Source organism: Stenotrophomonas sp. YJH_SMC_82 (assembly GCF_059368875.1).
On record NZ_JCAFSE010000004.1, the window covers coordinates 398,419 to 453,133 of the forward strand.

At 68.0% G+C, this 54,715-nt stretch carries 58 protein-coding genes (2 of these 58 running past the window's edge); 24 read left to right on the forward strand and 34 right to left on the reverse strand.

Features of this window, described 5'->3' with window-relative positions; translation table 11 throughout:
• A protein-coding gene (locus AC5P53_RS17080; RefSeq protein ID WP_014645976.1) for an SGNH/GDSL hydrolase family protein crosses the window boundary here: on the reverse strand, positions 1-641 show its 5' portion. 61 nt of this gene lie to the left of the window's left edge; only the first 641 of its 702 coding nucleotides appear in the window; its start codon is at positions 639-641; the stop codon falls past the left edge of the window.
• A 213-nt stretch (positions 642-854) separates the two neighbouring features.
• On the opposite strand from AC5P53_RS17080, the gene AC5P53_RS17085 reads away from it, so the two are divergent.
• The 9 genes from AC5P53_RS17085 to AC5P53_RS17125 all read left to right on the forward strand — a co-directional run bounded on the left by AC5P53_RS17085 (position 855) and on the right by AC5P53_RS17125 (position 8,242).
• Positions 855-1,250, forward strand: a complete 396-nt coding sequence (locus AC5P53_RS17085; protein WP_014036025.1) for a diacylglycerol kinase — start codon at positions 855-857, stop codon at positions 1,248-1,250.
• 33 nt (positions 1,251-1,283) lie between these two features.
• Positions 1,284-2,033 (forward strand): TerC family protein, encoded by a 750-nt coding sequence (locus tag AC5P53_RS17090; RefSeq protein ID WP_495227473.1) that lies wholly within the window; start codon positions 1,284-1,286, stop codon positions 2,031-2,033.
• A 229-nt stretch (positions 2,034-2,262) separates the two neighbouring features.
• Positions 2,263-3,423: an MFS transporter gene (locus AC5P53_RS17095; RefSeq protein ID WP_014645977.1), complete on the forward strand. Its 1,161-nt coding sequence runs from the start codon at positions 2,263-2,265 to the stop codon at positions 3,421-3,423.
• A 542-nt stretch (positions 3,424-3,965) separates the two neighbouring features.
• Positions 3,966-4,586 (forward strand): LemA family protein, encoded by a 621-nt coding sequence (locus AC5P53_RS17100; RefSeq protein WP_005415338.1) that lies wholly within the window; start codon positions 3,966-3,968, stop codon positions 4,584-4,586.
• Between the two features lie 3 nt (positions 4,587-4,589).
• On the forward strand, positions 4,590-5,477 hold the full coding sequence (locus AC5P53_RS17105; protein ID WP_197605430.1) for a TPM domain-containing protein: 888 nt from the start codon (positions 4,590-4,592) through the stop codon (positions 5,475-5,477).
• Positions 5,477-5,971 (forward strand): TPM domain-containing protein, encoded by a 495-nt coding sequence (locus AC5P53_RS17110; protein ID WP_032955917.1) that lies wholly within the window; start codon positions 5,477-5,479, stop codon positions 5,969-5,971. Before AC5P53_RS17105 ends, AC5P53_RS17110 begins: the two co-directional genes overlap by 1 nt.
• Positions 5,972-6,066: 95 nt before the next feature.
• On the forward strand, positions 6,067-6,954 hold the full coding sequence (gene lgt / locus AC5P53_RS17115; RefSeq protein ID WP_046428907.1) for a prolipoprotein diacylglyceryl transferase: 888 nt from the start codon (positions 6,067-6,069) through the stop codon (positions 6,952-6,954).
• Complete coding sequence (locus AC5P53_RS17120) at positions 6,951-7,745, forward strand: thymidylate synthase (protein ID WP_241887631.1); 795 nt, start codon at positions 6,951-6,953, stop codon at positions 7,743-7,745. Before lgt ends, AC5P53_RS17120 begins: the two co-directional genes overlap by 4 nt.
• Positions 7,746-7,750: 5 nt before the next feature.
• Positions 7,751-8,242 (forward strand): dihydrofolate reductase, encoded by a 492-nt coding sequence (locus AC5P53_RS17125; RefSeq protein WP_049440214.1) that lies wholly within the window; start codon positions 7,751-7,753, stop codon positions 8,240-8,242.
• A gap of 128 nt (positions 8,243-8,370) precedes the next feature.
• Here the strand turns inward: AC5P53_RS17125 and AC5P53_RS17130 are convergent, their stop codons facing one another.
• From AC5P53_RS17130 to AC5P53_RS17175, 10 genes are all read right to left on the reverse strand, one after another.
• Positions 8,371-9,015, reverse strand: a complete 645-nt coding sequence (locus AC5P53_RS17130; protein WP_241887632.1) for a DUF1287 domain-containing protein — start codon at positions 9,013-9,015, stop codon at positions 8,371-8,373.
• A complete protein-coding gene (locus AC5P53_RS17135; protein WP_014645985.1) occupies positions 9,012-10,028 on the reverse strand; it encodes a symmetrical bis(5'-nucleosyl)-tetraphosphatase in 1,017 nt (338 codons plus the stop codon). Before AC5P53_RS17135 ends, AC5P53_RS17130 begins: the two co-directional genes overlap by 4 nt.
• 15 nt (positions 10,029-10,043) lie before the next feature.
• Positions 10,044-10,427 carry a Co2+/Mg2+ efflux facilitator ApaG/CorD gene (gene apaG / locus AC5P53_RS17140; RefSeq protein WP_008268668.1) on the reverse strand — a complete coding sequence of 128 codons (384 nt, stop codon included), beginning with the start codon at positions 10,425-10,427 and terminating at the stop codon, positions 10,044-10,046.
• Positions 10,428-10,440: 13 nt separating this feature from the next.
• Positions 10,441-11,244 carry a 16S rRNA (adenine(1518)-N(6)/adenine(1519)-N(6))-dimethyltransferase RsmA gene (gene rsmA, locus AC5P53_RS17145; protein WP_014645986.1) on the reverse strand — a complete coding sequence of 268 codons (804 nt, stop codon included), beginning with the start codon at positions 11,242-11,244 and terminating at the stop codon, positions 10,441-10,443.
• Entirely contained in the window at positions 11,241-12,221 is a 981-nt protein-coding gene (pdxA, locus tag AC5P53_RS17150) for a 4-hydroxythreonine-4-phosphate dehydrogenase PdxA (RefSeq protein ID WP_046428925.1), read from the reverse strand. Before pdxA ends, rsmA begins: the two co-directional genes overlap by 4 nt.
• A 3-nt stretch (positions 12,222-12,224) precedes the next feature.
• Positions 12,225-13,571 (reverse strand): peptidylprolyl isomerase, encoded by a 1,347-nt coding sequence (locus AC5P53_RS17155; protein WP_032959016.1) that lies wholly within the window; start codon positions 13,569-13,571, stop codon positions 12,225-12,227.
• Positions 13,568-16,075, reverse strand: a complete 2,508-nt coding sequence (lptD, locus tag AC5P53_RS17160; protein ID WP_168708230.1) for an LPS-assembly protein LptD — start codon at positions 16,073-16,075, stop codon at positions 13,568-13,570. Before lptD ends, AC5P53_RS17155 begins: the two co-directional genes overlap by 4 nt.
• A gap of 89 nt (positions 16,076-16,164) precedes the next feature.
• Positions 16,165-17,103: a histone deacetylase family protein gene (locus tag AC5P53_RS17165; RefSeq protein WP_032959020.1), complete on the reverse strand. Its 939-nt coding sequence runs from the start codon at positions 17,101-17,103 to the stop codon at positions 16,165-16,167.
• A gap of 9 nt (positions 17,104-17,112) precedes the next feature.
• Positions 17,113-17,667 carry a cob(I)yrinic acid a,c-diamide adenosyltransferase gene (locus tag AC5P53_RS17170; RefSeq protein WP_241887633.1) on the reverse strand — a complete coding sequence of 185 codons (555 nt, stop codon included), beginning with the start codon at positions 17,665-17,667 and terminating at the stop codon, positions 17,113-17,115.
• 8 nt (positions 17,668-17,675) lie between these two features.
• Entirely contained in the window at positions 17,676-18,260 is a 585-nt protein-coding gene (locus AC5P53_RS17175) for a hypothetical protein (RefSeq protein WP_014645992.1), read from the reverse strand.
• A 109-nt stretch (positions 18,261-18,369) separates the two neighbouring features.
• On the opposite strand from AC5P53_RS17175, the gene ubiH reads away from it, so the two are divergent.
• Positions 18,370-19,578, forward strand: coding sequence for a 2-octaprenyl-6-methoxyphenyl hydroxylase (ubiH, locus tag AC5P53_RS17180; protein WP_014645993.1), 1,209 nt, complete (start codon positions 18,370-18,372; stop codon positions 19,576-19,578).
• Positions 19,575-20,756 carry a UbiH/UbiF family hydroxylase gene (locus tag AC5P53_RS17185; RefSeq protein WP_126411748.1) on the forward strand — a complete coding sequence of 394 codons (1,182 nt, stop codon included), beginning with the start codon at positions 19,575-19,577 and terminating at the stop codon, positions 20,754-20,756. The genes ubiH and AC5P53_RS17185 overlap by 4 nt, the downstream gene beginning before the upstream one ends.
• 68 nt (positions 20,757-20,824) lie before the next feature.
• Here the strand turns inward: AC5P53_RS17185 and AC5P53_RS17190 are convergent, their stop codons facing one another.
• From AC5P53_RS17190 to AC5P53_RS17215, 6 genes are all read right to left on the reverse strand, one after another.
• Positions 20,825-21,223 (reverse strand): EF-hand domain-containing protein, encoded by a 399-nt coding sequence (locus AC5P53_RS17190; protein ID WP_014645995.1) that lies wholly within the window; start codon positions 21,221-21,223, stop codon positions 20,825-20,827.
• 64 nt (positions 21,224-21,287) lie between these two features.
• Positions 21,288-22,355 carry a 23S rRNA (cytidine(2498)-2'-O)-methyltransferase RlmM gene (gene rlmM / locus AC5P53_RS17195; protein ID WP_046428937.1) on the reverse strand — a complete coding sequence of 356 codons (1,068 nt, stop codon included), beginning with the start codon at positions 22,353-22,355 and terminating at the stop codon, positions 21,288-21,290.
• Positions 22,339-22,899, reverse strand: a complete 561-nt coding sequence (locus tag AC5P53_RS17200; protein ID WP_004154307.1) for a nucleoside deaminase — start codon at positions 22,897-22,899, stop codon at positions 22,339-22,341. Before AC5P53_RS17200 ends, rlmM begins: the two co-directional genes overlap by 17 nt.
• A 98-nt stretch (positions 22,900-22,997) precedes the next feature.
• The gene (locus AC5P53_RS17205; protein ID WP_053495537.1) at positions 22,998-23,720 is read right to left on the reverse strand and encodes a DUF6348 family protein; all 723 of its coding nucleotides are present in this window, start codon (positions 23,718-23,720) and stop codon (positions 22,998-23,000) included.
• Positions 23,721-23,767: 47 nt separating this feature from the next.
• Positions 23,768-24,421 carry a hypothetical protein gene (locus AC5P53_RS17210; protein WP_241887634.1) on the reverse strand — a complete coding sequence of 218 codons (654 nt, stop codon included), beginning with the start codon at positions 24,419-24,421 and terminating at the stop codon, positions 23,768-23,770.
• Positions 24,422-24,464: 43 nt separating this feature from the next.
• Positions 24,465-26,213 carry a glutamine--tRNA ligase/YqeY domain fusion protein gene (locus AC5P53_RS17215; RefSeq protein ID WP_049440148.1) on the reverse strand — a complete coding sequence of 583 codons (1,749 nt, stop codon included), beginning with the start codon at positions 26,211-26,213 and terminating at the stop codon, positions 24,465-24,467.
• A gap of 190 nt (positions 26,214-26,403) precedes the next feature.
• On the opposite strand from AC5P53_RS17215, the gene AC5P53_RS17220 reads away from it, so the two are divergent.
• Together AC5P53_RS17220 and msrA are read left to right on the forward strand one after the other, a co-directional pair.
• Complete coding sequence (locus AC5P53_RS17220) at positions 26,404-26,667, forward strand: putative signal transducing protein (protein ID WP_032956987.1); 264 nt, start codon at positions 26,404-26,406, stop codon at positions 26,665-26,667.
• A 30-nt stretch (positions 26,668-26,697) separates the two neighbouring features.
• The gene (gene msrA, locus AC5P53_RS17225; protein WP_032956996.1) at positions 26,698-27,363 is read left to right on the forward strand and encodes a peptide-methionine (S)-S-oxide reductase MsrA; all 666 of its coding nucleotides are present in this window, start codon (positions 26,698-26,700) and stop codon (positions 27,361-27,363) included.
• Between the two features lie 680 nt (positions 27,364-28,043).
• Here msrA and AC5P53_RS17230 read toward each other — a convergent pair.
• From AC5P53_RS17230 to ahpC, 5 genes are all read right to left on the reverse strand, one after another.
• Positions 28,044-29,000, reverse strand: coding sequence for a transaldolase (locus tag AC5P53_RS17230; protein WP_495227474.1), 957 nt, complete (start codon positions 28,998-29,000; stop codon positions 28,044-28,046).
• Between the two features lie 50 nt (positions 29,001-29,050).
• Positions 29,051-29,455, reverse strand: a complete 405-nt coding sequence (gene rnk / locus AC5P53_RS17235) for a nucleoside diphosphate kinase regulator (RefSeq protein ID WP_014036052.1) — start codon at positions 29,453-29,455, stop codon at positions 29,051-29,053.
• Positions 29,456-29,578: 123 nt separating this feature from the next.
• Positions 29,579-30,541 (reverse strand): LysR substrate-binding domain-containing protein, encoded by a 963-nt coding sequence (locus tag AC5P53_RS17240; protein ID WP_014646003.1) that lies wholly within the window; start codon positions 30,539-30,541, stop codon positions 29,579-29,581.
• An 85-nt stretch (positions 30,542-30,626) separates the two neighbouring features.
• Positions 30,627-32,219 (reverse strand): alkyl hydroperoxide reductase subunit F, encoded by a 1,593-nt coding sequence (ahpF, locus tag AC5P53_RS17245; RefSeq protein WP_014646004.1) that lies wholly within the window; start codon positions 32,217-32,219, stop codon positions 30,627-30,629.
• A 224-nt stretch (positions 32,220-32,443) separates the two neighbouring features.
• On the reverse strand, positions 32,444-33,007 hold the full coding sequence (gene ahpC, locus AC5P53_RS17250) for an alkyl hydroperoxide reductase subunit C (RefSeq protein ID WP_005408159.1): 564 nt from the start codon (positions 33,005-33,007) through the stop codon (positions 32,444-32,446).
• A gap of 322 nt (positions 33,008-33,329) precedes the next feature.
• Here ahpC and prmC point away from each other — a divergent pair, with 322 nt between their 5' ends.
• Positions 33,330-34,187, forward strand: a complete 858-nt coding sequence (gene prmC / locus AC5P53_RS17255) for a peptide chain release factor N(5)-glutamine methyltransferase (protein ID WP_241887635.1) — start codon at positions 33,330-33,332, stop codon at positions 34,185-34,187.
• 48 nt (positions 34,188-34,235) lie between these two features.
• Positions 34,236-35,177, forward strand: coding sequence for a prolyl aminopeptidase (gene pip / locus AC5P53_RS17260; protein WP_010481800.1), 942 nt, complete (start codon positions 34,236-34,238; stop codon positions 35,175-35,177).
• Between the two features lie 314 nt (positions 35,178-35,491).
• On the opposite strand, the gene AC5P53_RS17265 is transcribed toward pip, so the two are convergent.
• Complete coding sequence (locus AC5P53_RS17265) at positions 35,492-36,376, reverse strand: LysR family transcriptional regulator (protein ID WP_049408496.1); 885 nt, start codon at positions 36,374-36,376, stop codon at positions 35,492-35,494.
• A 105-nt stretch (positions 36,377-36,481) separates the two neighbouring features.
• On the opposite strand from AC5P53_RS17265, the gene AC5P53_RS17270 reads away from it, so the two are divergent.
• The gene (locus tag AC5P53_RS17270) at positions 36,482-37,900 is read left to right on the forward strand and encodes an MFS transporter (RefSeq protein WP_032956978.1); all 1,419 of its coding nucleotides are present in this window, start codon (positions 36,482-36,484) and stop codon (positions 37,898-37,900) included.
• Positions 37,901-38,036: 136 nt separating this feature from the next.
• Here AC5P53_RS17270 and AC5P53_RS17275 read toward each other — a convergent pair whose 3' ends face one another.
• From AC5P53_RS17275 to AC5P53_RS17290, 4 genes are read right to left on the reverse strand one after another with little or no spacing between them, the layout of a single operon-like run.
• Positions 38,037-38,834 (reverse strand): N-formylglutamate amidohydrolase, encoded by a 798-nt coding sequence (locus tag AC5P53_RS17275; protein ID WP_032956976.1) that lies wholly within the window; start codon positions 38,832-38,834, stop codon positions 38,037-38,039.
• The gene (locus AC5P53_RS17280) at positions 38,827-39,381 is read right to left on the reverse strand and encodes an NUDIX hydrolase (protein ID WP_024957736.1); all 555 of its coding nucleotides are present in this window, start codon (positions 39,379-39,381) and stop codon (positions 38,827-38,829) included. Before AC5P53_RS17280 ends, AC5P53_RS17275 begins: the two co-directional genes overlap by 8 nt.
• On the reverse strand, positions 39,378-40,313 hold the full coding sequence (locus tag AC5P53_RS17285) for a 5'-3' exonuclease (RefSeq protein WP_014646011.1): 936 nt from the start codon (positions 40,311-40,313) through the stop codon (positions 39,378-39,380). Before AC5P53_RS17285 ends, AC5P53_RS17280 begins: the two co-directional genes overlap by 4 nt.
• Positions 40,310-40,891: a nitroreductase family protein gene (locus AC5P53_RS17290; RefSeq protein WP_014646012.1), complete on the reverse strand. Its 582-nt coding sequence runs from the start codon at positions 40,889-40,891 to the stop codon at positions 40,310-40,312. Before AC5P53_RS17290 ends, AC5P53_RS17285 begins: the two co-directional genes overlap by 4 nt.
• A 331-nt stretch (positions 40,892-41,222) precedes the next feature.
• Here AC5P53_RS17290 and pacR point away from each other — a divergent pair, with 331 nt between their 5' ends.
• On the forward strand, positions 41,223-43,544 hold the full coding sequence (gene pacR / locus AC5P53_RS17295; RefSeq protein WP_041863077.1) for a PacR family protein: 2,322 nt from the start codon (positions 41,223-41,225) through the stop codon (positions 43,542-43,544).
• Positions 43,545-43,596: 52 nt separating this feature from the next.
• Positions 43,597-44,676, forward strand: coding sequence for an NAD(P) transhydrogenase subunit alpha (locus tag AC5P53_RS17300; RefSeq protein ID WP_069118521.1), 1,080 nt, complete (start codon positions 43,597-43,599; stop codon positions 44,674-44,676).
• 120 nt (positions 44,677-44,796) lie between these two features.
• On the opposite strand, the gene AC5P53_RS17305 is transcribed toward AC5P53_RS17300, so the two are convergent.
• Genes AC5P53_RS17305 through AC5P53_RS17315 form a run of 3 tightly spaced genes read right to left on the reverse strand, consistent with a single transcriptional unit; the run spans position 44,797 to position 46,163 of the window.
• Positions 44,797-45,249 (reverse strand): DUF3106 domain-containing protein, encoded by a 453-nt coding sequence (locus AC5P53_RS17305; protein ID WP_014646015.1) that lies wholly within the window; start codon positions 45,247-45,249, stop codon positions 44,797-44,799.
• A gap of 3 nt (positions 45,250-45,252) precedes the next feature.
• Entirely contained in the window at positions 45,253-45,582 is a 330-nt protein-coding gene (locus tag AC5P53_RS17310; RefSeq protein ID WP_032956964.1) for a membrane protein, read from the reverse strand.
• Positions 45,579-46,163 (reverse strand): RNA polymerase sigma factor, encoded by a 585-nt coding sequence (locus tag AC5P53_RS17315; protein WP_241887122.1) that lies wholly within the window; start codon positions 46,161-46,163, stop codon positions 45,579-45,581. Before AC5P53_RS17315 ends, AC5P53_RS17310 begins: the two co-directional genes overlap by 4 nt.
• Positions 46,164-46,261: 98 nt before the next feature.
• On the opposite strand from AC5P53_RS17315, the gene AC5P53_RS17320 reads away from it, so the two are divergent.
• Positions 46,262-46,582 (forward strand): NAD(P) transhydrogenase subunit alpha part 2, encoded by a 321-nt coding sequence (locus AC5P53_RS17320; RefSeq protein ID WP_111206815.1) that lies wholly within the window; start codon positions 46,262-46,264, stop codon positions 46,580-46,582.
• A complete protein-coding gene (locus tag AC5P53_RS17325; protein ID WP_032956961.1) occupies positions 46,579-48,039 on the forward strand; it encodes an NAD(P)(+) transhydrogenase (Re/Si-specific) subunit beta in 1,461 nt (486 codons plus the stop codon). The genes AC5P53_RS17320 and AC5P53_RS17325 overlap by 4 nt, the downstream gene beginning before the upstream one ends.
• Positions 48,040-48,219: 180 nt before the next feature.
• On the opposite strand, the gene AC5P53_RS17330 is transcribed toward AC5P53_RS17325, so the two are convergent.
• Positions 48,220-48,639, reverse strand: coding sequence for a hypothetical protein (locus AC5P53_RS17330; RefSeq protein ID WP_046429036.1), 420 nt, complete (start codon positions 48,637-48,639; stop codon positions 48,220-48,222).
• Between the two features lie 122 nt (positions 48,640-48,761).
• Between AC5P53_RS17330 and sufT the strand changes: the two genes are divergently transcribed.
• From sufT to AC5P53_RS17345, 3 genes are all read left to right on the forward strand, one after another.
• Entirely contained in the window at positions 48,762-49,313 is a 552-nt protein-coding gene (gene sufT / locus AC5P53_RS17335) for a putative Fe-S cluster assembly protein SufT (protein WP_005415385.1), read from the forward strand.
• Between the two features lie 59 nt (positions 49,314-49,372).
• Positions 49,373-50,467, forward strand: a complete 1,095-nt coding sequence (locus AC5P53_RS17340; RefSeq protein WP_014646022.1) for a branched-chain amino acid aminotransferase — start codon at positions 49,373-49,375, stop codon at positions 50,465-50,467.
• A gap of 470 nt (positions 50,468-50,937) precedes the next feature.
• Positions 50,938-52,680 (forward strand): S8 family peptidase, encoded by a 1,743-nt coding sequence (locus tag AC5P53_RS17345; protein WP_197606791.1) that lies wholly within the window; start codon positions 50,938-50,940, stop codon positions 52,678-52,680.
• Between the two features lie 88 nt (positions 52,681-52,768).
• Here AC5P53_RS17345 and AC5P53_RS17350 read toward each other — a convergent pair whose 3' ends face one another.
• The 3 genes from AC5P53_RS17350 to wrbA all read right to left on the reverse strand — a co-directional run bounded on the left by AC5P53_RS17350 (position 52,769) and on the right by wrbA (position 54,259).
• Positions 52,769-53,254, reverse strand: a complete 486-nt coding sequence (locus tag AC5P53_RS17350) for an asparaginase domain-containing protein (RefSeq protein WP_010481766.1) — start codon at positions 53,252-53,254, stop codon at positions 52,769-52,771.
• Between the two features lie 79 nt (positions 53,255-53,333).
• Positions 53,334-53,669: a DUF2069 domain-containing protein gene (locus tag AC5P53_RS17355; protein WP_014646024.1), complete on the reverse strand. Its 336-nt coding sequence runs from the start codon at positions 53,667-53,669 to the stop codon at positions 53,334-53,336.
• Positions 53,666-54,259: an NAD(P)H:quinone oxidoreductase gene (wrbA, locus tag AC5P53_RS17360; protein WP_069118531.1), complete on the reverse strand. Its 594-nt coding sequence runs from the start codon at positions 54,257-54,259 to the stop codon at positions 53,666-53,668. Before wrbA ends, AC5P53_RS17355 begins: the two co-directional genes overlap by 4 nt.
• A 77-nt stretch (positions 54,260-54,336) precedes the next feature.
• Between wrbA and AC5P53_RS17365 the strand changes: the two genes are divergently transcribed.
• On the forward strand, positions 54,337-54,715 hold the 5' end (the start) of the coding sequence (locus AC5P53_RS17365; RefSeq protein WP_032956948.1) for a YihY family inner membrane protein. The gene runs 896 nt beyond the window's last position; the window shows 379 of its 1,275 coding nt (coding positions 1-379); its start codon is at positions 54,337-54,339; its stop codon lies off the right edge, out of view.

A 54,715-nucleotide genomic window follows, 5' to 3' on the forward strand; every position in this document is an offset into this window, starting at 1 on the left:
ATGTGCAGCATGTCCTCGCGGAACAGCGTCGCGTCCGGCTGTCCATCGGCGCCGAGCATCGGCGTGTAGATGTCGGTGAAGCCGGTGTTGGGCAGCCTGGCCAGCGCAGCCTTGATCAGCGCGTTGGCTTCGTTGATCGCCGGCAGCAGGTGCGCACGCGACGGGCTCGGCTTGATCGACAGGTACTCGACCCTGGTCTTCGGCAGGTCGCGGTGCACGCGCTGCACGAAGGCGACCACGTCATCTCGCACCTGCATGGCGCTGCGGCCGCTGTTGAGGTCGTTGTCACCGGCGTAGAAGAACACCTTGCACGGCGCATACGGCACCACGATCTGGCCGGCATACCAGGTGCTGTCGCGCACTTCCGAACCGCCGAAGCCGCGGTTGAACACCGGCTGGCCGGGGAAGTCGGTGGCCAGGCTCTCCCAGAAGCGGATCGAGGAGCTGCCGATGAACTCGATGCCACCACGCGGCGGCGGGTTGGCCTGGTCGGCGCTGGCGAAGCGGGCCATGTCGCCGGCCCAGGCCACATTGGAGACCTGTTCGGGCACCTGCGGCGGCCTGGCCGGGCTCAGGGCCTGGGCAAGCGGTGCGGCAGTCAGCAGGCCCAGCATCAGCAGGCAGGTACGGCGACGGGACATCAGGCGCTCCAGCAGGCAAGGGGAGCTCCATCATAGAAGCACGGCCCAGCCCGGTGCTTGCCCCTGGCAGGCCGTTCAGCGGGCCGGTGCGGGGTGCGGTTGGCGGCCTTGTGGCAAAATGGCGGCCATCTGCCTATTCCTGTGCACCCATGATTTCCTGCCGTGCGTCTGAGCGGTCGCTGCGCCGCGCCCCTGTTGCTGGATGTTCCACCCGTGGCTGATCAGTTCGGCCACATGCCCCGCGGCCCGCGCCGCATCTTCCAGGCCGCCCGCTGGTCTTGGCAGGGCCTGCGCGCCGCCTGGCTGCACGAGTCCTCGTTCCGGCTGGAGGTATATCTGCTGGTGATGCTGACTCCGGTCGCGATCTGGCTGGGCCAGACCCCGGTCGAACGCGCGCTGCTGATCGGCTCGATGCTGCTGGTGCTGGCGATGGAGCTTGCCAACTCGGCCATCGAAGCGGTGATCGAACGCTACGGCAGCGAGATCCACGAGCTGGCTGGCCGCGCCAAGGACATGGGCTCGGCAGCGGTGTTCGTGCTGATGATGAACGTGCTGCTGTGCTGGGCGCTGGTCGTGGTTCCGCACGCGCTGGCCGGCAGCTACGGCTGAAACCCCATTCCCCCACTGCCTTGAAGAGTTTCCATGTCCTTTGAGTTCCTCGCCGACCCCAATGCCTGGGTGACCCTGTTCACGCTCAGCGCGCTGGAATTCGTGCTCGGCATCGACAACCTGGTGTTCATTTCCATCGCGGTCAGCAAGCTGCCGGAAGAGCGTCGTCCGTTCGCACGCAAGCTGGGCATCGCGGTGGCCTGCATCACCCGCATCGGCCTGCTGGTCTCGCTGGCCTACCTGGCGCACATGGCGGCCAACCTGTTCACCGTGGCCGGCATGGGCATTTCCATCCGCGACCTGGTACTGATCGTTGGTGGCCTGTTCCTGATCATCAAGGGCTGCATGGAGATCAAGGAACTGATCAGCGGTGGCGAGGACGAAGACCCCAGCACCACCAAGGCCTCGGCCGTGTTCGGCTACGTGATCGCCCAGATCGCGGTGATCGACATCGTGTTCTCGCTTGACTCGGTGATCACCGCCGTCGGCATCGCCGACCACATCCCGGTGATGGTGGCGGCCATCCTGCTGTCGGTGCTGGTGATGCTGCTGGCCGCCAACCCGCTGGGCCGCTTCATCGACGCCAACCCGACCGTGAAGATGCTGGCCCTGGCCTTCATCCTGATGATCGGTGCGGTGCTGATCCTGGACGGCCTGGACGTGCACGTGCCCAAGCCCTACATCTACGCCGCGATGGGCTTCTCGGTGCTGGTGGAGTGGCTGAACCTGCTGATGCGCCGCCGCGCCCGCGAACACAACGTGCCGGGCGCCGGCAACTGGTAAGCGCGCCATTGGCACGTGTGTCACCCAGAACCCCCGGCCTGGCCGGGGGTTCTGCGTTGTGGGGCGCGGCTCTACAACGAACGGCGCTGCGGTTTTTGCACTTGCGACGGCGTTCCGGCCTCCACTTGTGAATCAGGATCAACAGTGTTTTCCCGGGCCGAGGCTTAATCCGGCGCAGCAAAGCGCGCAGGCTACGCACTCCCGATTCCCGCCCCCCAGGAAACCCCCCATGAATTCCAGAGCCGCCTTGCTGGCGCTTGCCGTTGGCGCCTTCGCCATTGGAACCACCGAATTTGCCCCGATGGGCCTGTTGCCGGTCATCGCCGACGGCGTGGGCGTTGGCATCCCCACCGCCGGCATGCTGATCACCGCCTACGCCGTGGGCGTGATGCTGGGCGCGCCGGTGATGACCCTGCTGATGGGCCGTTTCGGCAAGCGCACCGCGCTGATGCTGCTGATGTCCATCTTCGTGGTCGGCAACCTGCTGTCCGCGCTGGCGCCGAACTACGGGCTGCTGCTGCTGTCGCGCCTGGTCACCAGCCTCAACCACGGCGCCTTCTTCGGCATCGGTGCGGTGGTCGCCGCCAGCCTGGTGCCGAAGGAAAAGCAGGCTGCCGCCGTGGCCACCATGTTCATGGGCCTGACCATCGCCAACATCGGCGGCGTGCCGCTGGCGACCTGGGTCGGCCAGCAGCTGGGCTGGCGCCTGTCCTTTGCCGGTACTGCGGCGCTGGGCCTGATCGCAATCACCGCGCTGGGCTTCGCGCTGCCGGCATCTGCACCGGGGCCGCGCCCGGACGTGCGCCGCGAGCTGAAGGCGATCCTGCAGCCGCCGGTGCTGCTGGCGATGGCCACCACCGTGCTCGGCGCCGGTGCCATGTTCACCCTCTATACCTACGTCGCACCGGTGCTGACCGAATTGACCGGCGCCTCCAATACCTTCATCGCGATCTCGCTGGCGCTGATCGGCATCGGCTTCACCCTCGGCAACGGCATCGGTGGGCGCATGGCCGACTGGTCGCTGGATGGCGCCACACGGATCCTGCTGGCCGTCCTGGCGGTGCTGATGTTCGTGCTGCCGCTGGCCTTCATGAGCCACGCCACCGCCGCCCTCGGTGTGCTGCTGTTCGGCGCGGCGACCTTCGCCCTCGTACCGCCGCTGCAGATTCGGGTGATGCAGGCGGCCAGCGAGGCGCCGGGCCTGGCGTCGTCGATCAACGTCGGTGCGTTCAACCTGGGCAATGCGGTGGGTGCGGCGCTGGGCGGTGCGGTGATCAGCTCGGGCCTGGGCTATGCCGCGATTCCGGTGGCCGGTGGCCTGCTGGCGGCATCGGGTCTGCTGCTGGCGTGGCTGGGGCGTCCGCGCACTGCGGTGGCTGAGGCCTGCTGAGGGGTGTTGGATTCCGGCAGGGCTTGCAGCCCTGCACCCGCCGAATCAACGTCAACGTCAACGGCAAAAGCCTGCATTCCGTGGGTTGGCGGGGTGGGTCCGGTTGAGGGGGACGCTGCAAGTACGTCCATGTAAGCTCGGTCGCCGCATCCATGCGGCTCAAGCCCCCTCAACCGGACCCACCCCGCCTTCGACAGATTCCCGCGATCTGTCGCAACGGCGCCCCGCTCTGGTAGCTGTCGACCTTGGTCGACACGAATGCCTGAAGAACCGGCTTTTGCTTTTGATTTTTCTTTTGATCTTCCCGCGGTGTGCAGGAAATTGTCCGTGGCCGGGAGGGTGGGTTGGCTGGGGGCGTGAGCGCCATGGATGGCGCGACCGAGCCTACATGGACGTATTCACGGCGTCCCCCAGCCAACCCACCCTCCCGGCCAACCCCGATATCCAGCAAACACAGCACTGCGGAGGGGGCGGTGCCCGATGGCCGGTCTTTCACCCGAACCGTGGCATGCTCGGTGCCCAGTCCACCCGGAACCTCCGCCATGCGCCTGTTCACCCGTGTCCTGCCCCTGATGCTGCTGGCCTCCCTGCTCTCCGGCTGCGGCTACAACGCCATCCAGCAGAAGGATGAGGCGGTCAAGGCCAGCTGGTCCGAAGTGCTCAACCAGTACAAGCGCCGCGCCGATCTGGTGCCCAACCTGGTGCAGACGGTGAAGGGTTTTGCCAGCCAGGAAGAGCGCGTGCTGACCGAAGTCACCAACGCCCGTTCGCGCGTCGGCCAGATCAACGTCAACGCCGACGACGAAGCCTCGCTCAAGCAGTTCCAGCAGGCCCAGGGTGAACTCGGCAGCGCACTGTCGCGGCTGCTGGTGGTCACCGAGAACTACCCGGTGCTGAAGTCCGACCAGAACTTCCGCGACCTGCAGGCCCAGCTGGAAGGCACCGAAAACCGCATCACGGTTGCGCGCGGCCGCTACATCCAGCAGGTGCAGGACTACAACACCTACATCCGTTCGTTCCCCCAGGTGATCACCGCCAAGATCTTCGGCTACAAGACCAAGCCGAACTTCACGGTGGACAACGAAGCGCAGATTTCCAACGCGCCAGCGGTCGATTTCGGCAACGCGCCGCAGCAGCAGCCGGCGCCGCAGCCGGGCCATTGACCGATGCGCCTGGCCACTGCGCTGCTGGCCCTGCTGCTGTGGCTGCCGTTGGCAGCGCAGGCACAGCCGCTGGCGCCGATTCCTGCGCTGGACTTGCCGGTGGTCGATACCACCGGCACGCTGGACGCCACGCAGAAGCAGGCGCTGGTGCAGCAGGCGATCGAGCTGCAGCAGCGCAAGGGCAGCCAGCTGCAGGTGCTGGTGGTGCCCACCACCCAGCCGGAGGACATCGCGCAATACACCACGCGGGTCTTCGACCAATGGCAGATCGGCCGCAAGGGCGTGGATGACGGCGTGCTGCTGGTGGTGGCCAAGGATGACCGGCGCGTGCGCATCGAGCCGGGCTACGGCCTTGAAGGCGCCATTCCCGATGCCATCGCCAACCGGGTGATCCAGGAATACCTGGTCCCGCGCTTCCGCAGCGGCGACTATGCCGGCGGCATCGCCGATGCCACGGCGGTGCTGGTCAAGCTGATCGACGGCGAACCGCTGCCGGCACCGGTCAGCGGTCATCGCGGGCGCGAGCCCGGTGGTGGTGGCGATACCTGGTTCCTGGCGCTGTTCATCGGCGTGTTCGCCGGCAGCATCCTGCGCGGCGTGTTCTCGCGCGTGCCGCGTCCGCTGCGCGGCCTGCTCGGCGGCGCGGGTGCGGCGCTGGCAGCATTTTTGTTCACCTCCACGCTGCTGGCCAGTGGCCTGGCCGGCGTGGTCGGCCTGATCGTGGCGATGCTGTCCGGCCACCCGGGTCGCTTTGCCGGCGGTGGCGGTTGGGGCGGTGGCAGCTGGGGTGGCGGAGGCGGTTTCGGCGGGGGCGGTGGATTCGGTGGTGGTGGTGGCTGGGGCGGTGGCGGCGGCCGTTCCGGTGGCGGTGGCGCTTCGGGAGGCTGGTGATGATCCAACGTCTGTTCCGCCATGTATTCTCGCCCTCGGTGCGGCGTGCCTTCCCGCCGGCCACATTGCAGGCGATCACCGAGGCCATCGCGGCCGGTGAGCAGCGCCACGGCGGGCAGGTGATGTTCGCGGTGGAAGCGGACCTGCCGCTGGGGGCGCTGTGGCACAGGGTGACCCCGCGCCAGGCCGCCGAGCATGCCTTTGCGCGCCTGCGAACCTGGGATACCGCCCACAACAACGGCGTACTGATCTACCTGCTGCTGGCCGATCACGCGATCGAGATCGTTGCCGACCGTGGCCTGCACGGCCGGGTCAGCCCGGCGCAGTGGCAGCGGGTCTGCACCCACCTGCGCGAGGGCCTGCGCGGGGCCCATCCGGTCGAGGCATTGCAGGATGCCATCGACGAGGTCTCCAGCCTGATCGAAGGGCACTTTCCGGCCGCCACGCGGTCCGAGCATGACGCGTTGCCTGACGCGCCGCAGATCCTGGACTGAACCCTGATCTGCGGCGTGGTCCTCCGCCCGTGCCGGCCCCGGCCCCGGGCGGGGCAGGGACGCTAAAATACCCGTACTCCCGCCAGGCGTTTTCCATGATCTATTTCCACGACATCGACCCCATCGCCCTTTCGCTGGGGCCGATCAAGGTGCACTGGTACGGCATCATGTACCTGCTCGGCTTCACCGCAGCGTGGCTGCTGGGCCGCACGCGCATTGCCGCGGGGCGCCTGCCGGGCGTCGATGCCAACGGCTTCTCCGACCTGCTGTTCTACGCCATGCTCGGCGTGGTGCTGGGCGGGCGCATCGGCTACATGCTGTTCTACGCGCTGGGCGATTTCCTGCACAACCCGCTGCTGCTGTTCAAGGTGTGGGACGGCGGCATGAGCTTCCACGGTGGCCTGCTGGGTGTGCTGGGCGCCTGCTGGTGGTGGTCGCGCAAGCACAAGCTGCATTTTTTCGACACCATGGATTTCATGGCGCCGCTGGTGCCACTGGGCCTGGGCTTCGGGCGCATCGGCAACTTCATCGGCGCCGAGCTGTGGGGCAAGTACACCGACGGGACCTGGGGCGTGGTGTTCCCGTCCGGCCTGCCGGCCCCGCTGAACCAGCTCGACCACGCGACGCTGCAGGCGCAGTTCGCCACCGGCGCATTGAACCCGTACGCCCGCCATCCGTCGCAGCTGTATGAAGCGTTCCTGGAAGGCCTGGTGATGTTCGTGGTGCTGTGGGCGGTGTCGGCCAAGCCGCGCCACCGCTACCTGGTGGGTGGCCTGTTCGCGTTGATGTACGGCCTGTTCCGCTTCGCGGTGGAGTTCGTGCGCATGCCGGACAACGGCGTCTACGTGGCCTTCGACTGGCTGACCCGTGGCCAGATCCTCAGCCTGCCGCTGATCGCCTTCGGCCTGGTGCTGCTGGTGATGTCGCGCCGCGCGCCGGTGCTGCAGCCGCAGTTGCCGGTGGCTGCCGAGGGCAAGCCATGAAGCCCTACCTGGACCTGCTGGCGCACGTGCTCGAGCATGGCGCCGAGAAGAGTGATCGCACCGGTACCGGCACCCGCAGCGTGTTCGGCTGGCAGATGCGCTTCGACCTCACCGAAGGCTTTCCGCTGGTCACCACCAAGAAACTGCACCTGCGCTCGATCATCCACGAGCTGCTGTGGTTCCTGAAGGGCGACACCAACATCGGCTACCTGAAGGACAACCAGGTGCGCATCTGGGACGAGTGGGCCGACGAGAACGGCGACCTCGGCCCGGTCTACGGCAAGCAGTGGCGCAGCTGGGCCACCGCCGACGGCCGCCAGATCGACCAGATGCAGTGGCTTGTGGACGAGATCATGCGCAACCCCGATTCGCGCCGGCTGGTGGTCAGTGCCTGGAATGTGGGCGAGCTTTCGCAGATGGCGTTGATGCCATGCCATAACCTGTTCCAGTTCTACGTGGTGGACGGCAAGCTCAGCTGCCAGCTGTACCAGCGCAGCGGTGACATCTTCCTTGGCGTTCCGTTCAACATCGCCAGCTACGCGCTGCTGACCCACATGGTGGCGCAGGCCACCGGCCTGGGCGTGGGCGACTTCGTGCACACGCTGGGTGACGCGCACCTGTACTCGAACCACTTCGAGCAGGCCCGCGAGCAGCTGTCGCGCGCGCCGCGCGCGCTGCCGAAGCTGTGGTTGAACCCTGAGGTGACCGACCTGTTCGGCTTCCAGTTCGACGACATCCGCATCGACGGCTACGATCCGCACCCGGCGATCAAGGCGCCGGTGGCGGTATGAGTGCCCTGAAGCTGTCGATGATCGTGGCGCTGGACCGCAACCGTGGCATCGGCCAGGGCAATGCCATGCCCTGGCACCTGCCGGATGACTTCAAGCACTTCAAGGCGCTCACCCTGGGCAAGCCGATCCTGATGGGGCGCAAGACGGCCGAGTCCATCGGCCGCGTGCTGCCGGGGCGGACCAACCTGGTGCTGACCCGCAGCGGCCAGGTGCCGTTCGAGGGCATGCGTGCGGTGGCGTCGCTGGACGAGGCGAAGGCGATTGCCGAAGGCGAGGGCGCCAGCGAGCTGTGCATCATCGGCGGCGGCGAGATCTTCCACCAGTTGCTGGACCAGGCCAGTGACCTGTACCTGACCTGGGTCGATGCCGAAGTCCCCGCCGATACCCATTTCCCCGAAGTGGACGTGCAGGACTGGCAGGAAGTGAGCAGCGAGCCGCACCCGGCCGACGAACGGCACGCCTACGCGTTCCGCTTCGTGCACTACGTGCGCCGCTGATCGCGGAAATACCAACGAAAACACCGACGGGGTAGAGTCGACTGTTGGTCGACTGCTCTCGGCGGTCACCCGAAAAACCCGCGCTGCGCGCGATAGTCGACTAACAGTCGACTCTACCGGGACTGTCGCTACGGCATCCGGTAATGCCCGATGATCGCGTGCTGGAACAGCAGGTTCTCTTCGCGCGTGCCGCGCGCGATGTTGTGCAGCACCAGCGGTGTGCCATTGGCCAGGCACCGGTCAGAAACGATGCCCACGTGCAGCAGGCCGTTGCCATTGAGCTTCCAGGCAACGATGTCGCCGGCCGCGTAGTCGGTGGCGAGGGCCGTGACCGGTTGCTGCCAGCCCTGGCGCTCGAACCAGCGCATCAGGTTCGGTACACGACGATGATCGATGTTGCGGTCCGGCCGTGACAGGCCCCAGATCGCCGGATAGGCACTGAAACTGCCGCGCATGTCCTCATGCACGCGTGCCTGCAGGTCCAGGCCCAGATCGCGCAGGGCGCGCACCACCACGTCCGTGCACACGCCGCGATCCAGTGGCACGTCGCCGCCAGGATAGGCCAGTACCTGGTAAGCAGGATCGTAACGGGTGGTGACGCCGACCTGCGCGCGGGCTGCGGCCACCAGTGGCGGCGAAGGGGCCTGCGGCTGCGTCGGCGCATGTGCGGCACCATCCGCAGCCGTGGTAGCAGGCGGCGAGCCGGGCTGGCAGCCGCTGGCCAGGGCCAGCGTCAGCAGCACCGTCCCTGGTGCCCAGCCGCGCCGCGTCACGCCTGCGGCGGGGGACTGTTGTGGGTGCCGCCACCCGCGCCGCCCCCTCCGCCACCACGACGGCGACGGCGGCGTGGGCCACGGTTGCCCGGGGTGGCAGCGGCGTTGCCGCCCTGTTCCTTGCCCTGCGTCGCAGCGCCGGGGCGCTCGTGCGCCGGTCGCGCCGGCGGGCGGGCGTTGGGCACGGGTGCCGGTACGTCGCGGCCCGGAACCTGCACTACGCGCAGCTCGTCGGTATCAAGCTGGAGCGCGGTCAGCTTGCCGCCCCAGACCGCGCCAGTGTCGATGGCGTGCACGCCCTGGGTGATGGTCAGGCCCAGCGCCGACCAGTGGCCGCAGACGACCTTGAGGTCGCGCTCGACCCGGCCGGGCACTTCGAACCAGGGATACAGCCCCTGTTCCTGCGTGCCCGGCGTGCCCTTGTCCTCGATGCCGATGCGCCCCCGCGGGGTGCAGTAGCGCATGCGGGTGAGCACGTTGATGATCGCGCGCGAGCGGTCGTAACCGGACAGGTTCGGGGCCCAGCTCGGCTTGTCGCCGTACATGTTGCGGAACAGCTTGCGGTAGCCGGCGCCATGCAGTTGCACCTCGACCTCGGCGGCATGCTTCTCGGCCATCTGCGTGGTCCACTTCGGCGCCAGGCCGGCGTGCACCATCATCCAGCCCAGCTCGCGGTCCACGTGCACCAGCTTCTGCAGGCGCAGCCAGTCCAGCAGTTCGTCGCGGTCCTCGGCCTGCACGATGCGCAGCAGGTCCGGGTTGACCTTGCGCTGTTCCTCTTCGGTACGCGAACCGACGGCCAGCAGCGAAAGATCATGGTTGCCCAGCACCACCACGCTGTGCTCGCGCAGCGAGTGCACCAGCCGCAGCGTTTCCAGCGACTGCCCGCCGCGGTTGACCAGGTCGCCGCAGAACCACAGGGTGTCCTGCGCCGGGTCGAAGCGAATCTTCTCCAGCAATCGCTGGGTGACGTCATAGCAGCCCTGCAGGTCGCCGATCGCCCACACACTCATCGTTCGGCCTCCGTGTCAGTGCAGGGTACGCGGCACGGCCAGCACGAAGGGTGCGACCGGCGCGGCAAATTCGGTGCCATCGTCGGCGACCATGTCGTAGTGCCCCTGCATGGTCCCGTGATCGGTCCCCAGCATGACACCGGACGTGTAACGGAAGTCTTCACCGGGGCGCAGCCGCGGCTGCTCGCCGATCACCCCGTCGCCATCGACATGCTCGACACGACCATTGGCATCGGTGATGCGCCAGTGGCGCGCGACCAGGCGTGCCGCGACCCGCCCCTGGTTGTGGATGCGGATCGTGTAGGCGAACGCAAAGCGACCGTCTTCCGGCGCGGATTGATCGTCGAGGAAGCGCGGCGCGACTTCGACGGAGATGGCATAAACGTCAGCGTCTTCCATACCGGCAGTGTAATCAGGAGGCATTGGCCAAAGCGATGAATTCGGCCACGTCCAGCTGTTCGGCGCGGGCATCGGGACGCACGCCGGCGGCGATGAACTGCTCGGCGGACACCACGTTGTTCAGGGCATTGCGCAGGGTCTTGCGGCGCTGCCCGAAGGCGGCCTTGACCACCTCGGCGAAGCGCTTGTGGTCGTTGATGTTGATCGCGGCCGGGTCACGCGGCACCAGACGCACCACGGCCGAATCGACCTTCGGCGGCGGCCGGAACGCGCCCGGCGGCACCACGAACAGCGAGGTCACCTGGCAGTAGGCCTGCAGCATCACGCTGAGGCGGCCATACACCTTGCTGCCGGGGCCGGCTGCCATGCGGTCGACCACTTCCTTCTGCAGCATGAAGTGCATGTCGCGGATGACCGCGGCATGCTCCAGCGCATGGAACAGGATCGGCGAGGAGATGTTGTAGGGCAGGTTGCCGACCAGGCGGATCGGCTGGCCGGCGGCCAGTTCGGTGAAGTCCACGCGCAGCACGTCGCGATGAACGATGGTCAGCTCGCCCAGCGGCTCGGCGGCGGCGGTCAGCGGCGCGATCAGGTCGCGGTCGAACTCGATCACCGTCAGCGTGGGGTGCACGCGCAGCAGCGGCAGGGTGATCGCGCCCTGGCCAGGGCCGATCTCGACCAGGCGGTCGCCGTCTTTCGGGTTGACCGCCATCACGATCTTGTCGATGTAGTGGCGGTCGGCCAGGAAATGCTGGCCAAGCTGCTTCTTGGCCGGTGCGGTGAACACCGGGCCGGAGGGGGAATGCGGGGAATTCATGCGCCCAGTGTACGTTGCCGCGCAAGCTGCGCACACAGCGTCGTTGCCGCCTGCAGGCTGGAGGGATCGGCGATGCCGCGGCCGGCCAGCTCCAGCGCGGTGCCATGGTCCACCGCCACGCGCGGATAGGGCAGGCCCAGGGTCAGGTTCACCGCCTGTTCGAAGCCGGAATATTTCAGTACCGGCAGGCCCTGGTCGTGGTACATCGCCAGCACGGTGTCGAAGCCGGCCAGCTTGGCGGGCAGGAAGGCGGTATCGGCCGGCAGCGGCCCGACCAGGTCCATGCCCTCCGCGCGCAGGCGCTGCAGCAGCGGGATGACCAGATCCAGTTCTTCGCGGCCCAGGTGGCCATCTTCGCCGGCGTGCGGGTTCAGGCCGAGCACGGCGATGCGCGGCGCAGGCAGGCCGAACTCACGGCGCAGTGCGGCGTGCACCGTGCGCAGCGTGTGCTCCAGGCCGGGCGCGGTGATCGCATCGGCCACCTCGCGCAGCGGCAGGTGGGTGGTGGCCAGGGCCACGCGCACGATGTGGTTGGCCAGCATCATCACCACCTTTACCCCGGCCTGGTCGGCCAGCAGTTCAGTGGTGCCGCTGTAGGCGATGCCGCCTTCATTGATGACCGCCTTGTGCACCGGGCCGGTCACAACACCGTGCAGTTCGCCGGACAGGCAGGCCTGGCCGGCGCCGAGCAGCGCGCCGATGACCGCGCCGGCATTGGCCGGATCGGCCTGGCCGAAGCGGCTGGGCGCAGCGTTGCGGACAGCGCGCAGGCGCAGATCGCCGGGGGCGCGTGCTTCGGCGTCCTCGGGCAGCAGCTGCAGGGGCAGGTTCAGCGCGGCCGCGGCCGCGTGCAGGGTGTCCGGATCGGCGAAGGCCAGCAGCCGGCAATCTTCACGCGGCTGCTGGACGAGGCGGACACATAGCTCCGGGCCGATCCCGGCGGGCTCGCCCGGTACCAGAGCGAGCTCGGGGCGCATCGGTCAGGACTGCGGCGGGGTGGCGGTGTTTTCCGCGCGGTCGCCGCTGCGGAAGCTGACGTAGGCTTCGCCACGCAGTTCCTGCAGGAAGCGGTTGTACTCGTCTTCCAGCTTGCGGCGGCCGATGGTCTCGCGGACCTGGGCACGCTGGTTGTCGGTGGTCACGTCGGTCTGGCGGGTCGCCACGCGCTGCACGATGTGCCAACCGGCATCGGTACGGAACGGCTGGCTGACGCCACCGTCCTGGAGGCCTTCCACCTGCTGGCCGAAGGCCGGACCGAACGCGTCGGCCGGGAACCAGCCCAGGTCACCGCCCTGGCCCTTGCTGTTGTTGTCCTCGGAGGACTCCTTGGCAACGGTCTGGAACTCGGCACCACCGGCGATGCGGGCACGCAGGGTGTCGATCTTGGCCTTGGCGGCGGCGTCGGTCTGGTGGTCGTCCACGCGCACCAGGATATGGCGGCCGTGGAATTCGGTGACCGTATGCTCACCGGCGGCGGCGGAGCTGGCGTCACGCACTTCCACCAGCTTCAGCAGCTGGAAGCCGCTCGGGCCACGGATCGGGCCGACCACTTCGCCGGGCTTCATCTTTTCCATCATCTGGGCAAAGGCCTGCGGGATTTCATCCAGGCTGCGCCAGCCCAGGTCACCGCCTTCCAGTGCATTCGGGCTGTCCGAATAGCGCACGGCTGCAGCGTTGAAGTCCAGCTCGCCCTTGTCCAGCAGGGTCTTCACACCATCGGCCTTCTTCTGGCCGGTGGCGATCTGGTCGGCGTTGGCACCGTCGGGCAGGGCGATCAGGATGTGCGCCAGGTGGTACTGGTTGCCCACCGTGGCCTGCTGCTTCAGCGCGGCGTCGACTTCACCCTCGCTGACGCTGATGCGGCTCTGCGCGAAGCTCTGGCGCAGGCGCTGCACGGTGATCTCGTCACGCACCGAGGCGCGGAAATCGTTGAAGTCGATGCCGTCATGGGCCAGGCGCTGGCGCAGGGCGTCCAGGTTCGAACCGTTCTGCTGGGCGATGGAGTTCATCGCCTGGTTCAGCTCCTGGTCGCTGACCCGGATGCCGCTGCCCTGGGCGCGGGCCACCTGCAGCTTGACCAGCACCAGGCGCTCGAGCACCTGGCGGCTGAGCACGTCTTCCGGCGGCAGCTGGTTTTCGCGGCCGGCGTACTGCGCCTTGATGTTGGCGATCGCACGCTGGAGCTCGCTCTGCAGGATCACGTCCTCATCGACGACGGCGGCGATGCGGTCAAGCGGCTGCGCCTCCTGGGCAAGCACCTGCAGGGGGGCGGACACGCTGGACACCGCCAGCAGCGAGGCGAGAAGAACGGGGAAGCGCTTGGTCATGGGATCAGGTTCGGATCGTAGTCATCCCGGGTCGCCCCGGTGTTGCTCGGCGGCACGAGATAGAGGTCGTCGCGGTTGTAGCCGAGGATAGCACGGCGCAGGGTACGGTCCGTGTCCTGGCCCAGGGAGCTCAGGCCCTTGAGCACGAACTCCAGCTGGATGGCGTTGTTCATCTCGCCTTCGCGGTTGCGGACGTAGCGGCGGGCGACCGCACGCACGGCCAGGCAGCAGCTGTCCCACTGGACGCCGGCGATGATCTCCAGCGGTTCCTTGTCCTGCAGCGAGTAGTAGTAGCGGCCGACCAGGCTCCAGCGCGCATTCAGCGGGTACAGGAACGACAGGTCGGCCTGTTCCAGCAGCGTGCGGTCATGCTTGTTGGCGGTGGCCGGGGCGCCGGAGTTGATGCGGTAACGGTAGCTGAGGTTGATCACGCCATCGTTGGGCATCAGGTAGCGGGCGCGGACGCTGGCCAGATCCTCGCGCTTGTACTTGGGGTCCCACTGGTAGGTGGCACCCAGGGTCCAGCGGTCGTTGATCATGTAGTTGCCGTCAGCGATCCACGCCGACTTGCCCTTCTCCACCGGCGCGCCACCCGGGGTGACGGTCACCCGCGATTCGTCGAAGTACTGGATCTGGCCGATGGAGGCCGAGAAGCGTTCCTTGCCGGTGGTCTGGTCGATGAAGCGGGTGCTCAGCGCCATGGTCAGCTGGTTGGCGTCGTTCTGGCGATCGGCGCCGGTATAGCGAGAATCGCGGAACAGCTGGCCCCAGCTGAAGGTGAAGTCGCGGGTGTCGAAGATCGGCAGCTCGTCCTGATCGCGGTAGGGCGTGCGCAGGTAGAACAGGCGCGGTTCCAGGGTCTGCAGGAAGGACTTGCCACCGATGCGGGTCTCGCGATCGAAGAACAGGCCGGCGTCGATGCTGCCGATCGGCAGGCTGCGGCTGGGCGAGGTGTTGCCGCGCAGCTGTTCCGGTGTGGCGGTGTTCGGGTCGATGCCCTGCGAACGCAGGATCTGGCCGCGGATGCCGTTCACGCCATCAACCAGGCCACGGTCCAGCTGGTAACCGGTATAGCGGTAGGCCAGGGTCGGCGTGACATACCAGGCCGCGCCGCTGATCGGGAACGACACGTAGGGTTTGACATCCAGCCGCGAGCCGCCGCTGACACCGATGCCGTCGGTCTGACGGCTGCCGTTGCGGGTGTACTGCAGGTCCGGTCCCGCATCAGCGCCGTACTTGAAGTTGATGTCGTCGTGGGTGAAACGCACGGCTTCGGCGTAGATGCCGGTTTCCAGCCACGGCAGGACCGGCTTGTCCCAGTTGAAATACAGGCGCGGCTGGCGGTTGTAGGCCAGCGCACCCTCGTTGAGGGTGTAGTCGGTCAGCTGCCAGCGGTCGGCCATGATGCCGGCCGTCCAGTTCCTGCCAGTGCCGTACAGGCCGATGGTGCTCTGCAGGTTCGACGCGGTGACCCCCACCAGGCGGTTGGCGAAGTCTTCCACATAGCGTTCGTCGCTGACCCAGGCCAGGTTGGCGCGGGCCTGCCAGTGGTCGTCGAGGTTGTGGTAGCCGCCGAACATCACCCGGCCGCGGTCGCGGTCGCGCAGTTTGTCGTTGGGCATGAACGCGGTCAGCAGTTCGCCGCGGCCGCCGTTGTAGAGGTAGCGGAATTCGTTGTCGAGCATCAGGCCGCGCCGGCTCATGTAGCGCGGGGTCAACGTGTCGTCGTAGTTCGGCGCCAGGTTGAAGTAGATCGGCTGTGCGTAATCGAAACCGTTGCGGCCGGACATGCCCAGCTGCGGGAACAGCAGGCCGGTCTTGCGGCGGTCGTCGATCGGGAACTTGAAGTACGGCGCCCACAGCACCGGCACCTTGCCGATGCGAAGCACGGCGTTGCGGGCGGTACCGAAGCCTTCGTCGTTGTCCACTTCGATCTGCGGCGCCGACAGCTTCCACACCGGCTGCGACGGGTCGCAGGTGGTGTAGGTGGAGCGGTGCATCTGGCCGACCGCGCCCTGCAGGTCGACCGATTCGGCATCGCCGTTGCCGCGGCGCGACACCAGCTGGTACTTGATGTCGGTGATCTTGTGGGTGTCGCTTTCCTGGTTGCCCTCGGCGCGCTTGGCGACCATGCGGATCGAGGAGTCCTGGTAGCGGACATTGCCGTCGGCGATGTAGTTGCCGGTCTCGGTATCGAAGCTGAGCTTGTCGGTGCCGACGAACTGGTCGCCACGGCGCAGGGCCACGTTGCCTTCGTACTGCGGCACGGTTGTGGTGCCCAGCAGCTGGTCACCCTCGATGTCGGTCGGCTGCTGCTCGCGCGCGGCGCTGGCGGCGGCCTTGTCCTGCCCCGGGACCGGGACCGGGACAGGGGCATCGGTGAACGCGGGAATCACGTCGGTAGCCGGGCACAGGCCCCAGTTGAGCGGCTTTTCATCGGCCATTGCCGGCAGGCAGATGGCGATGCTCAGAGGCAGGGGAAGCAGGCGGAGGGCTCGGCGCACGCGGTTCGGATTCGGGCGAAAACGGACGGTAGCTTGCCCCATCCCTTGCATAGGGGCAATGAAGGGCGTCGGATCCTGCCGGTTCGGGTTCATCCGGAGACGCTCCCCGGTGGGGGGGACAGCAGGGCCCGGACATGGGCCACGCTGCACTCGGCAAGGGCCTGCAGGTCATAGCCGCCTTCCAGCATCGAGACCACCCGGCCGGCCGCATGGCGGCGCGCCAGCGCATGCAGTTCGCGGGTGATCCAGGCGAAATCGTCGGTTTCCAGCATCAGGTCGGCCTGCGGATCGCGCAGGTGGGCATCGAAGCCGGCCGAAATCAGCAGCAGCTGCGGCCGGAAGTCGTCGATGGCCGGCAGCATCTCGTCGGCCCACACATTGCGGAAGCGGAAACCGCCGCTGCCGGGGGGCAGCAGGATGTTCATCAGGTTGCCGGCACCGCGGTCGCGGCGCAGGCCGGAGTTGGGGAACAGCCCGGCCTGGTGGGTGCTGTAGTACGAGACCCGGGCGTCGTGCTGGAAGATGTCCTGGGTGCCGTTGCCATGGTGGACATCGAAATCGACCACCGCGATCCGCTCCAGGCCATGACGGTCACGGGCGTAGGCGGCGGCGATGGCGATGTTGTTGAGCAGGCAGAAGCCCATCGCAGTGCTGCTGGTGGCGTGGTGGCCCGGTGGCCGCACCGCGCAGAACGCCAGCGGGTCCTCGCCCAGCATCACCGCATCTACCGCCGCCACGCCGGCGCCGGCGGCATGCACGGCGGCACTGGCCGAGCCGGGCGAGGTCCAGGTGTCCATGTCCAGCTGTCGCAGCGGCGCGGTCTGCGGCTGCAGCACGAAGTCGAGCAGGGCGCTGTCGTGGACCCGGGTCAGTTCGCCGAACTTGGCCGGCGGCGCCTCGCGCCAGTCCAGCTGGCCGGGGAAGGCGGCGTGCAGGGCATCGAGCACATGCTGCAGGCGTTGCGGGCACTCCGGATGGCCAGGGCCGGGGTCATGCAGCAGGCAGGACGGATGGGTGAAGACCAGCATCGTGCCGACTCAGCGCTGGCGCTGCTGTGGCTGCCACAGCGCTTCGCCATGGCCATCGGCACGGGCCAGCACCCGGGCCAGCACGAACAACAGGTCCGACAGCCGGTTGAGGTACTGCAGTGCCTCGCTGCGCACGGCGTCGTGGCGGGCCAGGGTGACCGTCTCGCGCTCGGCCCGGCGGACGATGGTGCGCGCCAGGTGGCAGCGTGCGGCGGCCTCGCCACCGGCTGGCAGGATGAATTCCTTCAACATCGGCAGGCTGGCGTTGTAGTGATCCAGCTGCTGTTCCAGTGCCGACACATCGGCGGCGTGGATCGCGGCGTGGCCGGGGATGCACAGTTCGGCGCCCAGGTCGAACAGCTGGTGCTGCAGATGCACCACCAGCGCGCGCACGTCGTCGGGCAGCGCCGTGGCCAGCAGCAGGCCGAGTGCGGCATTGGCTTCGTCGACAGTGCCGTAGGACGCCACGCGGGCATCATCCTTGGCCACGCGCTGGCCGTCGCCAAGGCTGGTACTGCCGTCGTCGCCGGTGCGGGTATAGATGCGCGAGAGGCGATGACCCATGGCGCGGCTCAGTGCCGGATGTCGCGGCGGGCCTGCTGGAGCTTCAGTACCTGCTCCACGGCCAGCTGCAGGGCGGCGGCCAGCGCCACGTAGATGGCGGTGGTGCGCAGGTACGGCCCGAACCACTGTGCGTAGTTCTGTGCCCAGCCGGCCAGCGTCGGTTCGGCCACGTTGCGGCTGGTCCAGTAGAAGCCGCCCTGCGCGAGCAGGTGACAGACCGCCACCGAGGCCACCAGCAGCAGCGCGCCCTTGGCCAGTACCGGCCAGCGTGCCCCCTGGTAGTTGCGGCCCAGCAGCATGCCGCCGGCCCACAGCGAGAAATACGCCGGCAGCAGCAGCCAGTAGCCCGGCGACACGCAGTAGTGCTGCCAGAAATCCAGGCCGCTGCTGCGGATCACGATCCAGTCCACCAGCACCGCGAACACCATCAGCAGCGGGAACGCCCAGCGGGTCCAGCCAGCCAGGTAGAAGCCGCCGATGAAGAACACCGCCCAGGAGGCATCCGGGATCGCCGCGAAGTGGTTGACCCGGGTCGCCGCCAGCAACAGCACGAGTACGGACAGGACGAAGGCACGGTTGGCGGTGGCGGACATGGCAGCGGGCCCGGAGCGGATTCAGGTTTCATTCTAGCCCGCCGCGCCGGTTGGCGCAGGTCGGGGGCTGTTGGGTGTTCGGGCGGGGCGAGCGCGTATCATGAACACCATGAGTGAACGACATGACGTGCTGATCGTCGGTGGCGGCCTGGTCGGTGCCAGCCTGGCCATTGCCCTGGACCGGTTGGGCCGCGACGTGGGCCTGCTCGAAGCCAGCCCGGCCGGCGAGCTGCCGGCGGTGTTCGACCAGCGCAACCTCAGTTTCGCCGCGGCGACCGTCAACGCGCTGACCGCGTTGGGGGTCATGCAGAAGCTGGCGATGGCGCCGGGCCCGATCCGCCGCATCCATGTCAGCCGCGCCGGCGATTTCGGCCGCGTGCAGCTGGAGGCTTCCGACTACGACCGGCCGTGGTTCGGCCAGGTGGTTGTCGCGCGTGACTTCGGCCAGGCGCTGGAAGCGCGCCTGCAGGAGCTGCCGCAGCTGCGGCGCTACCGGCCGATGCGGTTCCTGGGCCTGGGCGAGGTGGTCGACGGCTACCGCCAGGTGCGGGTGGCCGACGAGACCGGCGAGCGCGTACTGCTGGCACGGCTGGTGGTCGGTGCCGATGGCACGACCAGCGGTGTGCGTGGCGCGCTGGGCATCGAGGTCGACCGGCATGATTTCCAGCAGACCCTGTTCGTGGCCCGCGTGCGCAGCCAGCGCGCGCCGGATGGCACGGCCTGGGAGCGCTTCACCGATACCGGCCCGACCGCCCTGCTGCCGCGCGGTGACCGCCACTTCGGCACCGTGCATGGCGTGGCCCGCGATCAGGCCGATGCGGTGATGGCGCTGGACGATGCGGCCTGGCTGCAGCGCCTGCAGGATGCGATCGGCTGGCGTGCCGGTCGGCTGCTCGAATCCGGCCCGCGCAGCGCTTACCCTCTCATCCAGGTGCTGGCGCGCGCATTGGCCGGTGAACGCACGGTGCTGCTGGGCAATGCCGCGCAGACCATCCATCCGCTGGGTGCGCAGGGCTTCAACCTGGGCCTGCGCGATGCGCTGACCCTGGCCGAACTGCTGGAGGATGCGCACGAGGATGCCGGCAGCGATGTGCTGCTGCAGGCCTATGTTGCGCGCCGCCAAGAAGACCGACGGCAGACGGTGGCGTTCTCGGGTGGCCTGGCACGGCTGACCAGCAATCCGGCACCGCTGATGCGGCCGCTGCGCAGCCTCGGCCTGGTGGCCGCGCAACGCGCCTCGGTGCAGTCGATGCTGGTCGGTGGCGCGATGGGCTTCCGCGGCGAAGTGCCGCGCCTGTGCCGCGGAGAAGCCGCATGAGCCGGCGCATGCGCCTTGATGTGGCCATCGTCGGTGGTGGCGTGGTCGGTGCCGCGTGCGCGCTGGCGCTGGCCGATGCCGGCCTGTCGGTTGCGCTGGTGGAAGGTCGTGAGCCCGCGCCGTGGCAGGCCGCACAGCCTGACCTGCGCGTGTTCGCCTTCGCTGCCGACAACGTTCAGCTGCTGAACCGCCTCGGTGTGTGGCCGGCGATCGCGCAGGCCCGTGCCTGGCCCTACCGGCGCATGCAGGTGTGGGATGCGGCCGGTGGCGAAGATCTGCTGTTCGATGCCGATCGCTTCGGCCGTCGTGAACTGGGCTACATCGTCGAGAACGGCCTGCTGCAGGATCGCCTGTGGGCGGCGTTGCCGGCGGCGGGCGTGCAGCTGCACTGCCCGGCACGGGTGGACGCGCTGGAGCAGGACGAGGAGGGCGTGCGCCTGCGCCTGGATGACGGGCGTCGCCTGGAAGCGGCGTTGGCGGTGGCCGCCGACGGCGCCGAATCGACCCTGCGCCAACTGGCCGGGATCGAGGTTGAAAAGCATGACTACCACCAGCGTGGCGTGGTGGCCTACGTGGACAGCGATCTTCCCAACCAGGCCACCGCCTGGCAGCGTTTCCTGCCGGGCGGGCCGCTGGCGCTGCTGCCGGTGGCCGAGCGCCGCAGCTCGATCGTCTGGACCCTGCCCGAGGACGAGGCGGCACGTGTGCTGGCCTTGGACGAGGACGCCTTCAACCGGGAACTGACCCGCGCCTTCGCGGCACGGCTGGGTGAGCTGCGACTGGCGTCACCGCGTGCGGCCTTCCCGCTGCGTCGCCAACTGGCCCGTCACTACGTGGCCGGCCGCGTGCTGGCATTGGGTGATGCCGCGCATGTGGTGCATCCGCTGGCCGGGCAGGGCGTGAACCTGGGCCTGCGCGATGTCGCCGCCCTGCAGCAGTGGCTGGCGCCGTCGGCCGAGCGCCGTGGCCAGCCGCGGCTGTCGCCGCAGCGCCTGCAGCGCTGGGCACGCGAACGGCGCAGCGACAACCAGATCGCCGCCTACAGCTTCGATGCGATCAACCGCCTGTTCTCCAACGACGAGATGCACCTGACCCTGGCCCGTGGCCGCGCGCTGGGCTGTGTCGGCAAATGGCCGCCGCTGGTACAGGCGTTCTGGAAGCGCGCCGCCGGCGTCTGAAGCAAAAAGGGGACGGAGGGGATTAAGTCGTATGTGCACATACGACTTAATCCCCTCCGTCCCCTTTTTCAATCCACCAGCCAGCCGGCCAGGTCGGTGCGGTCCAGCTTGCCGCGGTGCCTGCGGTCCAGCGAATTGAATTCGTCGGCCAGCGCCGGATTGGCCTGTGCTTCCTCGCGGCTGATGAAACCGTCGCCGTTCACATCTAGCGCGGCGAAATGGACGCGGTACTGGCCGACCACGCTGCTCGGTTCCAGCGAACGCACGGTCACCTGTGCCTCGCCGGCCGGCTGCGGAATCTCGACGCTGCCGCTGACCCGGCCGGCATCCAGCGGCTGCTGGCGGATCGCGCCGCCGGTGGGGCCCAGCGGCTGGCTCTGCGCCGGCGTGGACGGGCCGTGCTGGGCGATGGCCGGTACCGAGGCCAGCAGGATGGTCAACAGCAGGGCAGCACGCGGAAGGTTCATGACAGGCTCCTTGCCAGAGGGTACCGGGAGCGTACTCCCGGCAACCTGTGCCGCCGATGACGGATCAGCGCAGCGGCGAAGCCAGCACGGTGATCTCTTCACGGTCGTGATAGAGCTGCTTGGCGCGGACCACCAGCGGCTTGCCGGCCTGGTCCTGGAACAGGTCCAGGCACAGCCGGGTTTCGTCCCAGCGCTTCTTCATCGGCAGTTTCAGATTGAAGATCGCATGCCGGCACCAGCCCTCGCGGAACCAGGTGGCCATGCGTTCGGCCACGCGGCGCGGCTGCTCGACCATGTCGCAGACCATCCAGTCCAGCGGCTGTTCCGGGTGCCAGTGGAAGCCATCGGCGCGCAGGTGCTCGACCAGGCCGGTATCCAGCACATGCTGGCGCAGCGGGCCGTTGTCGATGCTCAGCACGTGCATGTGCTGGCGGGTCAGCACCCAGGTCCAGCCGCCGGGGGCGGCGCCCAGGTCGGCCGCACGCATGCCGGGCTTGGCCAGCGCCTCGCGTTCTTCCGGCGTCAGCAGGGTCAGCAGCGCCTCGTCCAGCTTCAGCGCCGAACGCGAAGGCGCCTCGGGCAGCAGCTTCAGGCGCGGGATGCCCAGCGCCCACGGTGCGCTGTCGGCCGGGTCGGCCACGCAGACGAAGGCATGGGTGCCATCGACGAACACCACATGCAGGCGCGGCAGGCGGTTGTTCGGCTTATCAGTGAGCTTGCCGGCCTTGCGCAGCGCCGGGCGCAGTGCATTGCCGAAGGCACGGGCCAGACCGGACAGTGGCTTGCCGGCGTCCGAATCGGGGTGTTCCACCCACAGGTCGCCGAAGCGCGGCGCATCGGCCAGCACTTCCAGCATCGGGGTGATCCGGTCCGCCGGGTCCAGCTGCGGCAGTTCGGCCAGCACCACCAGCTTCTGCCGCGCGAAGATCAGCTCGCGCCAGCGCAGGCGCGGCGCCAGCGCGGCGGCTTCGTCGCACATGAAAAGCACGTAGCCGTCATTGCGCTGGGTGCGCGCATAGCCGGCGAAACCGGCTTCACCGGCGCGGAACTGCAGCTCGCCGGCCAGCTCGGGCTCGAAGCCCTGCCGGCACAGGCACAGCAGGCCGATGCCGGTTTCAGTAACGGGCGCCATCGCTTTCCCCATAGGCACGCAGCACGCTGCGCGCGGCGTCGCGGTTCAGGCCTTGCACCACTTCGATGCCGCGCTTGTTGAGTTCACCCACCCAGTCGGCCGGCAGCGGGCCTTCATCGAACGGGGTCAGTTCCTCGACGTCGGCCGAGTTGGCACCGATCAGCAGGCGGTCGATGCCGGCCCACACGGTGGCGCCGTAGCACTGGCAGCACGGCTGCGAGCTGGTGGCCAGGGTGACCGGCGACAGCACCGCGTTCAGGCGCGGGGTCTGCAGGCGCTGCTGGGCCAGCATGTAGGCCATGTTCTCGGCGTGCGCCAGCGAGGTCGCGTGCGGCATCACCCGGTTCACGCCGGCGGCGATGACCTTGTCGTCCGGTCCGAACACCACCGCACCGAACGGACCGCCACTGGCGTGCTCGACGTTCAGCCGCGACAGCTCGATCGCCAGCGCGACCTTGGCCTCATCGCCCGGATATCGACGATCCAGGTCGATCTGGTCGTGGATCCAGGCGGGAAGGGTCAGGTGGACTTGCGCGTACAGCATCGCGGGGGTGCCTCGTGTGGGATGGGAAAAAGTGCGGTTGCTTGGGGAAACCGGCGCGCAGTGTAGCCGCACCGGCCTGTACCGGGTGTGGGCGTGGCTCAGCCCGGCGAGCCGGTGCGGATCACCACGTACTGCTTGCGGAATTCCAGCCCGGCCTGCGGCCAACTGGCAGCATAGGCGCGCAGCAGGGGCAGGGCGGCGGCGAAGTCGTGGCCGTTGACCCGGCAATCGGCCTCGCACAGGCCGTCGGCATCGCGCGAGGCGAACAGGCGGATGGCGAGGAAATGGCGGGCTTTCAGCAGCTCGTCGAAGGCCTCCATGCTGCGGGTGAACAGGCAGCAGGGGCAGGAGCCATGATCGTCTTCGCTGCAGGTGGAGGCATCCACGTCCTGTGCACGGTAGTGCGCCAACGGCCCCAGCACCACAGTGCGCTCGTGTTCCTCGCCATTGTCACCGGCCGGATAGGTCAGGCCCATCATCGGCAGGCCCTGTGCGTCTTGGGCGCCGATCGCGGTCTGCAGGGTCACCAGGTCCACCCGGGCCCAGGCCTGGAAGCCGGACAACAGCGATGCCTGCTCATCGGCACCATTTGCGTGCTGGTACTCGAACAGGCCATCGGCGAACAACTGCGGATGCTGGCTTTCAATGACGGTGGAGGTCTGCCAGCCGCCGTTGTCGCGCGCTTGCGCGGCCATTGCATGCGGGGTCAGGCGCAGGCCGCTGTCCAGCAGCAGCGCGTTGCCGTCGATGCGGCTGGCGGTGCCGGTGTCCTGCAGGGCCTGCTGCAGCAGCGGGAGGAGGGCGGTGGCGCTCGTGGTCATGTCAGGCCTGTGGATGGCTGGGCGGAACATCCAGGCAGGGCCTGGGGCTAGCGGTCGAGTGCGTCGAGCTCGGCGCGATATCGCTGCGCGTCGGATTGCTGCTGCTGATCGTTGCCGTGGTCGCGCAGCCAGCTTTCCAGCTCGCGGCGATAGTCCGCGCGGAAACCGGCATTGCCCGGGCTGAAATGCAGCTTGCGTGCCGCCACCTCCACCCGCTCGCGCGCGCTGGCCCGGGCCTGGGCGATGCCGTGCGGTGACTCGTTGGTGAGGATGACGATGTTGCGCGGGAAGCCCGGCGTGTACTTCACCACGAACGGCTGGTCGCGCGCCGGGATGCGGATGGCGTTTTCCAGCGGCCACAGCGAAGCGGTATTGGTGTGGAACACCACGTCCACGTCGCGCCCCTCGGCCGTGCGCAGCACCGCTTCGTAGCGCCAGATGTACTGTTCGTTGAGCGTGGAGCTGGTTCGCTCGGCCTTGACGATCACCGCTTCACCACGCTCGCCCACCACGTTGAGGAAGGCGGCGTTGAGGAAGTGGCCGAGGAACATGTTGAGCATCGCCAGCGGGAACACCACGATGGCGTAGCCCGGAAAGCGCCGCCACCACGAGACCAGCCCGGCCAGCACCATTGCTGCAAAGAACGTCAGCAGCGGATGCTGCGAGATGAACCAGAGCAGGACGGAAAGGGCGGTGATCATCGTCGCGGTCCTGCGGGCGCCATCCAGGCGCCCGCGCAGGTCCTCAGGCCGACCAGGTATCGCGCAGGGTCACGCTGCGGTTGAACACCGGCGTGGCTGCGGTATGGTCGCGGCGGTCGGCCACGAAGTAGCCGGTACGCTCGAACTGGAACGACTGCTCCGGCGCGGCGCTGGCCGCGGCCGGCTCGACATAGCCGGTGACAGTGCGGCGCGATTCCGGGTTGAGGTAATCGCGGTAGGTCTTGCCTTCCGATTCGTCGTCCGGGTTCGGCACCGAGAACAGGCGGTCGTACAGGCGGATCTCGGCCGGTACGCCGTGCACGGCGCTGACCCAGTGGATGGTGCCCTTGACCTTGCGGTTGGCGCCTTCCATGCCCGGACGCGATTCCGGATCCAGCCAGCCGCGCAGCTCGGTGATGGTGCCGTCGGCATCCTTGATCACTTCGTCGCAGCGGATGATGCCGGCGCCGCGCAGGCGCACTTCGCCCCCCGGGACCAGGCGCTTCCAGCCCTTCGGCGGCACTTCGGCGAAGTCCTCGCGGTCGATCCACACTTCGCGTGCGAACGGTACTTCGCGGCTGCCGAAGCTTTCGTCCTTCGGGTGGTTGCTGAAGGTCAGCTGCTCTTCGTGGCCTTCCGGCAGGTTGGTCAGCACCAGCTTGACCGGATCGACCACTGCCATGCGGCGCGGTGCGGCACTGTCCAGGTCCTCGCGCAGCGCGCCTTCCAGCACGCTGAAGTCGATCAGCGAATTCTGCTTGCTGATGCCCACGCGCTCGGCGAACAGGCGCATCGCGGCCGGGGTGTAACCACGGCGACGCAGGCCCTGCAGGGTCGGCATGCGCGGGTCTTCCCAGCCGTCCACCAGCTGTTCGGTGACCAGCGCCATCAGCTTGCGCTTGCTCATCACCGTGTAGTTGATGTTCAGGCGCGAGAACTCGATCTGGCGCGGCTTGGCCGCTTCGCGCGGCAGGCCGGCATCGACCAGCGGCTGGGTCAGCGCATCGTCATGGGCGAAATCGACGTTGTCCACGCACCAGTCGTACAGCGGGCGGTGGTCTTCGAATTCCAGCGTGCACAACGAGTGGGTGATGCCTTCGATCGAATCACCCAGCGCGTGGGCGAAGTCGTACATCGGGTAGATCGGCCACGCATTGCCGGTGTTCTGGTGCTCGACGTGCTTGATGCGGTACAGCGCCGGATCGCGCAGGTTGATGTTGCCGCTGGCCATGTCGATCCTGGCGCGCAGGGTGCGCGCACCATCCGGGAATTCACCGGCGCGCATGCGGCGGAACAGGTCGAGGTTTTCCTCGACGCTGCGGTCGCGCCATGGCGACGGGCGGCCCGGCTCGGTCAGGGTGCCGCGGTAGGCGCGCACTTCCTCGGCCGACAGGTCGCAGACGTAGGCCTTGCCCTGTTCGATCAGCTTCTCGGCGGCCAGGTAATAGGCCTGGAAATAGTCCGAGGCGTGGCGCAGCTCGTTCCACTCGAAGCCCAGCCAGCGCACGTCGTCCTGGATCGCGGCCACGTATTCCGGATCTTCCTTGGCCGGGTTGGTGTCATCGAAGCGCAGGTTGCAGACGCCGCTGAATTCACCGGCGATGCCGAAGTTCAGGCAGATCGACTTGGCGTGACCGATGTGCAGGTAGCCGTTCGGCTCCGGCGGGAAGCGGGTCTTGATCGCCTGGTGCTTTCCGCTGGCCAGGTCCTCGCGCACGATCTGGCGGATGAAATCGCGCTTTTCGTGGCTGTCGGCGGGGGTCTCGGGGCTGGCGGGGGTGTGCTCGGACATGAGTCGGCGAAAAGAAAGGCAGAAAGACCAACAGTCTAGCGCGTACGGGGCAGGGCTGCCCGGTGGGGTGTGGGGATGCCGGCCCCGCCCTCTGGTAGTGCCGGCCGCTGGCCGGCAACTCTCCGATCCCGCCCCCGGCACCATTCAGCCCCCGGGCGTATGCTGGAGCCCTGCCCCGAGGAGCCGCCGCATGCACATCGTGTACAAGGCCGACAACCTGTTCGACGCCCATCTGGTCAAGCACGCGCTGGAGAACGCCGGCATCCCCGCCTTCGTGTTCGGCGAGCAGCTGCTGGGGGGCATGGGCGAGCTGCCGTTGTTCGGTGTGTTGCGGGTCGGCATCCCCGACGCGGCGCGGCCGCAGGCGGAGGACATCATCGCGGCGCTGGACTTGGGCCAGGCCGCCGCCGACCCCATTTCCGATGCAGACGATATGGCCGGACTGCCGGCGTAGGAGCGCATCATGTTGGGAATTGGCCAGGGCATCCTCGGCATCGGGGCCTTCAAGCAGCGCCTGCCGCGCCCGGAAGAGGCACTGCCAGGGCGCGAGCAACCGCTGCCGCTGCACAGCAACCAGCACTTCGTGAACAGCCATCCGCTGAAGGACCGTTTCGCCGGCCTGCAGCAGATCCGCTTCGCGCTGGGCTGTTTCTGGGGCGCCGAGCGGAAGTTCTGGACCGAGCCGGGCGTGTACAGCACCTCGGTCGGCTACGCCGGCGGTATCACCCCGAACCCGACCTATGAAGAAGTGTGCTCGGGCCTGACCGGGCACACCGAAGTGGTGCAGGTGGTGTTCGACCCGGCGGTGGTGAGCCTGGAACGGCTGCTGCAGCTGTTCTGGGAAAGCCACGACCCGACCCAGGGCATGCGGCAGGGCAACGACACCGGTACCCAGTACCGTTCGGCGATCCACGCCACCGACGAGGCACAGTACGCTGCCGCGCTGGCCAGCCGCGAGGCCTACCAGGCCCAGCTGGATGCGGCCGGCTACGGCCCGATCACCACCGAGATCGTGTACCCGGCACCGGCGTACTACTACGCCGAGGACTATCACCAGCAGTACCTGGCGAAGAATCCGAACGGCTACTGCGGCATCGGCGGCACCGGCGTGAGCTGCCCGATCGGGTTGGATGTGGAGGCGCCGCGCTGACGCGCGGTGGTCCGCCTGCGGCGGGCAACGTCAACGGCTGAAAGCCAAAGCCAAAGCCAAAGCCAAAGCCAAAGCCAAAGCCAAAGCGGCTCTGGGTTGCTGCTTGTTGGGTGGGGCGGTGTGGGTTGGCAGGACACGCCGTGAACCCGTCCCTGGGGGCTCGATGGCGCCTTGCTCGTGTGCGCTGTCCTGCGCACACGGCAAGACCGGGGTTGGGCGTCCTGCCCAACCCGCCCGAGGCATGCCTCGGGCCCATGGCGCCAACGGTCCTGCCAACCCACACCGCCCCACCCCCGACAGTTTCCCGGTGACGGTGGGAAAGAGCATTGGGTTACTGACGAACTGATGGAAAACAAAAAGGACGCGGTCTTCGCCGCGTCCTTTTTGTTTGGTTCTGCATTGCCCTTGTAGAGCCGAGCCATGCTCGGCTCCAAGCAAGCGAAGCGCGCGACCCGCGTTTGATCTTCTTTCTTCCGTGGCGGGTGGCCACCGGAAACTGTCAGAGGGCGGGCGGGTTGGGTTCGCGGGAGTGTCCGCCGCATGGATGCGGCGGCCAAGCCTCCAGGGATGGATTCGCGGCGTCTCCCGCGAACCCAACCCGCCCGACCCAGCGCGGCTTTTTGCTCTTCGCGACCGACCGACCGACCTGCCACGAGGGGCTCAGCCGTTGGCCGGAATCCTCACAGTGCCGCGCGGATCCGCTCGCGCAGCGCTTCCAGATCCTTGGCAAACGCATCGATACCGGTCGCCAGCTTCTCGGTCGCCATCGGATCAGCAGCCAGATCCGCCGCGAACGTCGCCGCATCGATCGGGGGCACCGCCGCGCCATCAGCGGCACCAGCCACCAGCTTGCGCGGCAGCGCGCCGTGGTCGGCGTCCAGCTTCTCCAGCAGGTCCGGCGAAATGGTCAGGCGGTCGCAGCCGGCCAGCGCTTCGATCTGTGCGGTCGAACGGAACGAGGCGCCCATCACCACCGTCTTCGAACCGCGGCGCTTGAATTCGGCATAGACGCCGCGCACGAACTTCACGCCCGGGTCTTCGTCGATGCTGGCCGGGGTCTGGCCGTTGGCCACGTACCAGTCCAGGATGCGGCCGACGAACGGGGAGATCAGGAACGCGCCGGCCTCGCTGCAGGCCAGCGCCTGGGTCGGGCTGAAGATCAGGGTCAGGTTGCAGTCGATGCCTTCGGCCTGCAGGATGCGCGCGGCTTCCACGCCTTCCCAGGTCGCGGCGATCTTGATCAGGATCTTCTCGCGCGGCACCCCGGCATCGGCGTACATCTGGATGAACTGGCGGGCCTTGGCCACGGTGGCGGCGGTGTCGTGGGCCTGGTCGGCGTCCACTTCGGTGGACACGCGGCCCGGCACCAGCGTGCTCAACAGCGCGCCGACGCCGATGGTCAGGCGGTCGGCCACGGCGTGCACCACGGCTTCGCGGTCGCCCGCCTGCTGGCGGCCCCAGGCCAGTTCGCGTTCGATCAGTTCGGCGTAGACCGGCAGGTCCAGCGCCTTCTTCACCAGGGTCGGGTTGGTGGTGCAGTCCACCGGCTGCAGGCGCTTGATCGCCTCGTAGTCACCGGTATCGGCAACGACCACGGACAGTTCGCGCAGCTGGGACAGTTTGGACGGGGTACTCATTACGGCTCCTGGTGCAGGGGGATCGAATCGCGCGCGGTGCGCAGCGGTAATCAGGGGCGGTCGTTGTGGACCGCAGTCACGCGCAGGCGCAGCTTGCGGCCGCCGGGCGCGTTCCAGTCGATGCTCTGGCCGATGGCCAGGCCGAGCAGGGCACTGCCGACCGGGGCCAGCACGGAGACCTTGCCTTCATCGACATTGGCTTCGCGGGGGAAGACCAGGGTCAGGACGTGCTTTTCGCCCGACACTTCATCTTCGCACTCCACGCGCGAATGCATCATGACGATGCCTTCGGGAATCTGGTCCGGTGCCAGCACGGTGGCCCGGTTGAGTTCTTCAGCAAGCGCGAGCGCGGCAGGCGTCTGGCTCAGCGCAGGGGATTCGAGCATGGCGTCCAGGCGGTCCATGTCGAAGGTAGAAACGGTGATCGACGGCGGCAGGCCGCTGGCGGTGTTCATGGTGAAGCTCCTTGGTTGAAAGCCATGCAAAAGGCGGCACCTGCTGGCGCCGCCTGTCTGTATTGTGGGGACAAATGCGGCCGGAATCGACTCCTGCCGATTCCGGGCCGGTGCTGCGGGGGCTCAGCCGTTCAGCGCGGGGCCGGGCAGGGCCGGTGCATCGCTGCCGGCATCGAGCGCCTCCAGCGTGAACAGTGCCTGCGGCAGGCGCTTGAACTGGTCGGCCAGCTCCATCAGGAAGTCGTTCATGGCCGAGCTGCGGCGCCAGATCATGGCGATGCGGCGGCTGGGACGGCCTTCGCCGGTGAAATCGAGCAGGCGGATGTTGTTCGAGCGCGGCACCGGCGGCTGCACCGACAGGCTCGGCAGCAGGGTGATGCCGACGTCGGCGGCGACCATCTGCCGCAGCGTTTCCAGGCTGGTGGCGCGGAATTCGGACTTCTCGTTGGCGCCGAACAGGCGGCAGACTTCCAGCGCCTGGTCGCGCAGGCAATGCCCGTCTTCCAGCAGCAGCAGCTTCTGCGTGGCCAGTTCCTGCACGTCCAGGTGTTCGCGGCGGGCCAGCGGGTGGCGCCCGGACACGGCCAGCAGGAACGGTTCCTCGAACAGGAATTCGGCATGCAGCTGGTCGTCGATCACCGGCAGGGCCAGCAGTGCGGCGTCGAGCTTGCCTTCGCGCAGGCGGTCCAGCAGCACGTCGCTCTTTTCCTCGACCAGCAGCAGTTCCAGCTCCGGGAAGCGCTCGCGGATGCGCGGGATCACATGCGGCAGCAGGTACGGGCCGAGGGTCGGGAAGATGCCCAGGCGCACCGTGCCGGCTTCCGGATCGCGGCTGCGTCGCGCCGCCTCCTTCAGCTGTTCCACCTCAGACACGATCACCCGCGCCCGCGCCGCCGCTTCCTGGCCGGCCGGGGTCAGCATCACCTTGCGCGGTGCGCGTTCCACCAGCGGCAGGCCCAGCTCTTCTTCCAGCTTGCGGATCTGCGTCGACAGCGTGGGCTGGCTGACGAAGCAGGAGGCGGCAGCCCGGCCGAAATGCTTGTGGTCGGCCAGGGCTACCAGGTACTTCAGATCACGTAGGTTCATCCTTACACCCCAGGGGTAACGGACCGGCTGACGGCGTGGTTACCCGACAGGCAGACAATGTTCCCGGTGATCTGGGAACGGTGGATCAGGCTGCTTCAGCAACGGCACCGCTGCTGTTGCTCACCGACGAGCGGATCAGGTGGTCGAACGCACTCAGTGCGGCGGTCGAGCCGGCGCCCATGGCGATGATGATCTGCTTGTAGGGCACCGTCGTGCAATCGCCAGCGGCGAACACGCCCGGCAGGTTGGTCTGGCCGCGGTCGTCGATGACGATCTCGCCGCGCGGCGACAGCGCCACCACATCCTTCAGCCACTCGGTGTTGGGCAGCAGGCCGATCTGCACGAAGATGCCTTCCAGCTCGACGCGGTGGGCATCGCCGCCGACGCGGTCCTTGTAGACCAGGCCGGTGACGCGGCTGCCGTCGCCCAGCACTTCGGTGGTCTGCGCGCTGGTCAGCACGGTCACGTTGCCCAGGCTGCGCAGCTTCTTCTGCAGCACTTCATCGGCGCGCAGGCTGGAATCGAACTCCAGCAGGGTTACATGCGACACGATGCCGGCCAGGTCGATGGCCGCTTCCACGCCGGAGTTGCCGCCGCCGATCACCGCCACGCGCTTGCCCTTGAACAGCGGGCCATCGCAGTGCGGACAGTACGCCACGCCCTTGTTGCGGTACTGGTCTTCGCCCGGCACGTTCATCTGCCGCCAGCGCGCGCCGGTGGACAGGATCACCGAACGCGACTTCAGTACCGCGCCGTTTTCCAGCTGCACCTGCACCAGGCCGTCTTCGCCGGCCGGCACCAGCGCACTGGCGCGCTGCAGGTTCATGATGTCCACCTCGTACTCGCGCACGTGCTGCTCCAGCGCCGTGGCCAGCTTGGGGCCCTCGGTCTCCTTCACCGAAATGAAGTTCTCGATCGCCATGGTGTCCAGCACCTGGCCACCGAAACGCTCGGCGGCGATGCCGGTACGGATGCCCTTGCGTGCGGCGTAGATCGCCGCTGCAGCGCCGGCCGGGCCACCGCCCACCACCAGCACGTCGAAGGCGTCCTTGGCGGCGATCTTCTCGGCATCGCGCTTGCCGGCGTTGGTGTCCAGCTTGGCCACGATCTGCTCGAGGGTCATGCGGCCCTGGTCGAAGATTTCACCGTTCAGGTACACGGTCGGCACCGACATGATCTCACGCTTCTCGACTTCGTCCTGGAACAGGGCGCCATCGATGGCCACGTGCTGGATGCGCGGGTTGAGCACCGCGGCCAGGTTCAGCGCCTGCACCACGTCCGGGCAGTTCTGGCAGGACAGCGAGAAGTAGGTCTCGAACCGGTAGTCGCCTTCCAGGTTCTGCACCTGCTCGATCAGCTCGGCGGTGGCCTTGGACGGGTGCCCGCCGACCTGCAGCAGCGCCAGCACCAGCGAGGTGAACTCGTGGCCCATCGGCAGGCCGGCGAAGGTCAGGTGGATGTCCTGGCCCGGGGTGCCCAGGTCGAAGGACGGCACGCGGCCCTGGCCATCGCGCAGCACCTGCAGCGAGATCTTGTCCGACAGGCTGTCCAGGGTCTGCAGCAGTTCCAGCATTTCCTGCGACTTGGCGCCGTCGTCGGCGTGCGCGGTGATCTGGATCGGGCGGGTCACGCGCTCCAGATAGGTCTTCAGCTGCGACTGCAGGTTGGCGTCCAACATCGGTCTTCTCCTGGCTTCAGGCAAACAGAGGGCGTGGCACCGCTGTACAAGGTAGCGGACCAGCTGGGGGTAGGGGTGAACCCAAGACAGCGACCGTGGAAGGGGCTGGCTGGCCAAGGCGGGCGAGCGTTGGCTGTCTTGGGTTCACCCCCACGCCGGCGGGGGGACCGGCACGGGGATGAAGGGCGCGCCGCGGCGTGGGGCCACGGCAGGCCGGTACTGCCTTAGATCTTGCCGACCAGGTCCAGCGACGGGGTCAGGGTCTTCTCGCCTTCCTTCCACTTGGCCGGGCACACCTGGTTCGGGTTGGCGGCGGTGAACTGGGCAGCCTTCAGCTTGCGCAGGGTCTCGGACACGTCTCGGGCGATCTCGTTGGAGTGGATCTCCAGGGTCTTGATCACGCCTTCCGGGTTGATGATGAAGGTGCCGCGCAGGGCCAGGCCTTCTTCCGGAATGTGCACGCCGAAAGCGTTGGTCAGCTGGTGGGTCGGGTCGCCGACCAGCGGGAACTGGGCCTTGCCGACGGCCGGCGAGGTCTCGTGCCACACCTTGTGCGAGAAGTGGGTATCGGTGGTGACGATGTAGACCTCGGCGCCGGCCTTCTTGAACTCGGCGTAGTGGTCAGCTGCGTCCTCGATCTCGGTCGGGCAGTTGAAGGTGAAGGCGGCCGGCATGAAGATCAGGACGGACCACTGGCCCTTCAGGCTGGCGTCGGAAACCTTGATGAACTCGCCGTTGTGGTAAGCGTTGGCTTCGAACGGCTGGATCTGGGTGTTGATGAGGGACATCATTTTTCCTCTTGGTGAAGGGGAGTGGGTGAATCGACAGGAGCTAGGTTACCCATTCGCTGGCGATAAGAACAATGCATTGATTGCATCTATTTGATAGATGGAATCTATCAAAATGCACTGAGCAGGCACTGAACCCGGCCGCTTTCATCCTGCAACTGACTGTGTGACAAGGAAAATCTCGCCGGACCGCTGCCTGGGGCCGATAGCCCCTCCTTATCCCGTCCGGCGGAACCTGAACGGATTCCGATTTTGTAGAGCCGAGCCCGCGCTCGGCTGCTCCAGAAGCAGCCGAGCGCGGGCTCGGCTCTACAATTGCGGAATGTCTTTCCAAACCGAACCCACCCTGCGCCAGATCGTGGCCGAGGCCAGTGTCCGCCTCGGCAGCGTCGAAGCCCGCCATGAGGCGGAGCTGCTGCTGCTGCATGTGCTGGAACGCCCACGCAGTTGGCTGTTCGCGCATGCCACCGATCCGCTGGCCGCCGCCGACCAGGCCGCCTTCGAGACGCTGTTGGCCCGCCGCGTGGCCGGCGAGCCGGTCGCCTACCTGACCGGCCGCCGCGGATTCTGGACGCTGGATCTGGAGGTCGATCCGGCCACGCTGATCCCGCGCCCGGAGACCGAACTGCTGGTCGAGCTGGCGCTGGAACGCCTGCCGCAGGACCGTGCGCTGCGGCTGGCTGACCTGGGCACCGGCAGCGGCGCGATCGCCTTGGCGCTGGCCAGCGAGCGGCCACAGGCACAGGTGCTGGCCACCGATGCCAGCCCGGGTGCGCTGGCCGTGGCCGTGCGCAATGCTGCGCGCCATGAACTGCGCAACGTCCGCTTCGCCGAGGGCGGGCACGATTGGTACGCGCCGTTGCAGGGCATGCGCTTCGACCTGATTGCGAGCAATCCGCCGTACATCGCCAGCGACGACCCGCACCTGCAACAGGGCGACCTGCGCTTCGAACCGGCCTCCGCGCTGGCGTCCGGTGTGGACGGCCTGGATGACATCCGCCGCATCATCGATGGCGGCCAGGCGCATCTGCTGCCCGGTGGCTGGTTGCTGATCGAGCACGGATGGGACCAGGGCGCGGCGATCCGCGCGCTGTTCGACGCCGCCGGTTTTGCCGAGGTGCAGACCGTGCAGGACCTGGAGCAGCGCGACCGCATCACCCTGGGCCGGCGACCGGCCTAGAATGGGGGTTCTCCTGCCCCGGCAGGGCATCACCTTGGAGCTGCAAGCATGCGTACGCTGTACCCCGCCATCACCCCCTACGACGTCGGCACCCTGAAGGTCGACGACCGCCACACGCTGTATTTCGAACAGTGCGGCAACCCGGACGGCAAGCCGGTGGTGATGCTGCACGGTGGCCCGGGCGGTGGTTGCAGCGACAAGATGCGCCAGTTCCACGACCCGTCCAAGTACCGCATCATCCTGTTCGACCAGCGTGGTGCGGGTCGATCCACCCCGCACGCGGACCTGGTGGACAACACCACCTGGGACCTGGTCGCCGATATCGAGAAGCTGCGCGAGCACCTGAAGGTCGATCGCTGGCAGGTGTTCGGTGGCAGCTGGGGCTCGACCCTGGCCCTGGCCTATGCCGAGACCCATCCGCAGCGCGTGACCGAACTGGTCCTGCGCGGCATCTTCATGCTGCGCCGCTGGGAGCTGGAATGGTTCTACCAGGAAGGCGCCAACCGCCTGTTCCCGGATGCGTGGGAGCATTACCTGAAGCCGATCCCGTCGGTGGAGCGTCATGACCTGATCTCGGCCTTCCACCGCCGCCTGACCAGTGACGACGAAACCACCCGCCTGGAAGCCGCCAAGGCCTGGGCGGTGTGGGAAGGCGCGACCAGTTTCCTGCACGTCGATGATGACTTCATCAACAGCCACGAAGACCCGCACTTCGCCCTGGCCTTCGCCCGCATCGAGAACCACTACTTCGTCAACGGTGGCTTCTTCGAGGTGGAAGACCAGCTGCTGCGCGACGCGCACCGCATCGCCGACATCCCGGGCGTGATCGTGCACGGCCGCTACGACGTGGTCTGCCCGCTGGCCAACGCCTGGGACCTGACCAAGGTGTGGCCGAAGGCGAAGCTGGAAATCACCCCGGCCTCGGGCCATTCGGCGTTCGAGGCCGAGAACGTGGACGCGCTGGTGCGCGCCACCGATGGCTTCGCCTGATCGGTAGTGCCGGCCGCTGGCCGGCAATGCCTTACCGGTCCGTTTCGCCGCCGCCCGATGTGGCTCGCCGGCCAGCGGCCGGCGCTACCGGATAGCCAAGGCCTCGGGCCATTCGGCGTTCGAAGCCGAGAACGTGGACGCGCTGGTGCGCGCCACCGATGGCTTCGCCTGATCGGTAGTGCCGGCCGCTGGCCGGCAATGCCTTGCCGGTCCGTTTCGCCGCCGCCCGATGTGGCTCGCCGGCCAGCGGCCGGCGCTACCGGTACCCAAGGGTTCTGACCCCGCCGAAACCTTCATCCACGCATGGCGTGGATTTACCAATCCCCGGCCAGCAACGCGTCGGCCAGCACCTGCAGCTTTGGCGAGTGCTGGCGCGACGGTGGGTAGATCAGCGACAGCGCGCGGCTGCGGCCTTCAAGCGGCTGCAGCACGCGTTGCAGGCGGCCGTCAGCCAGCGCGTCGGCCACCGCGAAATCCATCACCTGCACGATGCCGATGCCGGCGATGGCCGCTTCCACCAGCGGATCGCCACTGTCGAACACCATCCGCGTCGGTGGGGTGAACTCGCGCAGTTGGCCCTCCTGCAGGAACTGCCAGTCCACCAGCCGGCCACTGCGCAGGTTGCGCACCGCCAGGCACGCGTGGTCCCGCAGCGCGGCCACATCGTCCGGTGCGCCACAGCGGGCCAGATACGCGGGGCTGGCCACCGTCACCCAGCGCAGCGGACGCAGCGGGCGCGCGACGATGCGCTGGTCGGCGATGACGCCGGTGCGCAGGGCGGCATCGAAACCTTCCTCGACCAGATCGACCAGACGGTCACTGAGCACGGCCTCCACCTGCAGTTGCGGGTGCTGTTGCAGCAACGGCGCCAGCAGCGGTACCAGCACCTTGCGCCCGAACATCGAGGGCGCGCTGATCTTCAGGGTGCCCGCGGGCGTGCAGGGACGGTCGGCCAACTGGCGTTCGGCATCCTCCAGGCCACACAGCAGCGGTGCCACCTGATCGACGAACTGGCGGCCATCCGGGGTCAGCGCCACGTTGCGGGTGTTCCGCTGCAGCAGCTTCACCCCCAGCGTGGCCTCCAGCCGGCCGATCGCGCGCGACAGGCCGGACTGGCTCAGGCCCAGCTGCCCGGCGGCGACGGTGAAACTGCGGGCTTCGGCCACCTGCACCAGCATGCGCACTGCATTGAGGTCCATCGAAGTTCCATTCATGATGAAAATCATGACAGATATGGCTGGCAGGGGGTTTATTGATTCGGTCGCATCAATGAGACTGCGCTCCCCCACCGCGCCAGACCGCCGATGCCTCCCCTCAAGTACCCGCGCTGGGCGCTGACCCTGCTGGCCACTGCCCAGCTGATCATCGCCCTGGATGCCACCATCATCTTCGTCGCCCTGCACGACATGGGCCGCGCGCTGCAGATCAACGCGCAGCAGCTGCAATGGGTAGTCAGTGCCTACACCGTGGCGTTCGGCGGCAGCCTGCTGCTGGGCGGGCGCGCCGCCGACCTGATCGGCCGCCGCCGCTTCTACCGGCTGGGCATGCTGCTGTTCGCGCTGGCGTCGCTGTTCGGCGCGCTGGCGCCGAATGCCACCCTGTTGATCATCGCGCGCGCGGCGCAGGGCATCGGTGCCGCGTTGCTGTTCCCGGCCACGCTGGCGCTGATCAACACGTTGTATGCGGAAGGCCCGGTGCGCAACCGCGCACTGGCGATCTGGAGCATGGCCAGTGCGGTCGGCCTGGCGCTGGGCACGCTGCTCGGTGGCGTGCTGACCCAGGCGTTCGGCTGGCCGGCGGTGCTGGCGGTGATCGTTCCGCTGGCCACCGCCTGTGCAGTCGCGGCCGGCGCGTGGTTGCCGGCCGATGGCCCGCGTGTGCAGGGCCGTTCCTTCGATCTGGCCGGTTGCCTCACCGTCACCGCCGGCGGCAGCCTGCTGGTCACCACCCTGGTGCAAGGGCCGGAGTGGGGCTGGACGGCCCGCGCCACGCTCATCTGCCTGCTGCTTTCAGCCGTGCTGTTGACGGTGTTCGTACAGATCGAAAAGCGCAGCCGTGACCCGCTGATGCAGTTTGCGCTGCTGCGCCTGCCCGGCCTGCGCGCGGCACTCGGCCTGACCTTCGCCTTCATGAGCAGCTATGGCGTGCAGTACTACTTCCTGGCGCTCTACTTCCAGGATGGTTACGGCTGGAGCCCGCTGCAGGCCGGCATGGCCTTCCTGCTGCCGACCGTGGTGTGCACCTTCGGCATCCGCATTGCCGAACGCATGCTGCGGCGCCGTTCGCCACGGCAGGTGCTGGCCTGGGGCTTCGCGGCCGGTGCCATCGGCATCACTGCGGTGGCGCTGGCGATGCCGCATGGCGCCGGTTACTGGCCGCTGCTGCCGGGCATCGTGGTGCTCAGCGTGGGCCAGGGCATGAGCTGGACGGCGATGTGGATCGTGGCCGGGCAGGGCGTGCCGGGGCCGCAGCAGGGTGTGGCGTCCGGCATGGCCGCCACCGCACAGCAGATCGGCGGCGCGTTGGGACTGGCGGTACTGGTGATGGTGGCCAACGCCGCGCGCGGCACGCAGGAGGCAACCAGCCCTGATGCGCTGCAGGGCATGGTCAATGCGCAGTACGGCGCCGCGCTGTTCGCCGCGCTCGGCGTGGTGATCGCGCTGGGCCTGCGCCCGGCGCCGGTCGAATCGGCTGCTGCCGTCTGCCCGGTCAACGAGGCATGATTGAAGGCGCTGCCGTGGGTGGAAGTGCCACGCCTGCGGTGGTGCCGGCCGCTGGCCGGCAACCCCGGGGTGGTTGGATCATTGAGGTTGCCGGCCAGCGGCCGGCACTACCGATACGGGATGGAACCACGCGCGTTCAACCCAGCGCCAGCAGCTCCGGTTGCAGCGCGCTGAAGATCCGCGCCAGCCGCTCCGCCCACGCCTGCTGCCCGGCGGCATCGGCGATCAGGTCCTGGCGGATCTCCAGTTCCACGTGCACCAGGCCGCGCCCTTCGCCATGCACCGGTACCGCGTAGTCGCTGGTGCTGCTGACCGAATACGGTTCGTTGTCACCCACCACCAGGTCGCCTTCATCGCGCAGTGCCTGCAGCAGTGCATGCGCAAAGCGCGTGTCCTGGTGGTACAGCACGCCGGCGTGCCACGGCCGCTGCGTGCCGTTCATCACTGGCGTGAAGCTGTGCATCATCACCAGCAGGGTGGGGCGGCCGGCATCGCGCCGTGCATCCAGTTCCGCGTCGATGCGCGCGTGGTAGGGCGCGTGGATCGCATCGATGCGCTGCTGCCGCTGTGCAGCCGACAGCCTGGCATTGCCCGGGACCACGGTGTGGTCGCTCACTTCCGGAATCAGCGTCGGCGAGGCCAGCGGGCGGTTGCAGTCGATCAGCAGCCGCGAATAGGTCTGTTCGATCGCCCATGCATCCAGCCGTTCGGCCAGTGCGCGGGTGGTGCCGGCGATGCCGATGTCCCAGCCGATATGGCGGTCCAGCTCGGCCTGGGCCAGGCCGAGCCCGGTCAGCGCGCGTGGCACCTGCTGGCCGGCGTGATCGGCCAGCAGCAGGTACGGCGAGGCGCCCTGCGGCCGGTGGAGGGTATAGATCGCCGGGTCGTCGGCGCCCAGCAGCGCCGGCAGTACGTGCAGATCGGCGTCAGCCACGCGGGCGCCCGTCCAGGTGGTGCTCGATCATCCACAGGCCCGCCCACAGCTTGGCATCCAGCTCATAGCCTTCGCCCATCTTCTGCACCAGCCAGGCCGCCGCCTGCGCGCGCGGAATCTCGTGCACGGTGATGTCTTCGCTGTCATCGCCGCCACCTTCGCCGATCCGGCGCAGGCCGGTGGCGCGTACGAAGGCGATCTTCTCGCTGCTGGCGCCGGAGGACGTCGGGCCGATCATCAGCACTTCGGCGTGATCGGCGGTCCAGCCGGTTTCTTCTTCCAGCTCGCGCACGGCCGAGACTTCGATCGATTCGCCGGCGTGGATGTCGCCGACCAGGCCGGCCGGCATCTCGATGGTGGGGGCCTGCAGCGGCACGCGGAACTGTTCGACGAACAGCACCTTGTCCTCCGGGGTCACCGCGATGATGATCGCGGCCAGGCCACCGGCATGGGTACGTTCGCTGTATTCCCAGGTGCCGCGTACCAGCATGCGCTGGTACTTGCCTTCATAGACGACACGCGGGGCTTCGGTGTTGCGCTGGCTCATGCGGGCTCGCTGTGGGTGGGAAGAATATCGGGTACGCCGGCGGCATCGAACAGTCGGCGGCGGGTCATCGGGCCGAAGCGCAGGGTCTGGCACAGGCCGCCGAGCAGCTCGGGGTCGGCGGTCTGGCGCAGCAGGCCGGGTTGGCTGCCTTCCAGCGGCGCGTCCAGCGCGATGGTGGTCAGCTGGCGCCAGAGCAGGGCGTGCTCGCGCTGCTCGCGCAGGCGCACCGCCATCTGGGCGGCACCGCGCAGGCGCAGGAACGGCACTTCGTCCAGGCGTTCGTACAGCGCATCCAAGCTGCCGAAATGGGCCAGCAGCACGGCGGCGGACTTGCTGCCGACACCACTGACACCGGGAATGTTGTCCACCGCATCGCCGCACAGCGCCAGGTAATCGGCAATCTGGTGCGCGTGCACGCCGTGCCGTGCCTTCACGCCGGCCACGTCCCAGCGCTGGTTGCGGGCGTAGTCCCACTGTTCGTCGTGATCCAGCAGCAGCTGCGACAGGTCCTTGTCGGCGGAGATGATCACCCCGCGATGGCTGCCGCGGTGCACGTGCAGTGCGCTGCCGATCAGGTCGTCGGCTTCGTAGTCGTGGTGGGCGAGGACGGCAAGGCCCAACGCCGCGCACAGCGCCTTGCAGTGCACGAACTGGCGCTTGAGCGCTTCCGGTGCCGGATCACGGTTGGCCTTGTAGGCCGGATACAGGCGGTGGCGGAAGCCGCTGTCGAGCGCTTCGTCGAAGGCAATGGCGATGTGCCGCGGGCGCTCGCGCTCCAGCAGGTCCAGCAGGAAGCGGGCGAAGCCGTGCACAGCATTGGTCGGCCAGCCCTGCGCGTCCTGGAACTGGTCCGGCAGCGAGTGCCAGGCGCGGAACACGTAGATGCTGGCATCGACCAGGTACAGCGACGGCGGCGGTGCCGGCAGGGTCATGCCGGCGGCGTCCAGTCCTGCAGCAGGGTCGCTGGGTCGGGGCGCTCGCGCTCGGGCACGTCGGCCTTGGCGGTGCCGATGTGGATGAAGCCGGCGATGCGTTCACCCTCGACCAAGCCCAGGTGGGCCTGCACGACCGGATCGAAGGCCATCCAGGCCGTCAGCCACTGTGCGCCGAAGCCAAGCGCCTGCGCGGCCTGCAGCAGGGCGAAGCAGACGCAGCCGGCGGTCATCAGCTGTTCCTGTTCCGGCACCTTCGGGTCCGGGCGTGGGCTGGCGACCACCACGATCACCAGCGGGGCGTGGCTGAAACGCTGGCGGTCCTTCTCGAACACGGCCTCGCCGGCATGCGGGTCGCGCTGGCGGCTGCGCTTGGCCAGGAAGTCGCCCAGAGTGTGACGTGCATCGCCGGCGATCTTCAGGAAGCGGAACGGGACGCGCTTGCCGTGGTCGGGCACGCGCACGGCCGACGCCAGCATCCGCTGCAGGGTGGCCGGGTCCGGGCCGGGCTCGCCCAGTTGCCGCGAAGGCACTGAGCGGCGGGCATCCAGAGCGAGCAGGGCAGCGGGGTCGGGCATGGAGTCTGAACCGGTCATCACGGGTGTTTGATTATAGTCGGGGTGGTCAATGACGCCGTCTGTGTCGCGTCCGGCCCCTGAATACCAAACTGTGATGAACATCATGCCACTGGCGGGAAACGGACAGCCGCTTCCCCTCGCCTCGTGGGCCTTGCACGGCTTACGATACCCCTCTTGCCGGGCCGCCGGTCATGAGGTTTGAAGTGAGGACTGTTTCACTGTCCGTGACGGGCTGGCCGGCCTACCATCGACGTTCCGGTACATGGGGTGTGCCGGTCGTCGCGATGTCCATGCTGTCTGTCGTACCAGAGAAGGTGGGGAGCCTTCCCGAATGATGAGCGTGCCCACACCGATGGGATCGCCGGGCCGTGACCCGGCCCAGCTCCAGCTTGCCCGGGACATGGTCCTGCCCGCGCTGTGCCAGGCCTTCGGGGCCGCACTGGCGCGATTCGACGATGCCCTGTTCGACCGCGCCGGCAATGCCGGCTCGTCGCAGTTGCTGTTCCTGGACGCGATGCGCGAACTGCGCCGCCGCCGTGAGGAGATCGCTGCCGCCTTCGCCGGCCACCTGCAGCAGGCGTGGGCCGCATTGGCGGCCGGTGAGCCGCTGTCGGCCGAGGCGACCCTGTCGGGGCCGGCCGAGGATGGCCTGAGCCTGCTGGCCGAACACGTACTGGAATCGCGGTTGGCGGTGCGCAATTTCGCCACTGTATTGCTGCGTGACTTCAAGCCGGTGCTGGCGCGGCTGGACCGCCGCCTGGGCCGGTTGATCGGCGGCGTGGAACTGGACGCCGACCACAATCCCATCAGCCCCGAACATCTGGGCGTGGCCATCCACGAGGCCTTTGCCGGTTGCGAACTGGCCCCGGAAGTGCATCTGGTGCTGATCAAGCTGTGCGAGCGCGACCTGCGTGCACCGGTCGGCCGCATCTACGAGAAGCTGGACGAGCAGCTGGCCGCAGCCGGCGTGATGTCGCAGATGGGGGCTCCGCAGCGCCCACAACCGCCGGCACCGGATCCGCGCATGACCGGGATGCTGGATGACCTGGTCGAGCATCGCCACGGCGCGGGCGTCGATCCGGGGTTCAGCGATGACGAGCAGGCCGCACCGGCTTGGGCGCAGCGCTTTGCCGCCCGCTGGTCCGAGCGCCGCGGGCATATGCAGCAGCACCTGGGCGGCGATGATGGCGCCGCCGGCGAGGCCTACGCCGGCCAGCAGGGCATGCTGCTGGAAGCGTTGCACGAACTGCTGCAGCAGACCCGCCATGTGCGTGAGGACGCCACGTCTGCGGCACAGGTGGCGGTCGGCCAGCAGCGCCCGCTCAGCCAGCGCGAAATGATGTCGGTGCTGTCGCTGCTGCAGGCCACGCCGAGCGCGACGCTGCGTGCAGCCATCGGCGAGGACGGCGAATCGCTGGCGCAGCGGCTGAAGAGCGAAGTGCTGTCCAGCGCCACCCAGCTCGGCGTCGATCCGGGCCAGACCCGGCTGGACCCGCAGGATGAGGATGCCATCGACCTGGTCGGCATGCTGTTCGACGTGATGCTGGACGAGCGTGAACTGGAAGGCCGCTCGCGCGAACTGATCGGCCGCCTGGTCGTGCCTTTCGTCAAGGTCGCCATGCTCGACCGCCGCATGTTCGTGCAGAAGACCCATCCGGCGCGCAAGCTGCTCAATTCGCTGGCCGAGGCCTGCGAGGGCAACACCGGCGAGAGCCAGGCCGAGCGCATGCTGATGGCCAAGGTCGAGGAGATCATCGAGCGCCTGGTGGCCGAGTTCAACGAGAACCTGGCGATCTTCCTGACCCTGGAAGAAGAATTCCGCGAGTTCCTGGTGCAGCATCGCCGCCGCGTGGAAATCGCCGAGCGTCGCGCCGCAGAAACGCAGCGCGGCCAGGAAAAGCTGGAAATGGCCCGCACCCGGGCCGGTGCGGAACTGGATCGTCGCATCGGTGATGCCACCCTTCCGCCGGCCATTGCCGAGTTCCTGCGCCAGCCCTGGCAGCACCACCTGACCCTGGCGCTGCTGCGCGAGGGCGAAGAAGGCGCGTCGGTGGCCGAGGCACTGAGCCTCGGCGACGGCCTGCTGGAGGAAGTGGCCGAGGCACGGCGGCAGATTGTCGGCAAGCCATGGCTGCAGGCCTGGCAGCCGGTGCTGGCCAAGGTGTTTGCCAGCGTCGGTGTGCACGGCGATGCGGCTACCGGTGCGATCGACGCCCTGCACGACACGTTGCAGGGCATCGCCGAGTCGCGGCCGGAACTGCAGCGCGCGCTGCCCGAGCTGCCGCAGGTCGCGCTGCCGGCACCGCCGGTGGCCGAATCGCCAGCGGTGGAACTCAGCGGGCAGATCGATGCCGACGATTTCGACAACGCCGATGCCGACCGCTTCCGACGCATGGAAATCGGCAACTGGTTGGACTTCGTCGACAAGGACGGCAAGGTCCAGGCGGGCAAGCTGTCCTGGGTCAGCCCGATTTCCTCGCGCCTGCTGTTCGTCAACCGTCGCGGCGTGCGCTTCTGCGTGGCCTCGCCAGAAGAGCTGGCGGTGATGGTGCGGCTCGGCCGCCTGCGTGCCCACGTTGACGATGGCGCCTTCGACAGCGCCATGCAGGGCGTGATCGACCGCCTCGACCCGGGCAGCACCACCCTGCACTGAGTGCTGGCTGCCTGCTAGGATCGGGAAAACTCACCGATCAGCGGGGACCTGCATGGCCGTGGCGTTGCTGGGGATCAAGGAGACCGCGCCGGGTGAACGGCGCGTGGCGTTGACACCGGAAACCGCGCGCAAGCTCGGTGCCCTCGGCATTACGGTCTGGTACGAGGCCGGCGCCGGGCTGGCCGCCGGCTTCACCGATGCCGCCTATGACGACGCCGGCGCACGTGTCTTCGACGCGGGCCGCTGGGCCGAGATCGATATCCTGCTGTGCGTGCAGGCACCTCCTGCGACGGTGCTGGAGCAGCTCAGGCCCGGTGCCAGCGTGGTTGGCCTGCTGGCACCGGCCAACGATCCGGCGCTGGCCGCGCTGGCGGCCGATGATCGCCTGCAGCTGTTCCCGCTGCAGCAGCTGCCGCGAACCACCCGCGCGCAGGCGATGGATGTACTCAGTTCGCAGGCCGGCATGGCCGGCTACAAGGCAGCGCTGATTGCCGCCGAACGCGCGCCGCGCTTCTTCCCGATGCTGACCACCGCCGCTGGCACCGTGCGGCCGGCCAAGGTGCTGGTGATCGGTGCCGGCGTGGCGGGCCTGCAGGCCATCGCCACCGCGCGGCGCCTCGGTGCACAGGTGGAAGGTTTCGATGTGCGCCCGGAAACCCGCGAGCAGATCCAGTCACTGGGTGCGCGCTTCCTCGATCTTGGCGTGAGCGCGACCGGTGAAGGCGGCTACGCGCGTGCGTTGACCGACGAGGAGCGCGCCGAGCAGCAGCGTCGGCTGGCCGACCATCTGCGCAGCGTGGACGTGGTGATCTGCACGGCTGCCGTACCCGGTCGGCCGGCGCCGACCATCGTGACCGCCGCGATGGTGGAGGGCATGGCCACCGGCAGCGTCATTGTCGATCTGGCGGCCGAGAGCGGCGGCAACTGTGCACTGACCCAGCCGGGGCACTGCATCGAACACCAGGGCGTGACCATCGATGGTCCGCTGGGCCTGGCCAGTCGCGGCGCGACCCAGGCCAGTGAGATGTATGCGCGCAACCTGCTCAACTTCGTTGCGCTGTTCGTGCGCGAGGGGCGGCTCGGTTTCGACTGGGACGACGAGCTGCTGGCAAAGACGCGCTGGCAGGCATGAATGACGTGGGGTCAGATCCCTTTGCCTCTGGCAAAGGGATCTGACCCCGATCTCCCGCAATCTGCCAGGGGTCGGATCCCTTTGCGTCAGCAAAGGGCTCTGACCCCGTTCCCCGGGGCCTTACCGCGGCTTCGCCGGCGGCGGGTTGTCGCGCACCCAGTCCCGGCGCTGCTCCGGCGTCATCTGCGACCAGCGCTCGCGCAGCGCGTCGCGCTGTGCCGGCGGCATGTTGCGCATCTGCCCGAACAGGGCGCGTGCCTGTTCACGCTGTTCCGGGCTCATGTGCTCGAAGCGGCGCAGGCCGCGGCGGGCCTTGTCGCGCTCCTCCGGGCTCATCGATTGCCAGCGCTGGCCGTGCGAGAGCATGCGCTGGCGCTGGCCGGCATCAGCGCTGTTCCAACGGTCGCGCAGCGGCGCCAGCAGGGACTCTCGCTGGGATTCGCTCAATTGCTCCCACGCAGGCAATGGCGCGACCGGTGCGGCAGGGGCGGGCGTGGCGTTCTGCGCCAGCGCCGGAACGGCCGGCAGCAGCGCCAGGGTCAACAGCAGTGGCAGGGCAAGCAGTCGGGACATGATTTACTCCATCGCCAGGTCGGTATCGCCCAGCCACAGGTACAGATCGGGATTCTCGTCGTAGAGCGCGCCGTTGTCTTCCACTGAAGCAAGCACGGGGTCCGGCGGCGGACCCGCAAGCGTGCCATGGCCGGTGAACTGCAGGCCAATGCCCAGTGCAACCACCAGTGAGCAGGCGCTGGCCAGCCACCAGCGCCAGCGCCCACGATGGGTGGTGGCCGTGGCGCCGTGGCGAGCTTGGCGCAGCCGGGCCAGCGTTGCCGGCGACAGCGCCTGCAGCGACTGCGCGTGCAGGCGGCGCAGGGTGTCATCGGAAGGCAGGGAGCGGTTCACGGGTGGGTCTCCAGGTAGTCCTGCAGCGCCTGCCGGGCGCGTGCCAGATGGGTTTTTACCGCGCCTTCGCTGCAGCCCATGGCGCGGGCGGTGGTGGCCCCGTCCAGGTCCTGCAGCACGCGCAGGGTGAAGGCCTCGCGCTGGCGGGCGGGCAGGGTGCGCAACGCGTCCACCAGCTGCTGGTACTGCTGGCGCTGCTCATGTGCCTGTGCCGGGTCCGGGCCGGGATCGGCCCAGTCGATCTCGCCGCCTTCCGCGTCCTGGTTGTCGCGCCAGAACGGCAGGCGGAAGCGGCGCCGGCGCTGCAGGTCGATCACCCGGCGGCGCAGGATGCTCCAGAACAGCGGCGCCCATTCGGCGGCCGGCTTGTCGGTGTAATCCAGCATGCGCAGCAGCGCGTCCTGCACCGCATCCATGGCGTCTTCGCGCTGGCGCAGGCCGGCCTCGGCGAAGCGGAACGCACGCGGGCCGACGCTGGCCAGGAATGCCTCCAGCGATGCCGGCAGGGCATCGGTCTCGGCGCTCGGGGGGGCGGGGCTGCTCACCAGCACAGGGTACGGTTCCTCGGTCGGGGTCACCATCGACAACGCGTGAGCGGCGCTCCGGTTGACGCCGGGTGCGCGCCGGGTTCAGCCCATGGTTATGATGGGCCGACGAAGACAGAGCAGGAGCGTTGCCGGTGAGTGACGGGTTCGTAGCGCTGTACATCTTCATGCTGGCGGCCATCGCCGGCCACGTGATCATTTCGCGGGTGCCGGTGATCCTGCATACCCCGCTGATGTCGGGCTCCAACTTCATCCACGGCATCGTGCTGATCGGCGCGATGGTGGTACTGGGGCATGCGCAGACGCCGCTGGAGAAGGTACTGGGCTTCCTGGCCGTGGTGCTCGGCGCCGGCAATGCCGCCGGTGGCTACGTGGTCACCGCGCGCATGCTGGAAATGTTCAAGCCGAGCGCGCCCAGGGGCGGCAAGGACGAACCGAAGGAGCCGCAGGCTTGAACATCAGCACCGTCGAACTGCTCGACTGGCTGGTCAAGGCCAGCTACCTGGTCGCCGCCACGCTGTTCCTGCTCGGCCTGCAGCGCATGGCCTCGCCGCTGACCGCGCGCAGCGGCATCCGCTGGGCCGGGCTGGGCATGCTGCTGGCCACCGCGGCCACCTTCTTCCTGCCCGAACTGCACAACGTGCCGTTGATCCTGGTGGCACTGCTGCTGGGTGCGGGCCTGGCCTGGTGGTCGGCCGGCAAGGTTGCCATCACCGACATGCCGCAGATGGTGGCGCTGTACAACGGCATGGGTGGTGGCTCGGCGGCGGCGATCGGTGCGGTGGAACTGCTGCGCTATGCCTTCCTGGCCCACCGCGATACCAGCCACTGGAGCGCGCAGGCGCTGGCCGACCTGGCCGCGCGCCAGCCGTCCGGCACGATGCTGCTGCTGGCGGTGGTCGGCGCGGCGATCGGCGCGGTGTCGCTGTCCGGCTCGGTGATCGCCTGGGCCAAGCTGGATGGACGGCTGGACAAGCGCGTGACCTGGCCCGGCCAGCAGGTGATGAACCTGCTGGTGGCGCTGGCGGTGGTGGTGCTGGCGATCATCGCGGCCAGTACGCTCAGTGCCTGGGCGATCGTTGCCTTCTTCGTGCTGGCACTGGCGCTGGGCGTGCTGATGACGCTGCCGATCGGCGGTGCCGACATGCCGGTGGTGATCTCGCTGTACAACGCGTTCACCGGCCTGGCAGTGTCGTTCGAAGGTTATGTGCTGGGCAACGAGGCGCTGATCATCGCCGGCATGATGGTCGGCGCGGCCGGCATCCTGCTGACCCGGCTGATGGCCAAGGCGATGAACCGGCCGATCCGCAACGTGCTGTTCTCCAACTTCGGCGGCGGTGCTGGTGGCGAAGCGCAGGCGATCAGCGGCGCGCAGAAGCCGATCGAAGCCCCGGATGTCGCGGCGATGATGGCCTACGCCGAACGCGTGGTGATCGTGCCTGGATACGGCATGGCCGTGGCCCAGGCCCAGCACAAGATCTGGGAACTGGCGCAGCGGCTGGGCCAGCGCGGGGTGAAGGTGAAGTTCGCCATCCACCCGGTCGCCGGGCGCATGCCCGGGCACATGAACGTACTGCTGGCCGAAGCGGGCGTGCCCTACGACCTGATCGCCGACATGGATGACATCAATCCGGAGTTCACCAACACCGACGTGGTACTGGTGATCGGTGCCAACGACGTGGTCAATCCGGTCGCGCGTACTGATCCGGCCAGCCCGATCTACGGCATGCCGGTGCTGGACGTGGTCAACGCGCGCAACGTGGTGGTGATCAAGCGCGGCAAGGGCACCGGCTTCGCCGGTATCGAGAATGCGCTGTTCTACGCTGACAATACCCGCATGCTCTATGGCGACGGCGCCGAAGCGGCCGCCTCGCTGGTGAGCGAGCTGAAGGCGCTCGACGGCGGGCATTGAAGACCGGGGTCGGATCCCTTTCCGCAGGACAGGGCTCTGACCCCTTTGCCGGCCAGCGGCCGGCACTACCGGATCCGCGCGTGGTGGTTGCATCTGGTAGGTGCGGGCCTTGGTCCGCACGCTTTTGCCGGCCAGCGGCCGGCACTACCCCCCATCCGCGCGTGGCGTGGATCTACGCGCTCAGCGCGCCAGCCAGGCGCCGACGACCACGGCCACGGCCAGCCACAGCCATTCCATCGCGCCATTGGCCAGGTTGATCAGGGTCCAGGCCAGGTGCGGGCCCATCCGCGTGGTGGCGTCCCACAGGTCCAGACCGATCGAGCCGCCCATCCAGGCGCTGGCGATGGCCCAGTTGGCCACGGCGGCCACCAGCAGAGTGCCGAGCACGACCAGGGCGATGCGCAACCGGCCCGGGCCCAGTGTGCCCAGACGCAGCATGAACACCAGTTCCAGGGCGGACACTACCGCCATCCAGCCGACCTGTCGGCCGGTCATCAGCGCCAGGACCATCCAGGCGAGGGGAGCAACAAGCAGACCCAGCAACAGCATGAGGGACCAGAGCCAGGTGACGGTCCTGGCACGCGTGGCAATGGAGGACATCGAAGCTCCCTGAAGATCACCCACAGGATACTGTGGTTTGCCGCAGTGCACCGGCGGTGCCGGGGCGGCTGGGCTAGAATGCCGTCTTGCGTGGCCCCGGCCACGGCCCCATATCGGTCCCCATGTATTCCCGTAGCAGCGAACCTGTCCACTTCGAACGCGATTGCGAGGCCGTGATGGTCCCGCAGGGCGATACCGTGACCCTGCCTGCCGGCAGCTATGGGTACATCACCCAGGCGCTGGGCGGCAGCTATTCGGTGTTCGTCGAGGGCAACCTGTTCCGCATCGCCGGCAAGGACGGCGACGCCATCGGCAAGGAGGCGCCGGCACCGCTCGAGCTGCCGGCCGACGCCACCGATGAGCAGGTGGAACAACTGGTGTGGCAGCAGCTGCGCACCTGCTTCGACCCGGAGATTCCGGTCAACATCGTTGAACTGGGCCTGGTCTATGAAGTCGAGATCAAGCATCTGGACGAAGGCAAGCGCGAGATCGACGTGAAGATGACCCTGACCGCACCGGGCTGTGGCATGGGCGAGATCCTGGTCGACGACGTGCGCAGCAAGCTTGAAATGATCCCGACGGTGGCCGAGGCCGACGTCGACCTGGTGTTCGACCCGCCGTGGAACCAGCACATGATGTCCGAGGCGGCGCGGCTCGAGACCGGCATGCTTTGACCCAGGGCCCGCAGTGACGCGGGCCCGGCACTACCCGCAACCAGAACAGGAATCCTCCGGTGTCCCAGTCCATTCCCAGCTTCGCCGTCACCCGTTCGGACCACCCGCGCAGCGCTGAAGAGCGCGCCAAGATCCTGGAGAAGCCGGGCTTCGGCCTGCACTTCACCGATCACATGGTGGAAGTGCGCTGGGACAAGGATGCCGGCTGGCACAACGCCAGCGTGCGTGCCTACGGCCCGCTGCAGCTGGACCCGGCCGCGGCCGTGCTGCACTACGGCCAGGAGATCTTCGAAGGCATCAAGGCCTACCGCCATGCTGACGGCTCGATCTGGACCTTCCGCCCGGATGCCAACGGCCGTCGCCTGCAGCGTTCGGCGCAGCGCCTGGCGCTGCCGGAACTGCCGGTGGAGATCTTCGTCGAATCGCTGAAGCAGCTGATCGCCGTCGACAGCGAGTGGGTGCCGTCGGCCGACGAGTCGAGCCTGTACTTCCGCCCGTTCATGATCGGCGACGAAGCCTTCCTCGGCGTGCGCGGCGCGCACAAGGCCGGCTACTACGTCATCGCCAGCCCGGCCGGCCCGTACTTCGCCAAGGGCGTGGCCCCGGTGTCGATCTGGCTGTCCACCGAATACGCGCGCGCGGCCAAGGGCGGCACCGGCGCCGCCAAGTGCGGTGGCAACTACGCCGCCTCGCTGCTGCCGCAGCAGAAGGCGCAGGCGCAGGGCTGCTCGCAGGTGCTGTTCCTGGACCCGGTCGAAGGCAAGTACCTGGAAGAACTGGGCGGCATGAACGTGTTCCTGGTCTACAAGGACGGCACGCTGGTCACCCCGGAACTGTCCGGCAGCATCCTCGAGGGCATCACCCGCGAGAGCATCCTGCAGCTGGCGCGCGACCGTGGCATGAAGGTCGAAGAGCGCAAGGTCAGCATCGACGAGTGGAAGGACGGCGTGGCCTCCGGTGCGATCAGCGAAGTGTTTGCCTGTGGCACTGCGGCGGTGGTCACCCCGATCGGCCAGCTGAAGGGCGAGGGTTTCTCGGTGGGCGACATCAACGCGCCGGCCGGCGAAGTGACCATGTCGCTGCGCAAGGAACTGACCGACATCCAGTACGGCCGCCTGCCGGACCGGCACAACTGGCTGGTCAAGCTGGGCTGATCGCTCACGCTGAACTGTAGAGCCGAGCCCACGCCCGGCTGCGTTGCTGGAAAGCCCGTCCCTGTGACGGGCTTTCTGCGTTGTGGACAGGTGGGTGGGGTCAGATCCCTTTTCCGTGGGAAAAGGGATCTGACCCCCCACTCCGACCCCGAATCGGCGGATGCCGATGTCGGCAAAGTCATCGCAGGACAGGTGATGACCCAGTCAGGTGTGTGCAGAAGATGAGAAAGTTCCTTCACCTTCACAAACCCTCGACCCGGGAAGTCTCAGAACGAACATTTCATCTTGCTGAAAAGACGCTGAAAATCTTGTGGTGTCCGGTTTTGGTCATTAGCGTCATCTGCACGGCGGATCGATAGGGGGATCCGCTGACTCGCCGGACTTCGAACCTCGCCAACGCAAGCCAGCCCATGGTTCGGGCCGGTGCTTCTGCCGATTCCGGCATTCACACCACTAGAAAGGGAAATACGATGTCCCAGGTAACGCAACCGCGTGTGCGTCGAGTGTGGGTGGTCCTTGGTGCGTCCGTTCTGTCATCGCTGCTGCTGGCCACGCCTGCGCTGGCCGGTGACGTCCAGCTCAGCGGCCTGCAGTCCGCGCCGACGCACCAGCGCTTCATCGTGAAGTACCGCGACGGCAGTGCGCCGGTGGCCAACACCACCGCACTGGCCTCTTCGCTGAAGAGTGCCGCCGCCGGCCTGGCCAGCAGCCAGGGCCGTGCGCTGGGCCTGCAGCAGGTCCGCAAGCTTGCCGTCGGCCCGACCCTGGTCAGGACCGACCGCCCGCTTGACCAGGCTGAATCCGAGCTGCTGATGCGCAAGCTGGCCGCCGACCCGAACGTGGAATACGTCGAAGTCGACCAGATCATGCGTGCGACGCTGACCCCGAATGACACCCGCTTCAGCGAACAGTGGGGCTTTGGTACCTCCAACGCGTCGATCAACGTGCGGCCGGCCTGGGACAAGGCCACCGGCACCGGCGTGGTGGTGGCCGTGATCGATACCGGCATCACCAACCATCCCGATCTCAACGCCAACATCCTGCCCGGCTATGACTTCATCAGCGATGCCGCGATGGCGCGCGATGGCGGTGGCCGCGACAGCAACCCGAACGACGAGGGCGACTGGTATGGCGCCAACGAGTGCGGCTCGGGCATCCCGGCGTCCAACTCCAGCTGGCACGGCACCCACGTCGCCGGCACCGTGGCGGCGGTGACCAACAACAGCACCGGCGTGGCCGGCACGGCGTTCAACGCCAAGGTCGTCCCGGTGCGCGTGCTCGGCAAGTGCGGCGGCTATACCTCCGACATCGCCGATGCGATCGTGTGGGCCTCCGGCGGCACCGTCAGTGGCGTGCCGGCCAATGCCAATCCGGCGGAAGTCATCAACATGTCGCTGGGCGGCGGCGGCACCTGCTCGGCCACCTACCAGAACGCGATCAACGGCGCGGTCAGCCGCGGCACCACCGTGGTGGTCGCCGCCGGCAACAGCAACACCAACGTGTCCTCGTCGGTGCCGGCCAACTGCGCGAACGTGATCGCGGTGGCGGCCACGACCTCGGCCGGTGCGCGTGCCAGCTTCTCCAACTATGGTGCCGGCATCGACATTTCCGGCCCGGGCCAGAGCATCCTGTCCACCCTCAACACCGGCACCACCACGCCGGGCAGCGCCAGCTACGCGTCCTACAACGGCACCTCGATGGCGGCGCCGCATGTGGCCGGTGTGGTGGCCCTGATGCAGTCGGTGGCGCCGAGCCCGCTGAGCCCGGCACAGGTCGAGAGCATCATCAAGAGCACCGCACGCCCGCTGCCGGGCGCCTGCTCGGGGGGCTGCGGCGCCGGCATCGTCGACGCCAACGCGGCGGTCACCGCAGCGATCAACGGCGGTGGCAACCCGAACCCGGGTGGCAACGTGCTGCAGAACAATGTGCCGGTGACCGGCCTGGGCGCCGCGACCGGTGCCGAGCTGAACTACACCGTCGCCGTCCCGGCCGGCAGCACCCAGCTGCGCGTGGCAATCAGTGGCGGCAGCGGTGATGCCGACCTGTACGTGCGCCAGGGCAGTGCCCCGACCGATACCACCTACACCTGCCGTCCGTACCTGAGCGGCAACAGCGAGACCTGCACCATCAACAGCCCTGCCGCCGGCACCTGGTATGTGCGGGTGAAGGCGTACAGCACCTTCTCGGGCCTGACCCTCAGCGCCCAGTACTGAGCCCAAGTCCCTCTCCAAGGGCACGCCCTGGCTTCGGCCGGGGCGTTTTTGTCCGGGTGGGTGCCGACCTCGGCCGGCACGCTGTTCCTCAGACCGACTCGAAACGGTTCGCCGCCACGTTCTTGCGCACATGCTGCGGGTCGAAGATCCGCCCGTTCATCGCGATGTACACGCCGCTCGGCAGCGACTGCACCGCACCGATCGCACAACCGATGTTGAACTCCGCATCCGAGCCGCGGAAGCGTGCCGGGCTCAGCGCACCGGTCATCACGATGGTCTTGTCCGGGATCGTCGCCAGCACCTTGCCGGTCTGCACCATCGAATCGGTGCCGTGGGTCACCAGCACGTGCCGGGTGGGCTGCGCGGCGATGGTGGCGCGGATCAGCTCGCGGTCTTCGTCGTTGATGTGCAGCGAATCCTTGCGCAGGATCGGAATCACGTTGAAGCGGAACGTCACGCCCAGCTCGCGCAGGATCATGCCGATCTGCGGATCGCCGATCTGGTAGTCCGACTTGTCGTCGAAGTAGATCTTGTCGATCGTGCCACCGGTGGTGACGACCAGGAGCTCTTCCATCATGTGCATGCGCGAAACCAGGACAGGGACTGCGGCGCGGGGCCAGGAAGGCAGATGATAAGGCCCTGGGCGCGCAGCGTCAGCGCCGCTTGCCGAAGCGGGCGCGCAGGCCGGGCAGGCTGGCGCTGAAGATCACCAGCAGCGCCAGCGCGATCTCGATCAGCGCCAGCCAGCGCGTCTCCGGGTGGCTCCAGGCGCTCATCACGCCGTGGCTGAACCAGCCCAGCGCCAGCACCGAGGCCCAGAAGCCGGCCTTGCGCCAGCCCAGGCGCACGGCGATGGCCAGCGCCAGCGGTGGCGCGGTGAACACCAGCTGGGTGGCCAGCCAGTGCCTGTCATTGATGAACCAGCCTGCGAACAGCGCGGCCAGCCCCATCAGGGCCAACAGCAGGACCGTGCGCGGCGCGCGGTTCATCGGGCCAACCGCTGCGCGATGTCGGCCACCCGGCGCCCCAGCGCGCGCGCCAGAACCGCTTCGTCGTCGGTCGGCTGCGGATCGTCGGCGGCACCGGCCACGTGGCTGGCGCCATAGGGCGTGCCGCCACTGATGGTGTGGCTCAGCGCCGGTTCGGTGAACGGGATGCCGACGATCACGCAGCCGTGGTGCAGCAGTGGCACCTGCATCGACAGCAGGGTCGATTCCTGGCCGCCGTGCATCGAGGCGGTGGACGTGAACACGCCGGCCGGCTTGCCGGACAGGGTGCCATTGACCCATTCGGCGCCCAGCCCATCCAGGAAGTGCTTGACCGGCGCGGCCATGTTGCCGAAGCGGGTGGGGCTGCCGAGCAGCAGGCCCTGGCAGTCGACCAGGTCCTGCACGCTCACGTAGGGGGCGCCATCGTCGGGTACCGGTGGCTGCGCGGTCTGGGTCACGGCGGCCACCGGCGGCACCGTGCGCAGGCGCGCGGTCATGCCCGGCACTTCGCCGATGCCCCGCGCGATCTGGCGCGCCAGCCGTGCCACCGAACCGCCCCGGCTGTAGTACAGCACCAGAATCTCGCCCATCGTGCCCGCTTCTCCTCGTCGTGTGGCTACCAGTATGGCTATCCTGCCAGCATTCCGCATCGGGTACCCTTCCACCGATGGAACCTTTGGATACGCTCAACCTGTGGATGGAGCGCGCGCGGGATCGCGCACGGGCCATCAGTTTCGGCCGCTTCCTGTGGCATCGCTTCCTCGACGACCGCCTGTTCCAGGCAGCGGCGGCGCTGGCCTACACCACGGTGTTCGCGCTGGTACCGCTGGCGATCGTGGTATTCGGTGTGCTGTCGGCCTTCCCCGTCTTCGACCGCTGGAGCGATCAGCTCAGCGACTACGTATTCTCCAACTTCGTGCCCTCCGCGGCGCGTGCGGCCGAGGGCTACCTGCGGCAGTTCTCGGCCAGTGCCGGCCAGCTGACGGCGGCCGGCTTCATCGCACTGGTGGCCTCACTGCTGATCACGCTCAACAGTGTGGAAGAGA

Bases quoted from the DNA above. Each gene is read 5' to 3' on its own strand.
- ahpF (WP_014646004.1), bottom strand. From the start codon at position 32,219: ATGTTGGACGCCAACCTGCAGTCGCAGCTGAAGACCTATCTGGAGCGC.
- lgt (WP_046428907.1), top strand. From the start codon at position 6,067: ATGATCTATTTCCACGACATCGACCCCATCGCCCTTTCGCTGGGGCCG.
- AC5P53_RS17095 (WP_014645977.1), top strand. From the start codon at position 2,263: ATGAATTCCAGAGCCGCCTTGCTGGCGCTTGCCGTTGGCGCCTTCGCC.
- AC5P53_RS17280 (WP_024957736.1), bottom strand. From the start codon at position 39,381: ATGAGCCAGCGCAACACCGAAGCCCCGCGTGTCGTCTATGAAGGCAAG.
- rlmM (WP_046428937.1), bottom strand. From the start codon at position 22,355: ATGGCGCCCGTTACTGAAACCGGCATCGGCCTGCTGTGCCTGTGCCGG.
- AC5P53_RS17120 (WP_241887631.1), top strand. From the start codon at position 6,951: ATGAAGCCCTACCTGGACCTGCTGGCGCACGTGCTCGAGCATGGCGCC.
- AC5P53_RS17300 (WP_069118521.1), top strand. From the start codon at position 43,597: ATGGCCGTGGCGTTGCTGGGGATCAAGGAGACCGCGCCGGGTGAACGG.
- AC5P53_RS17205 (WP_053495537.1), bottom strand. From the start codon at position 23,720: ATGACCACGAGCGCCACCGCCCTCCTCCCGCTGCTGCAGCAGGCCCTG.
- AC5P53_RS17175 (WP_014645992.1), bottom strand. From the start codon at position 18,260: ATGTCCGCCACCGCCAACCGTGCCTTCGTCCTGTCCGTACTCGTGCTG.
- rsmA (WP_014645986.1), bottom strand. From the start codon at position 11,244: ATGAATTCCCCGCATTCCCCCTCCGGCCCGGTGTTCACCGCACCGGCC.
- sufT (WP_005415385.1), top strand. From the start codon at position 48,762: ATGTATTCCCGTAGCAGCGAACCTGTCCACTTCGAACGCGATTGCGAG.
- ahpC (WP_005408159.1), bottom strand. From the start codon at position 33,007: ATGTCCCTCATCAACACCCAGATCCAGCCGTTCGAAGCCAACGCTTAC.
- AC5P53_RS17155 (WP_032959016.1), bottom strand. From the start codon at position 13,571: ATGACCAAGCGCTTCCCCGTTCTTCTCGCCTCGCTGCTGGCGGTGTCC.
- AC5P53_RS17315 (WP_241887122.1), bottom strand. From the start codon at position 46,163: ATGGTGACCCCGACCGAGGAACCGTACCCTGTGCTGGTGAGCAGCCCC.
- AC5P53_RS17330 (WP_046429036.1), bottom strand. From the start codon at position 48,639: ATGTCCTCCATTGCCACGCGTGCCAGGACCGTCACCTGGCTCTGGTCC.
- AC5P53_RS17265 (WP_049408496.1), bottom strand. From the start codon at position 36,376: ATGGACCTCAATGCAGTGCGCATGCTGGTGCAGGTGGCCGAAGCCCGC.
- AC5P53_RS17355 (WP_014646024.1), bottom strand. From the start codon at position 53,669: ATGAACCGCGCGCCGCGCACGGTCCTGCTGTTGGCCCTGATGGGGCTG.
- AC5P53_RS17350 (WP_010481766.1), bottom strand. From the start codon at position 53,254: ATGGAAGAGCTCCTGGTCGTCACCACCGGTGGCACGATCGACAAGATC.
- AC5P53_RS17240 (WP_014646003.1), bottom strand. From the start codon at position 30,541: ATGAACCTACGTGATCTGAAGTACCTGGTAGCCCTGGCCGACCACAAG.
- AC5P53_RS17230 (WP_495227474.1), bottom strand. From the start codon at position 29,000: ATGAGTACCCCGTCCAAACTGTCCCAGCTGCGCGAACTGTCCGTGGTC.
- rnk (WP_014036052.1), bottom strand. From the start codon at position 29,455: ATGAACACCGCCAGCGGCCTGCCGCCGTCGATCACCGTTTCTACCTTC.
- AC5P53_RS17270 (WP_032956978.1), top strand. From the start codon at position 36,482: ATGCCTCCCCTCAAGTACCCGCGCTGGGCGCTGACCCTGCTGGCCACT.
- AC5P53_RS17100 (WP_005415338.1), top strand. From the start codon at position 3,966: ATGCGCCTGTTCACCCGTGTCCTGCCCCTGATGCTGCTGGCCTCCCTG.
- pdxA (WP_046428925.1), bottom strand. From the start codon at position 12,221: ATGCGCCCCGAGCTCGCTCTGGTACCGGGCGAGCCCGCCGGGATCGGC.
- AC5P53_RS17090 (WP_495227473.1), top strand. From the start codon at position 1,284: ATGTCCTTTGAGTTCCTCGCCGACCCCAATGCCTGGGTGACCCTGTTC.
- pip (WP_010481800.1), top strand. From the start codon at position 34,236: ATGCGTACGCTGTACCCCGCCATCACCCCCTACGACGTCGGCACCCTG.
- ubiH (WP_014645993.1), top strand. From the start codon at position 18,370: ATGAGTGAACGACATGACGTGCTGATCGTCGGTGGCGGCCTGGTCGGT.
- AC5P53_RS17210 (WP_241887634.1), bottom strand. From the start codon at position 24,421: ATGATCACCGCCCTTTCCGTCCTGCTCTGGTTCATCTCGCAGCATCCG.
- AC5P53_RS17215 (WP_049440148.1), bottom strand. From the start codon at position 26,213: ATGTCCGAGCACACCCCCGCCAGCCCCGAGACCCCCGCCGACAGCCAC.
- AC5P53_RS17305 (WP_014646015.1), bottom strand. From the start codon at position 45,249: ATGTCCCGACTGCTTGCCCTGCCACTGCTGTTGACCCTGGCGCTGCTG.
- AC5P53_RS17185 (WP_126411748.1), top strand. From the start codon at position 19,575: ATGAGCCGGCGCATGCGCCTTGATGTGGCCATCGTCGGTGGTGGCGTG.
- prmC (WP_241887635.1), top strand. From the start codon at position 33,330: ATGTCTTTCCAAACCGAACCCACCCTGCGCCAGATCGTGGCCGAGGCC.
- AC5P53_RS17135 (WP_014645985.1), bottom strand. From the start codon at position 10,028: ATGAGTGTGTGGGCGATCGGCGACCTGCAGGGCTGCTATGACGTCACC.
- AC5P53_RS17285 (WP_014646011.1), bottom strand. From the start codon at position 40,313: ATGACCCTGCCGGCACCGCCGCCGTCGCTGTACCTGGTCGATGCCAGC.
- AC5P53_RS17170 (WP_241887633.1), bottom strand. From the start codon at position 17,667: ATGGGTCATCGCCTCTCGCGCATCTATACCCGCACCGGCGACGACGGC.
- AC5P53_RS17165 (WP_032959020.1), bottom strand. From the start codon at position 17,103: ATGCTGGTCTTCACCCATCCGTCCTGCCTGCTGCATGACCCCGGCCCT.
- pacR (WP_041863077.1), top strand. From the start codon at position 41,223: ATGATGAGCGTGCCCACACCGATGGGATCGCCGGGCCGTGACCCGGCC.
- AC5P53_RS17290 (WP_014646012.1), bottom strand. From the start codon at position 40,891: ATGCCCGACCCCGCTGCCCTGCTCGCTCTGGATGCCCGCCGCTCAGTG.
- AC5P53_RS17220 (WP_032956987.1), top strand. From the start codon at position 26,404: ATGCACATCGTGTACAAGGCCGACAACCTGTTCGACGCCCATCTGGTC.
- AC5P53_RS17345 (WP_197606791.1), top strand. From the start codon at position 50,938: ATGTCCCAGGTAACGCAACCGCGTGTGCGTCGAGTGTGGGTGGTCCTT.
- apaG (WP_008268668.1), bottom strand. From the start codon at position 10,427: ATGGAAGACGCTGACGTTTATGCCATCTCCGTCGAAGTCGCGCCGCGC.
- AC5P53_RS17110 (WP_032955917.1), top strand. From the start codon at position 5,477: ATGATCCAACGTCTGTTCCGCCATGTATTCTCGCCCTCGGTGCGGCGT.
- AC5P53_RS17105 (WP_197605430.1), top strand. From the start codon at position 4,590: ATGCGCCTGGCCACTGCGCTGCTGGCCCTGCTGCTGTGGCTGCCGTTG.
- AC5P53_RS17200 (WP_004154307.1), bottom strand. From the start codon at position 22,899: ATGCTGTACGCGCAAGTCCACCTGACCCTTCCCGCCTGGATCCACGAC.
- AC5P53_RS17190 (WP_014645995.1), bottom strand. From the start codon at position 21,223: ATGAACCTTCCGCGTGCTGCCCTGCTGTTGACCATCCTGCTGGCCTCG.
- wrbA (WP_069118531.1), bottom strand. From the start codon at position 54,259: ATGGGCGAGATTCTGGTGCTGTACTACAGCCGGGGCGGTTCGGTGGCA.